This is a genomic window from Nocardioides sp. Bht2 (assembly GCF_047308515.1).
Classification (GTDB): domain Bacteria; phylum Actinomycetota; class Actinomycetes; order Propionibacteriales; family Nocardioidaceae; genus Nocardioides.
The window spans coordinates 1-57,654 of sequence record NZ_JBLBWI010000022.1 but is presented as its reverse complement, the minus strand read 5'-3'; the positions used below and the strand labels follow the sequence as shown (position 1 = coordinate 57,654).

The window sequence follows — 57,654 nt, the reverse complement described above, 5'->3', positions numbered from 1 at the left end:
CCGCGAGATCGTCGACAACGTCGTCGACATGGCCCACTTCTTCTACATCCACTACGCCTTCCCGCACCACTTCAGGAACGTCTTCGAAGGCCAGAGCGCCTACCAGTACATGAACGGAACGGGTCGAGAGGACATCCGGGCACGCAGCACCCGGCCAGGGCCGGTCAGCCTCGGTTCGACATCGGTCGCCGCCTACCACGGTCCGTCCTTCATGATCGACGAACTCACCTACCACTACGAGGACGGCGACACCGAGACCATCCTGATCAACTGCCACTACCCGATCGACGAGAACAGCTTCGTGCTGATGTACGGCGTCATCGTCGAGCAGAAGGAAGGCGTCACCGCGGAGGAGGCCGAGGTCATGGCCGCCAAGACCGCCAAGTTCATCAAGTACGGCTTCGAGCAGGACGTCGCGATCTGGAACAGCAAGGCCCCGATCGACAACCCGCTGCTCTGCGAGGAGGACGGCCCCGTCTACCAGCTGCGCCGCTGGTACCAGCAGTTCTACGTCGACGTCGAAGACGTCACCCCCGAGATGACCGAGCGCTTCGAGTTCGAGATCGACACCACCCGCCCCAACGAGGCGTGGCGCGCCGAGGTCGAGGCCAACCTGGCAGCACGCGCCGGCTCAGGCGACTGACGACCGCTGCCGGGCGAGGCGGGGCACCTCCCGCTCGCCCGGCACATCGTCGTCAGGGCCGGACCGCGAAGACGTTGTTGAACGGCGTCTGGGCGACGAGGTCGAAACGGGTGAAGCCGCCCGCCATCACCACATCCTTGATCCGCGCCGGACCGGCTTGGGTACCGAGCGCCAGGCCGACGTCCTGCGCCAACGAGGTCGGGGTGCAGAGCAGGGTGGAGAAGCCGTAGTAGGCCCGTCCGACCGGGTTGAAGTTGTCCTGCACCTGATCGCCCGCCGCCGGTTCGACGATCATCCAGGTGCCGTCGTCCTTCAGCAGGCCCCGGATGTGGCGGGCGGCACCCACCGGATCTCCCATGTCGTGCAGGCAGTCGAAGGTGGTCGCCAGGTCGAACCCCTCGCCGTCGACGGTCTGCGCGGGCTCCGCGATGAACTCGATCTGTCCCTCGACCCCCGCCTCCGCAGCACGTTCGCGCGCCGTCTCGATGGAGGCCTGGTGGTAGTCCGAGCCCACGAACCTCGCCTCGGGGAAGGCCTGCGCCATCAGGATCGTGGAGGCACCGTGCCCACATCCGACGTCGGCGACCCGGCCTCCGGCGCTCAGCTTCTCCGGCACCCCTTCGCACGCAGGCAGCCACTCGTTCACCAAGTGGGCTTGGTAACTCGGGGCGAAGAACCGCTCACATCCGACATGGACGTCGGCGTTGTGCTCGTGCCAGCCCATACCGTCGCCGGCGCGCGCAGCCGCCATGATCCGGGGCGCGTCGCGGATGGTGCCGTGCGCGATCTGGAAGAGGCCGGGAAGGTACGCAGGGCTACTGGCGTCGGTGAAGGCGACCATCTGCTCCGGCGGGAGCATGTAACGCTCGGTCTCCGCGTCGTACTCCAGGTAGGAGCCCGCCGCCTGGCAGTTCAGCCATTCACGGGTGTAGTGCTCGTCGGTGTCGGTGTGGGTGGCGAGCTCCCGTGCGGTGCTGGGCCCGTGTTCGGCGAGCGCCCGGTAGTAGCCGAGTTGGTCCCCCATCACCACGAGCGCGGCGTTGAGTGCGGAGCCCACCTCCTCGACCGCGCGGAAGACGAAACTCATCAGTTTGTCGTGGTCGACCTCACGCCCGGTACCGGACTGAGTCTGGGTCATGGTCGTTCCTTTCCGAGGTGGCACGCCACGGTGGCGCACGTCGACACCGACGTTGCCGGACCTCGACGCCGGATCGCATCAGGTGGTCCACCTGGTTCTGCGGTCCTAGACTCCGAAGATGCTCATCGGCAGGCTCGCCGAACGGCAGGCACTTGCGCGGTTGGTCGCTGGCGCACGGGTCAGCGAGAGCGGAGCCCTGCTCCTGCTCGGTGAGCCAGGCCAGGGAAAGACGGCGTTGCTCACCGAGCTGGCACAGCAGTCCACTGGCGTGACCGCCCTGTGGGTGCGCGGCAGCGACGCCGAGCGCACGCTCCCTTTCAGCGGGCTTGACCAGTTGCTCCGTCCGCTGCTGGAGCTCCGCAACGAGATCCCCGCGCCCCAGGCTCGCGCCGTCGAGGTCGCTCTGGCGTTGGGTCCTGGGGTTGCTCCGGACCGGTTCGCGATCAGTGCCGCGACACTCAGCCTGCTGAGCCTCGCCGCTGAGGAACGCCCCACCCTGGTCCTGGTCGACGACGCCCACACCCTGGACCGCGCCTCCGCGGAGGCGTTGGCCTTCGTCGCTCGCCGGGTGCTGGCCGACCGGCTGGCTTTGGTGGTCGCCAGCCGACCGTTGAGCGGAGTCCTCCTCGACGCCGGCCTACCTCGCCTGGAGTTGACGGGCCTGAGTGCAGCGGAGGTGACCGCGCTGTTGCGCGACCGGTCCGGAACCCAGATCTCGGCGGCGCTGGGGGCTCGGGTGCAGGGCGCCACGGCGGGCAACCCGTTGGCCGTCGTCGAGGTTGCCCGCACCGTCGAGGTCCTGGAGACCCAGACCCCGGCAGCCACCGTCGCCGTCCCACACCAACTGGTCGCGAGCTACCTCCACCGCGTGACAGCGCTGGCGCCGCACGTGCGTACCGCGTTGTTGGTCGCGGCACTTGCCGGGGACAGCACCCGGGTACCGATCGTCCTGGCACCGCTCGGTCTCGGGCTCGACGATCTTCGCGCGGCCGAGCTGGCCGGTCTGGTCACCCTCGGCGCGAGTGGGGTGGAGTTCTGTCATCCGTTGGCGCGGGCCAGCGTCCCTGCCGTCGTCACCGCTCAACAGCGCCGCGACGCCCACCTGGCGATCGCCGCCCAGACCACCGACGCCGACCGCCGCGCCTGGCATCTGGCGGAGGGTACCGTCGGGCTCGACGCCGAGGTGGCCGAGGAGGTCGCCGCCGCAGGCACCCGGGCGTTGGCGCGGGGCGCGTACTCGGTGGCGGCGTCGGCCTTCGAGGCAGCCGCCACCCTGACGCCGTCGCGAGGGCTTCGCGCGGCCCGGTTGCTGGCCGCTGGTGAGGCCGCCACCTTGGCGGGACGCGGTTCCCGCGCCTCGGCGCTCCTGGACCAGGCAGCGAACGAGGCAGGCGATCCGCGGCATCGAGCGAAGGTCGACGCGGTACGTGCCGTCGTCGAACAACGTTGGGGCTCACTGGAGCGGAGCCGTGATCTGGCGGACCGCGCCTTCACCAGCCTGGTCGCGGTCGACCCCGACGCCGCGGCCCAGGCAGCAGGCGACCTGGTCCAGGCATGCCTCTATCTCGGCGACACCGCGATGGCGATGCGGCGGGCCCCGACGATCGAATCGCTGGTCCGACGCTGCACACCGGGGACGGCGGTGCGCGCCAGACTTATCGGCGGGATCGCGCAGGTGCTGGCCGGTCAGGACGGACTCGCCGCGATCGGGGCAGCGACGACCGCCTTGGCGACGACGTCGGTCGGCGACGACGAACTCCGCCCGACCTGGTTGATGATGGGCCCTCTCTTCACGCGGGACGGGTCACCGTCCGCCCGGGCGCTGGTCGCCCGGTTCGAGCAACGGCTACGCGACGGCGCGGCGCTCGGTGCCCTGGCCGGGCTGCTGCTCCCGGTAGCCCGCTACGCAACGCTGACCAACCGTTGGGATGAAGCGCGAGCGAAGTACCTGGAGGGGATCGCGCTGGCCCGGGAGTCGGGTCAGACCACCGATCTGGCGATGCTGTTGGCGGGTCTGGCGTGGTTGGAGGCGAGGAGCGGCGGGGCGCTCTGCCGCGAACACGCCGATGAGGCAGCGTTCCTGGCGGCTCGCCATCACGTCCATCTCGCCACGGTGTGGGCAACCTGGGCACGAGGCGATCTTGCCCTGGCGACTGGCGATCCCACGGCGTCGCTGGCCCACTTCCAGCAGATCGACCAGTTCGTGACGCGGATCGGCTTCCGTCACGTTGAGGCGAGCCCTGCCCCCGAGATCGTCGATGCCTTGCTCCACTTGGGCGACGTCGATCAAGGAGCCTCGGTCGCGCGGAGGTACCGACAGCGCGCTGAGGAGGCGGGGAACCGATGGGCGCTAGCTCGCGCGGAGCGATCCGCTGCGTTGGTAGCCGTCGATCCGGAGGCCGGGCTCCGCCGAGCGTTGCTCCTGCAGGAGGCCCTCTCCGACCAGTTCGAAACGGCCCGGACCCAGTTGGCATTGGGCGAACTCCTGCGCCGCAGCAAGCGGCGTACCGATGCTCGGGGCGCGCTTCGCGCCGCCTTGACGACGTTCGAGCACCTCGGCGCGGAGCCCTGGTCGGAGCGGGCCGCCCGCGAACTGCGGGCCACCGGCGAGCACGCCCACCGGCGCAGCGACCGGACCATCGACCTGCTCACCCCACAAGAGCTCCAGGTGGCCCGGCTGCTCGCCGACGGAAACACCACCAAACAGGCAGCAGCCGCGATGTTCCTCAGTCCGAAGACCGTCGAGTACCACCTCCGCCACGTCTATACGAAGCTGGAGATCCATAGCCGTACGGCGCTCGCCGAGGCGCTGCGAAGGTAGGGGCCGACGATTCCCAAGGAGGGCGACGGTCCGACCGGCAGCCGCGACGAGCACGATCCACAGGCCGTCCTGCAGGCGGCTGGGGTAGCTGGCTCAGCAATGGTGCGTGCTGAACCCGGTGGTGGACGGGTCTCGACAAGCTCGACCAACGGGCCACCGGCGATCGAGCTTGTCGAGATCATGATCACCGGCGATCGAGCTTGTCGAGATCAGGTCCTGGTGGTTCAGGTACTCCGGCGGTTGCTGCGTTCGCGTGGAGCCTGAGCAGCAGCCGACCCGCCCACGGAGGAGTTCGCGGTCGCCGCGAACCTCAACCCGCCAGGGTGCGATGTCCCTGCTCGCGGATGCCCTGGATCTGCACCACCGTCTCCCGCGGCTGTGGGTGAAGGTCGAACTCCTGGAGGTGCCGGGGTGGAAGGCACGCCGGGTCGCGGAGCTGACCCGGAAGCTCCGCCGCGCTGGAGATGTGGACACGCTCAGGCAGCGGAAGGCCAAGGCACTCGGCTCCATCGCAGAAGCGCAGGACACACTCGACATTGGAGGTCTCGACAAGCTCGACCACCGCATCACGGCTCCATCGCCACCGTCGCGACGGTCGTCGACCTGAACCAGTTCGACTACAAGCAGCCCGCTCCTCCGGAACCACACGGTCCCCCGAGGCAGCAGCGGCGCGCCCGAACGCACACCCGTCGGCTCAGCTCAGGTACGACATCGCGCGCAACAAGAGACGCTCGGTGTCCAGCGCCGACGTGCCCGCTCGGGCGATGGTGGTCTCGGCCAACAGCTTGCGCGCTGCCTCCGGCACAGGCGTCCCGGCCGCCTCAACCACGCCCGCCAGATTCCGGGCGGCAGCGATCACCACCTCACGGTCCGTGGAGATGAACGCTTCGTAGTCCCGGGCCCCGGTGGCGGGCACCTCCCAGGCAGCGAGCACCACCGCGAACTCCGGCGAGAGACAGACCACCGACCACTCCCGGCGCATCGGGGCGCCGGGCGGAAGCTGCACCAGAACGGGAGCGCCGGGGGGGCCGCCCGCACCCGGACCCGCTGAAGCCGCGTCGCTCTCAGCCTCGAACTCACCGACGACGGCCGCCCACAGGGCGGTGCGGGCCAACTCATGCCAGCGTTGCGCCGACTCCCCGAACCGGTCACCGGTCTGGAACGCCCCGAGCGCCAACGCAGCCCCACCGCGCCCCAGAGACTCGTCCTCGATAGCGTGCGAGAGGGCGACCAGGACCTTGCGCGAGAGACGTCGTGGCTGCAGGTAGGGGAACGAGGCGGTCAACTGCGCGAAGAGCGAAGGCGAGTCGAGCTGGCCGCGCTGGGAACGCACCGTGTCGATCGCCAGCCGCAGCGGAACGCCCGCGGCCCGGGCCTCCAACACCTGGCGAACGTCCTCGACATCACGCTCGGTGAACCGCCGATGCCCCGACCCCTTGCGGCGCCCCTCCGGGAATCCGTGGCGGTTCTCCCAGGTCCGCAGCACACCAGGGGTCAGCCCGGTGCGCTCCGCCAGCTCTCCGACACTGAACTCATCCATCGGACCCCTCGAATCAGGTAAACCGCAAGAACCCTCGCCAGACCCCTTGCTAATTTCGCTACACAAAACTATACAGGTTTGTAACGGAATTTCGAGGGCAAGGAGGCCCGTCATGATCGAAGTCGTTATTTTCCTCAGCGTCTCGCTCACCGCTGCCGTCATCGGCTCCATCGTCATCTGGAGCATGGACGCGCTGCGTGCCGAGGAGATCGAGACGCACCCCGCTACTGGTCCGGCGCCGCGGCACCTGGCGCCGCTGACCGCGCCGAGGCCGCGGGCTTTGAACCGGTCTGCAAAGCCCCGTCACCTCTGATAGCGCTCGGCGTGGAGGGCGGCCTCCAACGGACTCCGCCCACGCCAGCCGAACCGTTCCAGGTCGGGCACCTCCGGTAATTCGGCGACCGGCCCGACGCAGAGCCAGGCGACCGGGCGGATATGCGCGGGGAAGCCGACCAACTCCGCGAGGAACTCCTCGCGATAGAAGCTGACCCACCCGACGCCGACGCCCTCGGCGGTCGCCGCGAGCCACAGATTCTGGATCGCCAAGCAGACCGAGTAGAGCCCAGCGTCGGCGATCGCATGACGGCCGAGCACCTGCTCGCCCGCAGTCGTCGGGTCATAGCCGACGACGATCCCCAGCCCGGACTCGCGAATGCCTTCGATCTTCACCTTCGCGAAGGTCTCGACTCGCTCGCCGACCAGATCTGCGGCGAAGATGTCACGCTCCGCCAGCACGTGGTCCCGGAACGCATCCAATGTTGGCTGCTCCCGCACCGTCACGAAGACCCAGGGCTGCGACATACCGACGCTCGGCGCCAGGTTCGCCGCACCCAGGATGCGCTGCAACACCTCCGGGTCGAGGGCCTCGCCGGTGAACTCCGCCCGGGTGTCGCGACGCCGTCCGATCGCCTCGTAGAGCTCCATCACCACGCGCCGCCCTGCTTCTCGGCGACGCGCTTCGCCTCCCGGTCACGGTCGGCGCTGTAGAGGTACGACTCCCCCACGCCGCCGGCCAACGCCCGCCCGACCAGGATCACCGCGGCCTGCCGCAGATCGGCGCGGGAGACCAGCTCCGCGATGGTGGCCACCGTGCCCCGCAGCACCTGCTCGGCCGGCTGACTGGCCCGGTAGACCACGACCACCGGACAGTCCTCGCCCACCTCCGGCGCGATCTCCGCCATCAGCGAGGCGATCCGGGTGATCGCCAGATGCAGCACCAGGGTCGCCCCGGTCGCCGCGAACGTCGTCAGCGACTCACCGCTCCCCATCGCCGTCGACCGGGCCTGGGTACGGGTCAGCACCACGGACTGCGCCACCAGCGGGACGGTCAACTCGCTGCCGACGGTCGCCGCGGCGGCCGCATAGGCAGGCACACCCGGCGTCACCGACCAAGCGACGCCGGCCACAGCCAACCGTTGGGTCTGCTCATGTAGCGCCGAATAGAGCGACGGGTCCCCGGAGGTCAGCCGGACGACGGCATGTCCGGCTCGGTCCGCCGTCACCAACTCCGCGGTGATCTGATCGAGATCGAGCCCCTGGGTGTCGACCAGTCGCGCATCGGGACCACAGTGCGCCAACACCTCGGGGTCCAGGTACGTGCCGGGGTAGAGCACCAGCTCCGCCTCGGCCAGCAACCGCGTGGCCCGCACCGTCAGCAGGTCCGCTGCACCCGGCCCGGCGCCCACGAAATGAACCGTCACTGCACGAACCTCGGGGTCCAGACCCCGGCCGTCGAGACCCGGGTCGAGGCAGCGCCGACCAGCACCAGGCACGACATGTCGATGCTGCTCGGGTCCAACTCGGCCAGCGTCGTCACCTCGATCGACTCCCCAGCGCGGCCCACCGAACGACCGACCACGACGACGGTCTCGGGCGCACGGTGCTCGAGCAGCACCGTGCGCGCCACCGCGATCTGCTCGGTGCGGCTCCGCGACGCCGGGTTGTAGATCGCCAGCACCAGGTCCGCCTCGGCGATCGCCCGCAGTCGCTTCTCCACGACCGGCCACGGCTTCAACCGATCCGAGAGCGAGACCACGGCAAAGTCGGCACCGATCGGCGCACCCGCGCGTGCAGCCACCGCCTGCACCGCGCTCACCCCCGGGAGCACCCGGATCGGTACCTCCGCGAAGCGCGGGTCCTCAGCAGCCTCGAAGACGGCGGCCGCCATCCCGAAGACCCCGGCGTCCCCGCCCGAGACCACAGCGACCCGTTCACCGGCAAGTGCCAGCTCCAGCGCGTCCCGCGCCCGATCCACCTCGACGGTGTTGCCGCTCGCGTGCCGGGTCAACCCTTCGCGTTGCGGCACCCGATTGACGTAGGGGGCGTAGCCCACCACGTGCTCCACCTCGCCGAGCGCGGCAGCGACCTCCGGCGTCAGCCAGTGGTCGGGCCCTGGACCGAGCCCGACGACCAGCAGCTCCGTCACCGGCGTGCCGCCGCCCTCACCGGACTGCTCGACACCGCTCTGTTCGACACCGCCGTCACGGACCGCCGCCGCGACCCGGCTACGGGAACCGTTGAGACTGTCCCCGGTGACCACGATCAGCGAGAAGTACGGCACGGTCTCCGCATCCACCTCGGCCACGGGGCGCCACTGCTCCTCGGGCATCGAGGCGCGCTCGACATAGAAGGCATGGTCCAAGCGCCCAGCCTCGGCAAGGGCCGCACGCACGGCCGGGAAGGTCCTTCCCAGCTTCATGATCACGGCCGCATCGGTGTCCGCCAGTCGACGTGCGAGCTCTGCGCGCGGCAGGGTCCCGGGCAGCACCGTCAGCACGTCGGTCTGCCGGACCAGGGGTTGCGCGACGGCGGCGGTCGCGGCCAGGAACGCGGGAACCCCGGGCACGATCTCGGTGGGGTAGCTGGCCGACAACCGGTCGTGCATGTACATGTAGGAGCCGTAGAAGAGCGGATCTCCCTCGGACAGCAGCACGACGTTGCGCCCGGCGTCGAGGTGGGCGGCAAGCCGGGCCGCCGACTCGGTGTAGAAATCGGCGAGTGCGCCCTCGTAACCACCCGGGTGATCGGTGGTCCCGGTGGTCACCGGGTAGGTCAACTCCTCCTCGACCACGCCCGCAGCGAAGAGCTCGCCGGCGATCCTGCGCGCGTTCGAGGGTTTGCCGGCAGCAGCGTGGTACGCGACCACATCGGCGTTCTCGATGAGACGTGCGCCCTTACGGGTCAGGAGTTCCGGGTCACCCGGCCCCACTCCGACGCCCGCGAACCGTCCGGTCGTCACTCTTCCTCCTGCGCGATCGCGTTGAGTGCCGACGAGGTCATCGCCGATCCGCCGCGACGTCCGCGGACAGTGACGAACGGGATGTCGATCCCCTGCTCCACAGCGAAGTCCACCAGCGCCTGCTTGGACTCGGCGGCACCGATGAAGCCGACCGGGCAACCTACGATCGCCGCGGGCCTCGGGGCACCGTCGATCAGCATCTCCAAGAGGTGGAAGAGGGCCGTCGGTGCGTTCCCGATCGCGACCACCGCACCCTCCAGATGCGGCTCCCACAGCGAAACGGCGGCTGCCGTACGGGTAGTCCCCCACTCGGTGGCGAGGCCAAGAACCCTTGCCTCGTTGAGGAAACAGAGCACCTCGTTGTCGGCCGGCAACCGGCTGGGCGTGACCCCCCGGGCCACCATCGTCGCGTCGCAGAGGATCGGCGCGCCGGCCTGCAACGCCGCCCGCGCCGCCGGCACCAGACGGTCGTCGACCACCAGGTCGTCGACCAGATCGGTCTGCCCGCTGCCGTGGATCATCCGCACCGCAAGCTTCTCCGCGCTCGCGGGCACACCCGAAAGGTCGCTCTCCCGCCGGATGGTGGCGAACGAGTCCAGGTAGATCGCCGGGCCACGGTCGATGTACGGATAGTGCCGATCAGGTCGGCGAGGGCTGGTCATCGGCTCTCCCAGGGGACGAGGACGCCACGCCACGGCGTGACGACCAGTTCGGATGCGTTGAGGAAGCGGAGGTGGTCGCGGCGCAGGCCCATCGGCGGCACGGGAACATGCACTCCGCCAGGGACCGGGCCGTACTGGAGCGGTGCCAACGCCTGCGGCAGCTCAGGGTCGGCGGGCTGCGGCGGCGCCAACAGCGCCGGCAGTTCACGGATGTGCCAGGGCGCTTGGGGGCCACCGCCGCGGACGGCGAGGAACTCCCGGGCCAACTGGACCAACCGGGCCGGAGCTTCGGGCAGCCGGACCACCTCGCCCCAGTGCTCGCCGATGCGCAACTGGCCACGCTCTGCGTCCAGCGCCACCAGGCCCAGGTCGCAGCTGCGGTCGAGAACGTCGCCGCGCCCGTCATCGAGCACGTGGAGGAAACGCCCACTGAGAGTGCCGAGTTCGGCGTCTGCCAGCAGCAGGCGGTCCAACTCGGCGACGACCGGACGCAGGTCGGCCCGACCGCCCGCGAGTCCGGTCTGCGGCGACGCCAGGATGTTGCGACCGACGTCATGGGCCCGGCTCGGCAGCAGCCCCGTGTCCGCGAGCGCCGCTTCGACCTCATCCGGTAGCAGGCGCCCGCACGCTGCGGCGGGCAGCGCCCGCAGTTGCAGGTTGGTCCGGGTGGTGACATGGACTGCCCCGTCCCCGAACTCCTCGGCTATCTCCATGAGGCGGAGCAACGCGGCGTAGGCCACCCGCCCGCCGGGGAGGCGCAGCCGGACCAGCAGGCCGTCGTCGGCCGGCCAGGGCCGGAGGACACCGGGACACTGGTCGGGCCGGGAACGCTTCGCCGAAGTCACTGCACACCATCTGAGTCGGGGACCCTTACGCGGAGTCCGCTGTGACCCGACGACGGCTGTCGCCAGGGCCAGCAGGTCTTCGGACTCGGTTCAACCGGAACGGAACGCCTTCCCAGACCGATGGCCCAGTGGCTGTCATTGCTGACGTGTCCCGCCCGTCCCCTTACCGCTGCGCGTCAGTTCCGGATTCTCACCGGATTCCCTGACTCCTGACGGAGTACGACTGGCCTCAGCAGGCTACCCCCTCGCCCTGCCGGCTCGTCGCGGGCCTCCCCCGGTGCCCACGACGAGGCCGACTCACAGCTGTCCGGTCTTCGCCAACAGGTCGCGCGGGAACTCCGGAGACTCGGCATAGACCAGGTACTCCGGCAGCAGCGAACGCTCATCGATCTCGTCCGGCTGCCACCCGGTCACGAGCTCACGCCCGTCCAGGGTGCGGACCGGGCGGTTGAACTCCTTGATCAGCGGGAGGCTGTAGGCCACCCGGCCGGTGAGCACCTGCGGGTCGCCGGTGCAGAGCAACAGGTTCGCCTCCGCCATCGTCTCCTCCGGCTCGGCCGGCCAGCCGGGCACGAAGTTGTTGGCGTTCTCCGTGGCGACGCCTCGGTTGGGCGCCAAGGTGTTGACCGCGATGTTGTCGGGGTGCAGTTCCAGCGCAGCCCCCGTGCTGAGCCGATCGATAGCTGCCTTGGTCGCGCCGTAGAGCACCCCACCGCGCAAGGGGTGCGGCGCGAACGGTGGGCCGACCCGCGGTGAGGCCATCCGGCTGGAGAGATTGACGATCCAGCCGTGACCGACCCTGCGCATCCCCGGCACGACGGCCTTCATCAGGTCCCAGGTGTTCCAGATGTTCGTCTCCACCGTCTCGGTGAAGATCCTTCGCGTCGCTTCCTCGAATCCCTTGCCGTGTTGGCGTGCGGCCGCCGCATTGTTGACCAGGATGTCCACGGTGAGCCCCATCTCGGCCTCGATCCGGGCGATCAACGCGACCCGGTCGAGGTCCGGGTCGCCCAGGTCGACGGCGAACGCACCCGCCGTACCACCGTCCGCGCGGATCAGTTCGACCGTCTCCTCCAAGGAGCCCGAGAGCGCGCCGTCACCGGGGCGCAGCGTTCGCGAGACAGCCGCGACAGCGATCCCCTCCGAGGCCAGACGACGAGCCATCGCCCGGCCGATTCCGCGGCTGGCGCCGGTGACGAGTGCAAGGTGCACCACTAGTAACTCCTCTTCGTTGGGTGAGCACAGCGGCCAGTCGCCCTGTGCCGTCTGCGTGACGCGGCGAGTCGCTCAGTCCGGGGCGCCGGGGATCTCCAGCAGCAGTGCCTCCGCACGGACCGCGACGATCACCTGACCGTCGTCACCGGCCGGGAGCCGGATCTCGCCGACAGCGGTGGTTTTACGCCCCTGGCTCGCAGTGATCTCGCCGACCAGGTGAACGGTGGAGCCCAAGGGAATCGGGGCCAGGTAGGACATCTCCAGCCGCACCGTCACCACGCGACGTCGCTGGACCTGCGCCAGCACCGCGAGCAACGAGTCCAGGACCGCTGCGCTCATCCCGCCATGCATCAGACCGGGCGGCCCTTCGTAGAGCGGCGCGACCAACAGGTCGCTGGTGGCGACGCCGTCACTGACCTTGATGTCGAGCGGGATCGCCAGCGGGTTGTGGGTCCACAACGGCCAGGCTTCGCCGGCCCGGACCCGATCGATCGCAGCGAGATCCAGGTGCGAGCGGAACGGCGTCGGACGGGTCTCCTTGGCCAGGCGTCCGGTCAGGTCGCCGATGCTGGCGGTGATCTGCTGCAGCTCATCGGGCGGCACCTCGCTGGTCGCCGCCGCCGTCATCAACTGGCGTACCGCCTCGATCAGACGTGCGTTGGTGGCAAGATCGGCCATCGTTCAGTCCTCCTCCGTCCAGCGGAGGCTAGGAGGTGGGCCAGTCGCCGACCGGCCGCCCTCCCGTCAGATGGAACCGAACTGCAGCGTTACGCGGTTCGCCTCCGCCCGGTCAGAGCCATGCCAAGGAACAGGATGCCGACGCTGGCCAGCGGAACGCCGATAGCGACGCCGATCAATGCCGCTCGCTCGTTCGGGACCTGGGCGACGTAGACCGGGTCGGTAGCGGTGCAGACCACGGTGACGTGGCCCGCGGCGCTCTTGAACTCGTACATCAAGGACTCGTCCTCGGGGAGGCTGAAAGCGAGGTGCCCTTCCTCGAGCTCCAGCGGCGTCCCCGCCGCTTCGAAGACCGAGCAGGAGATGGAGAAACCGTTGTTGGCGCCGTCCACCACATAGATGCCGTAGGTGGTGTCCGCCTCCAGAGCCAGATCACGAGGAGCTGTTCCGATCCAGTAGGCCGGCGAGACGCTTGCGGTGGCCGCCGCGATGATCGGCCACAGCAGCACCACCACGGCGAGGAGGATCATCAAGATCCCGCCGCTGAGCCGCCTCCAGAACCCGCCCCGCGTCAACCCCATGGCGGCATGGTGGCATGTGTGACAGCGACACCGGACCGTTTCTGGGCCGATCAACCCCGCCACCCGGACCAGTGACGTGGCTCACAGCACGCGCTACATTCGAGCGGTGAGCGACGAACAAACGGTCGTGGCCACGACCGCCAACGGTTTCGATCCCACCGAGCTGGCCCGTAGCTTCGGTGGTGAAGCGGCACGCATCGACGACGAGAACTGGCGTCTGACCCTGCCTTCGGCGCTGCATGGCTTGGCGCTGACCCGGCTGACCTCGCCCGAGGATCTCGTCCAGGTGACGGACCATCGGCACACCGTCGACGCCGACGGCTGGCAGGACTGGACCGAGTCCGGCGCAGGCGAGTACGAGGTCCCGCAGCGTTCCCTGCCTTCGGTGCCTACTCCTGGCCAGGGTCCGGTCTTCCGTTACGACGACGCCTGGGTGTGGGATCCGAACGCCCCTGCGGCCGCCGCCACCGAACTCGCCCGGCTGGGGCTGACCTCGCTCACCGAGGAGGCGCGCGACCTCTCCACCGACGTCATCGCAGCAGGCAAGGGCGCGCACGTCTGGAAAGCGGTCAAGATCGGCTGGAAGCTCGCCGGTCATGTCGGCACCGCGATCACGATCTACCAGCTCTCCTCAGCGGGCTGGAAAGCGCTGCGCAAGGAGTTGGTGGAGCAGCGCGCCCGGATGGAGGAGCGCGAACTCCACCTCCGGATCACGCTGGAGTTGACGCAGACCCGGCGTGAGCGACTGGAGACAGGCAGCGAAGCCTCACGCCGCAAGGCCCGCCAGTACTACAACACGCTCGATGCGCTCATCGCCGCGAACAGCAGATGAGCCTCACCGTCAACACCGCAGCCTCGGCCGCCGACTGCGTGCGGGCGATCCACCACGTGGCCGCGCTCTTCGAGTCGAAGGCGACCGGTGGCCCCGGCGAGTTCCAGATCCCGATCTCGCCGCCCCTGGCCAACCCCAACCTGGTGATCGAACTCGGCAACCAACTACCTCAGGTCGACGATCTCCTCCGGCTCCGGGTCTCGGTCACGCCGATGGCCGACGGCACTTTGGCGATCGTGCTGCAGGTGGATACGCCGATGTACTGGTTCACCTCCAGTCTCGGCTTCGACAAGGACGCCGAACGATCCTTCGCCACCACTCTGTCGGCCACGCTGAACGCCTACGGAACCCGCGGCCGGGTACCGACGTTCCCAGCCCCGCCGCGTCCGCCGAAGCTCTGACTACGTCTCGGTCGACGCTTCGAACCGGGCAAGTTCGGAGCGTGCGAAGCTCACCCGCTCCGTCTCCGCGCCCCGGGCGGCCCCCAGCGCGTCGGCAAGGTCGTGAGCCGCTTCCAGCCGGTGGCTCCGACGTCGGCGGTCGCGCACCCCACCCTTGCGCCGGTAGCTTCGGCGTTGGCGCCAGGAGCCGGCAAGCGCCTCGAGCTCCTCCTCGGTCAGCCGCCCGGCATCGACCTCAGGAGCCATCAACTCCCGCATCGCCTGACGTTCAGCCGCCACGCTGAGCCGGAAGGCGACCAACACGACGCCGAACGCGACGAACACCGAGCCTGCCAGCAGAGCAAGCACGACCGGACCGTTGCCCTGCGCGATCGCCGCAGTGCTGTCCCAGACCAGGTGGAGCGCCATCGCAGCCGCACACAGGGCGAGCCCACGGCCGACCCGTCGTCGCTCGGCGACGGTCCCCACGAGGTAGACGACCCCGGCACAGAAGACAGCCGAATAGAGGATGTGCGAGGTGAACCCAGTGCCGAGGCGCAACAAGGACGTGTCCAGGCTGGACCCAACCGGGTCCACTCCGAAATCATCCTGTGCGCTGTTGAACGCGTACAGGATGTCCTCGACGATCTCGAAGCCCAACCCTGCAAAGGCTCCGAGCACGAATCCGTCGAACGCGGTCCGGACCACATTGCGGGCGATGAACATCAGCAGCAGAACCCCGGCGCCCTTCGCCGTCTCCTCGACGAAGGGTGCCGCCAACCCGGCTCCCCAGGCGACAGCGAAGTTGTTGCTGATGACCTTGCTGTAGATACCGATCAATGCCGTGTTGGCATGGATCGCGATGGTCCAGGTGGCTCCGAAGCCACCCCAGATGAAGGCAGCGATCCGCAGGTCCAGTGGTTGCCGTGAGTAGCGGTCGATCCGGGTGGTGAACCACCAGAAGATCACCGCGTAAGCAGCGAAGATCGCCGTATTTATGGCAAGCGGCTCTCCGTAGGACCGGGACCCGGTCCGCACCATGGTCACGGTGTACCAAAGCCCGTAGCCGATCACTGCGAGGAAGATCCACAGGCAGGCGTTCCGAGGTTGGCGCCAGTCGACCCGTTCGCCCCAGCCGACATCAGCCAGGACCCGCTGCCGGGCGGCCGATACGGCGCTGTCGTCGTGCGCCGTGTTCATCGGTTTCCTCCGTCCGTGCCCTGCACCGACTGCACGGAGCGGATCATCGCGACGACATCGGCGGCCAGCGCGGAGTCGTCGATCTCAGCTGGCCCATAGGTGACGATCTCGGCGCCTACGCCGTCGAAGACGAAGGCACCGATCAGACCTTCCGATCCGGCGCTGGAGAAGCGAGCCAACGCGCCTCTATCACCGTGTGCATTCACGATCGTGGTGGGCATGCTGGAGTCGATGGCCACCGCGTTGGGCCCGAGCCGGTCGTTGTTCTTACGCAACTGAGCTACCAGTTCGCGCGGCGTGCCATCGAACGCACCGGTGGTCAGGGTGAAGGTCAATCCGCCGCGGGTCACCACCGCCTTCTCCGGGTAGGTTCCCGAAGTCGAACTGCCGGCTCGTAGCCCTGCCTCGATGTTCCAGCCGACTGCGGGTGCGAACTCCGCCTCGCCCACCCGAATCACATCCCCGGCCCGAGCCGGGTCGTCGACCGAGAGAGCGCCGTCGATCGCTGGTAGGAGCCAGATCGCGATCGCCACCAGCGCGGCGACCAGCCCGGCAGGCAGCAGCGTGCTCCGGTCCATCCCCAGGAACCGGCGTTCGACCGGGACCCAGTTCGGTGGCGCTCCCAGGTGGACAGGTGAGCTCATCGGAGCCTCCTCAGCGTGCCGGGTGGTGGGCAACCGTCTGCGACGACAGTAGTGGCGGGGAGCGCAGATTTCGACGACGAAGACGTCACCTCTAGGAGAATTCTTCGTCCGGATCTCAGACGAGCAGGTGATGCAGGTCACCCACGCAAGTAGCCTTAGGGCGCCGCCGACCCTGGCCACGATCAGGACTCGGACGCGGTTCCCATCCGTTGTTGGCCGAGGAGAATCCCCATGGACGCCGTGCTGGCGGCAGCACTTCCCGCACTCCGCGACGGTGGCGCCGTCGGGCTGGCGACCGTGGTCGCCGTCCGAGGTTCCGCGCCACGGGCCATCGGCGCCTCGATGCTGGTGATGCCCGACGAGAGCACCCGCGGTTCGGTCTCCGGAGGCTGCGTGGAGAGCGCCGTCTACGAGAGCCTGCGAGGCGTGATCGCCGACGGCGTCCCCCAGCTCGACAGCTACGGCTACTCCGACGACGACGCTTTCGCGGCCGGCTTGACCTGCGGCGGAGAACTGGACATTTTCAGCCAGCGCATCGACGGTGCGGCGTTCGCCGAACTGTCGGCGGTTCAGATGGACATCGACGAAGGACGTCCGGTCGCCATCGCCACCGTGATCGATCACCCGGACCCGGGCCTGCTCGGGCGACGTCTGATCGTCCGTCCGGAGCAGGACGAGCACAGTGGCCCGTGGGTGATCAGCCCGCGGAGCGATGCCGCGATCCAGGCGGATGCCTCGGGCCTGTTGGCCTCCGGCGAGAACGGCATCCTCAGCTACGGCCCCGATGGCGAGCGGCTCGGCGAAGGGATGCGGGTCTTCGTCCGGAGCTGGGCCCCTCGGGCCCGGATGATCGTCTTCGGCGCGATCGACTTCGCCACCGCCGTCGCCCATGTCGGCGCCTTCCTCGGCTACGACGTCACCGTCTGCGATGCGCGCCCGCTCTTCGCCACCCGGGTCCGTTTCCCCGACGCCGACCGGATCGTGGTCGACTGGCCGCATCGCTACCTGGCGGCCGAGGCTGCCGCACAGCGGATCGACGAACGGACCGTGCTGGTGGTGCTGACCCATGATGCGAAGTTCGACGTCCCGGTGCTGGAGTTGGCGTTGGCACTCGACGTCGCTTACGTGGGAGCGATGGGATCGCGTCGCACCCATGAGGACCGCCTTGCCCGGTTGAAAGAGGCCGACGTTCCTGCAACACACCTCGCCCGGCTCCGTAGCCCCATCGGGCTCGACCTCGGCGCCCGAACGCCTGAAGAGACCGCGATCAGCATCGCCGCCGAGATCATCGCCGCCCGTTGGGGCGGCTCCGGTGAGCCATTGGTCGAGACCCGGGGCCCGATCCACCACCAACGTCCCGCACGGAACACGGCACCCCTCCGCTGAAGCGATTCCGCCCGTAGGCTGAAACACATGGAACTCATCGAGGCCGACGTACTGGTGATCGGATGGGGCAAGGCGGGCAAGTCGATCGCTCGCGCCCTGGGTTCAGCAGGGCGCAGCGTGGTGATGGTGGAACGCTCCTCGCAGATGTACGGCGGGACCTGCATCAACATCGCCTGCGTGCCGACCAAGGCGTTGATCCATCAGGCCGAACTGCGCCGCCGGCCCGCCGACGACGCGGCGGCCTGGTTCGCGGGCGCAGTGGCGCAACGAGACGGGCTCACCGCGAAGCTGCGAGCCCGCAACCACGCCATGTTGGCCGAGGTCGAGGCGGTCACCGTGATCGATGGTCAGGCCCGGTTCGTCGGCGAGCGGGAGGTCGAGGTGCGTGCGGGTGCCGAACGGCTCAGGGTCCGCGCAGAGACCGTGGTGGTCAACACCGGAACGCGCCCCGCGCGCCCCGAGCTGCCCGGAGTGGACGGTCCGCGCATCTACGACTCCACCACCTTGCAGGCCGTACAACCGTTGCCACCGCGCCTCGCCGTCGTCGGCGCCGGTTTCATCGGTCTCGAGTTCGCCCAGATGTTCGCCCACTTCGGGTCGACCGTCACCTTGCTCAACAGCGGTGCGCGGCTCCTCCCCCACGACGACGCTGACGTCGCCGCCGCCGTCGCCTCCACCTTGGCCGACAGCGGGGTCGAGCTCCGCCACGGGGTCCGTGCCCAAGGCTTCGTCGACGACGGAACCCAGGTCACCGTGGAGTTCGAGGGCGGAACCGTCGTGGCTGACGCTGTCCTGCTCGCCACCGGCCGCACTCCGGCGACCGAGGATCTGGAGCTGGCAACTGCCGGCATCGACACCGACGAACGCGGCTTCGTCGTCGTCGACGATCAGCTGCGTACCTCCGCAGCCGGAGTCTTCGCGGTCGGCGACGTCAACGGTGGACCGCAGTTCACCTATATCTCCTACGACGACCACCGCATCGTCCTCGACCAGCTCACCGGATCAGGGCAGCGTCGCACCACGGACCGGATCGCCGTCCCCACCACGACCTTCCTGACGCCACCGCTCTCCCAGGTCGGCCTCAGCCAGACCCAGGCCGAAGCCGAAGGGCTCAACGTCCAGGTCCTCAGCAGACCCGTCGCCGAGATCGCCGCCATGCCGCGACCGAAGATCGTCGGCGAGACCCACGGCCTGATCAAGTTCGTCGTCGACGCCGACACCGGACTGATCCTCGGCGCCACCCTCTTCTGTATCGACTCCCCCGAGCTGATCAACCTGGTGGCGTTGGCGATCCGAGGCGGTGTCCCAGCCACCGCCCTGCGCGACGGCATCTGGACCCATCCGTCCAGCACCGAAGCGTTCAACGAAGTCCTCGCCGGCCTCCGTTGAGCAGGCCCGGCCAGCCCGCCGTGGGCCGCGATCCGTCGCAAGAATGAGACACGTCGCCCTCTAGAACCCTCCCTACTGTGATCGAGATCGCATCGACCTGAGCGGTCGACGACGTGGATCCGGTAGCGAGGAAGAGGTGGGCGCCATGATCTTCGGCATCGACCGCGCACCCGGCCAATCCCATGGTCACCGGCATGACGCCGTCGCGGCAGCGGCGGAGGTCGCCACTGCGGCTCGCGCGTTGGTCCCCCTGGCGGAGCTGCTGGAACTGACCGTTGCCAAGGTCGCCCAGGTCACCGGGCACCACATGGGCCTTGTGCTGCGGCCGGATCAGGAACGTGGCGAGTTCCAGATCATCGCCGCCAGCGGCATGTCGCACGACTACGTCACCACTCTCACCGTGCTTCCGATGCTGACGTTCAGCGGCAGCCGGGGCGAGACGCCGACCAGTCGCGCCTACCGCTCGCGACGACCTGTCGTCGCGTCGGCTCCGTCGGTGACCATGCCGCCGTCCTGGGAGCACGGCACGGAGCAGGAAGGCATCCGTTCCCTGCTCTGCCTTCCGTTGGAGACAGCAGACGGCGTGCGCTACGTCGTGAACATCTACTGCGACCACGAGATCTGCTTCGACGAGCAACTCATCCTTGACGCCGAGAACCTGCTCAACCTGGCCGGCCTGTTGATCGACACCCACGCCGACACGCTCGGCCACCGCGCGGATGCCGAGCAGCAACGGAGATCGGTGGCCGCCCTCGAGACCCGCTGCCGGTCGCACCGGCAGATCATGAGCGAGTTGGACGCGTGGCACCGACGGATGTTGGAGGGCACCAGCCTTGCCGAACTGATCTCCGCGATCAGCGCGAGCACCGGGGCCTCGATCAGTGTCCACGACCTCCACGGTCACGAACTTGCAGCGGCCGCGGCTGCGGACTCCGTCGATGCCCAGCCCTTGGTCCGGGAGATCGTGCTCGGTGAGGGCACCGTCGGCACGGTCACCATCGCCTGCCCCCACGACCTGCTCTCCCAACCCGAGGTCGCCGGGATGCTCCACCTGGCACCGACCCTGGTCGGCCTCCGGCTGCAACAGGAGTGGGCCGCGTTGAACGCCGAGAGCAGGCTCCGTGGCGACCTCATCCACGAGCTCCTCACCTCCGCGCCGGACTCCGACGGTTTGATCGCTCACGCGCGCGTACGCTGGCACGTCGATCTGACCCAGCCGCTCTGGCTGCTCGCAGCTCGGGTCGGGAGTGGCGCCACGGCGGCCCAGCCCCCAACCGGCGTGAGTCGCGCCCTGCTGAGCGCTGCCGAACGCCTCGTCCGACGCAGCCGGGGCGCGCTCTTCGTCGCCGAGCACGATGGTCACCTGGTGGTCCTGCACCTGGGTGACACTGCCGCTGAGATCCAGCGGTTCTCCGAGAACTTCCGACGCGAGCTCCAGGCCTATGCAGGTGCAGCCGTCGTCTCGGTCGCGGTCGGCGATCGCAACGACGATCTCCAACGCCACAAGGACTCCTACCGCCGAGCGGTGGCCCTCCTCGACCTGGTCGAGCGGTCGCAGACTCCCGGCAACGCCGTCACCATCGAGGATCTCGGATTGACCCGGCTGCTCCTCGGCTCCACGGCGCCCGACGAACTGCATGCGTTCGCGGCACAGATCCTCGACCCGCTCCACGAATACGACCGGCAACGCAACTCGGGGCTGGTCGAGACGCTGGCGCTCTACCTCGGCGCCGGTTGCAACGTGAGCGAGACCGCGAAGCGCCTGCATCTCCATCCCAACACCGTCAGCTACCGACTCAAGCGGATCGCCGAGATCCTCGGTCTCAGCAACCTGGCCGACCCCAGGTCGCTTGTCCGGCTTGAGCTGGCGCTCTCGGTCGACCGCCTCAACCACCTGGCGGCCGCACCCGTCTGACCCACGCCGGTCTCCTCCCCTCGGACCCGACATCGACCGTCTCCGCGGGCCTACTGGCGACCCCGTTTTTCCCACCCATCAGAAGGAGCAGTTCCTATGAAGAAGCCCTCCCTGGGCCAGCTCACCCGCCGCCTGATCCGCCGTCCTCTGGTCGGCCTCAGCGCGGCGGCCCTGGTCGTCTCGATGACGGCCTGCGGCGGCGACTCGGGCAACGAGACGTCGTCCAGCAAGCTCAACGTCGGTACCTTCCCGATCTTCGTCAGCATGCCGATCTGGGTCGCCCAGTCCGAAGGCTTCTTCAAGGAGAACGACCTCGACGTCAAGCTCACCTCGCTGATGTCGGGTCCGACGATGCTCTCGGCGCTCAACTCCAAGAGCATCGATGTGATGATCAACGGCGGCACCAGCGCCATGTCGGCCCGCGCTGCAGGGCAGAAGCTGCAACTGCTCACCCCGACGATCCCCGAGACCATCTACACCCTGATCGCCGCCAACGACCTGCTCGACTCCTGCGCCCAGGCCGACCAGCCCTACCCGAAGCCGATCGAGTGCTTGAAGGGCAAGAAGCTCGGTGTCGCGGCGCTGGGCGCGGAGAGCCACACGGGCGCGCTGTCGCTGCTCAAGGACGCCGGCCTGTCGGAGAAGGACGTCACCTTCGTCCCCGCTGGTGGCGGTGAGGCGATCGCCAACGCCCTCAAGGAGGACCAGGTCGACGCGTTCATCGCCGAGGACACGGCGGCCGCCTACGCGGTCGAGGTGATCAAGGTCGGCCAGCCGTTGGTCGATCTGAAGACCGAGTCCATCGTCTCGACCTGGCTGGGCCACGGTGCGTGGGCGCTGGAGGAGTCACTGACGGGATCCAGCGACAAGATGGAGCGCTTCGCCGACTCCATCGCAGACGCCATCGCGTGGCTCGACGATCCCAAGAACAGCGAGAAGGCCGCTGCGATCTTCAAGAAGAACGCACCGACGACCAATGACGGAACCATCGCCGCGATGACCACCGACCGGGCCGGTTACTTCGGGACCACGGTGGACTGCGCGACCGTCGATGCGTCAGCGCAGTGGCTCACCGAGAGTGGGCTGATCCCGAAGGGCCAGACTCCCGGCAAATGTGCCGACATCGTCTGGGAGAACGCTCGGAACTGAGCCGTTCTAACGGCCGTGGTGCGTCTCGGGTGGCGCACCACGGCCGTCGCCATTTCCGCGCTTCCCAGCACTGTGCACAGCCACACCGATCCCGGGATTTGTTTGGGTGCTGAGCCGAAGAACCGACCCCCGCCTGCTTCGTAACGTCAGTCACACCGGAGCCGAGCATCGGCTCTCCGAAGTGAAGGACGCAAACAATGGTCAAGGTCATTCTTCAGCTCTACCCGCAGCTCCCGGCGACCCGCGAGGAGCGGATCGCCAAGGCACCGATCGGCCGCGACTCCGACCTGTACCAGCAGGCGATCCGCGACATGACCGGCCTGATCCAGGGTTGCGAGGAGCTCGGCCTGTGGGGCGTCTCCGGCATCGAGCACCACTTCCACTCCGAGGGCTACGAGGTCGGCCCGAACCCGGGCATGCTCAACGCCTACTGGGCCGGCTTCACGAGCAAGATCCGGCTCGGCCAACTGGGTTACACGATCACCACCCACAACCCGTTCCGCGTCGCTGAAGACATCGCGATGGTGGACCACATCACCCAGGGCCGCACCTTCGCCGGCTTCTCCCGCGGCTACCAGCAGCGCTGGACCGACGTCATCGGTCAGAACTACGGCTCCAAGGCCACCAAGTCGCCGACCGGTCTGACCGCCGAGCAGCGCGCCGAACTGAGCGAAGCGGAGCTCAAGGCGCAGTACGAGAACGACTCGATCAACCGGAGCATGTTCGAGGAGAACATCGGGCTGGTCGTCGACTGCTGGACCCAGGACAGCATCGAGCGCAAGGACGGCCGCTGGCAGGTGCCGTTCCCCTACGCCGACGGGATCGAGTGGGGCATGTCCGCCACCCGCGAGCTCGGCGCCCCCGGTGAGATGGACGACGACAACCGGATCCGTCGGGTCAGCGTGGTGCCCAGCCCGTACACCAAGCCGCACCCGCAGGTCTTCGTGGCCAGCAACGCCAGCCTGGAGACGGTGGAGTTCTGTGGTCCGCGCGGCTACATCCCCTCCTACTTCTCCAAGATCGAGACGGCCGAGAAGTTCGGCCAGGCCTACGTCGACCGTGCCGCCGAGGCAGGCCTGAACTACAAGCTGGGGCAGAACCAGGCCCTGGTCCGGTGGATGCAGATCGCCGAGACTGAGGCCGAGGCACGGGAGAACATCCTCAAGTACGACCTCGACATCTTCCAGGACCTCTACACCGGCACCACGCCGATGAAGATCGAGGGCGACCCGGCTGACGCGATCGCCAACTGCGGCCTGTGGATGGCCGGCTCGATCGAGCAGGTCCGCGACAAGTTCATCTCGGAATGGAAGCGCCTGCCCTCCGAGTACGTCGTGATGCCCTCCCACTTCGCCCAGCAGCCGGCCGAAGAGGTGCTGCGTCAGCTGGAGATGTTCATGACCCACGTCAAGCCCGCGCTCGACGACCTGACCCGCTACTGAGTTCTGATCCCTTATCCAGAAGGAGAAACACCCTATGACTGAGGTTTCCGCAGGCTACGACCCACAGCGCTGGGCCTCGATCCGCACCGGCGAGACGCGGTACCGGATCGGCGTCATCGACGGCCCCAACATGTCGAACATGCACCGCCGCGACCGCAGTGTCTACGGCGGCGCCGCGATCGGTGACCTGCAGGAGTTCGTGCGCAGCTTCGGTGAGTCGATCAACGTCGAGACCGTGCACCTGGTCTCGAACCACGAGGGCGAGATCGTGGAGTGGATCCATGAGAACGCTCCCGACTTCGACGGCTTCCTGATCAACCCGGCCGGCCTCTCCTTCACCGGCGAGCCGACCAAGTGGGCCTTGGCCGACAGCAACAAGCCGTACATCGAGGTGCACTTCCGCAATGTGATCGCCGGCAAGGCGATGGCCCCGCTGGGCGACGAGCGTCGCTTCGTCTTCACCACGGCAGCCAAGGGCGAGGTCTTCGGCTTCCAGCAGTACAGCTACACCTCGGCCCTGCTCGGCCTGGTCTGGGTCCTGGACGACCCCGACATGTCGAACCACCTGTCGATCGGCCAGATCTGCTGATCAGCTGACCACACCCCCAGGACGGGCCGGAGCTAGCCATGCTCCGGCCCGTCTTGGCATCTGCCAACCGCCACGAACCAGGAGACCCATGAACACCCAGACTCCCCCGCCCCAGCAGTTCCCGGACGAGCAACGCCTGGCCGGAAAGGTCGCCTTCATCACCGGCGCCGCCCGCGGCGTCGGACGAAGCCTGGCCACCACGCTGGCCGCCAACGGCGCCGACATCATCGCGATGGATCTGTGCGCCGACGCCGCACCGAACGGACTGACCCCCGCCCCGGAGGACACCGATCTGGCCACCACGGTGCGGCTCGTCGAGGAACACGGCGGCCGGGCCATCGCCATTCGCGGCGACGTCAGGGATCGGCAGGAGATGACGGCGGCACTCGACAACGCCGTCGCCGCCTTGGGCCGCCTCGACATCGTCTGCGTCAACGCTGGGCTCTTCAAGGTCGGCCCCAGCCTGGAGATCAGCGACGCCGACTGGCAAGCGATCATCGACGTCAACCTGACCGGCGCCTGGAACACCTGCCGGGCGGCCCTACCGCACCTGATCGCCGCCGGCGGTGGCTCGATCGTCATCACCAGATCGACCGCGGGCCTGCGCGCTGCCCCCGGCGCCGTGCACTACTCCGCGAGCAAGCACGCCGTCGTCGGCCTGACCAAGACGCTGGCCAAGGAGTTCGGGCCGCGAGGTGTTCGGTGCAACAGCGTGCACCCCACCGCGATCAACACCCCGATGATCCAGAACGAGGAGGCCTGGCGGGCCTTTGCGGGTTCCGCCACCGCCACCAAGGAAGAAGCTGCTCGGGCGCGCGCAACGCGCAACCCGTTGGGCGTCGACGCGGTGGAGCCCGAGGACGTCGCCAATGCGGTGCTCTGGCTGTCCAGCGACGAGGCCCGCTTCGTGACCGGTGCGACCATCCCCGTCGACGCCGGCATGTTGGTCATGTGAGCATCCCCGAAATGCCAGAACGCCCGCCCACAGCCGAAGCTGCGGGCGGGCGTCGTCGGTCAACGCATCACTTGGTGACGCGGGCCGACTTCGTGAGCAGGTCGTCACACGACTTGTCGGCCTTGTCGCCGTCGATGGTGCCATTCTCCACGAGCCAGTTGACGGCGTTCATCACCTGGTCACAGGAGGCCTCCGAGCCCCAGGACTTACGGGTGTTCTGCAGTACCGCCACGATCGTCTCCTCGCTGATCGTGGGCGAGTACTTCTTGAAGATCTTGGCCGCCGCGGCCTCGTTGGCGGGGTCGACGATCCACTCGACGGCGTCAGCCAGGGCGTCGGACATCCGCTGGAACTTCTCCGGGTTCTTCTGGATCTCCGGGTCCATCGCCCAGGCAGCGCCGCCGACCCAGGACTCGAAGACGCCCTGCGTCTGGATGTCGGTTAGCGGCTCGCCGGCACCCAGACCGGTGGTGAACGCCGCCGCGGTGTCCTCGGCGAGCTGGATGTCGATCTGGCCCTCCTTCAGAGCCTGTCCGCCGCCCTCGCCGCCACCGATCGGCACGAAGGTGACGTCCTTCTCCTTGAGGCCGACCTGGTTCAGCAGGCTGAGACCGACCGTGTGCGACTCGGTGCCGAGGCCGCCGATGATGCCGATCTTCTTGCCCTTCGCGCACTTGAGCGGTGCCGGGTAGGGCTGCCCGACGTAGTCGCAGTCCTTCATCAGCTCGGTGGAACCGAAGACGTGGTAGATCGAGGTCGGCAAGGTCACCGCGACCATCTTCAACGGCATTCCGGAGACGCGCGCGGTCTCCACGCTGGTCACACCGACGACCATCGCGTCCAGGCTGCCCGACGCCAGGGCCGAGATCATCGCGGGGCCGGTGGTGATCGTCTTCAGCGAGACGGACAGGTCGTGGTCGTCGAAGAAGCCCTGTTCCTGGGCGACCCAGACCGGCAGCGAGACGAAGACCGGGAAGACACCGAAGTCGACCTTGTCCTGGCCGGAGGCGGTCTTCTCGTCGCCGCTGCCGCCACCACAGGCGGCGAGGGTCGAAGCGAGGAGCAGGGCACCGGCAGCCCCTGCGATCGCGCGGCGCACCGGGCCGCGCCGAGACGTGGAGAGAATCTTCATGAACTCATCTACTTTCATGGACACCGCACAGCGATGGAACCCGTTCTGGACGTCAGAGGCCGGACTCGGCGAATGACCGACGGACCCTGGTGGGACGGACGCTAGTTCGCTGCCCACGGCCCGCTGTGTCCCATTCCCGGGAAATAGTGGCGGCGATCACGCACGTTCGCCAAACCGAGAGGGCGCGGAGACCAGGATGCGGCGCGAAAGCGGCCGATTCGCGCCACCGCCCGTTGACCGGGACCCCGCCAGCTGTCCCAAAACTGAGACACGGATCATAGGCACGCGGCTCCTACTGTGAGTCAGACCACGTCACGCGACGCCCGCCCCTCGGCGGTCAGTCCACCAGAGGTGGTCGAGCAGCCACCCAGACAGGAGCCCCCGTGAGCACTCAAGAATTGGAACGAGCCGTGAATCTCGACACCGAGCGGATCGACCCCGCTCAGTTGCGTCAGGTGATGTCCGCCTACCCGACCGGCATCACGGTGATCACCGCCGAGGGCCCGAGCGGCCCGGTCGGGATGACGGCCAACTCCTTCACCTCGGTCTCCCTCGACCCGCCGCTGGTGCTCTTCTGCGCAGCGCTGACCTCCAGCACCTGGCCCAGCATCCGCGACGCGGAGCACTTCACCGTCAACCTGATGTCGGCGCGCGGCATGGAGACCGCCCAGCGGTTCGCCACCTCCGGCATCGACCGGTACGCCGGCGTCGCGCACTTCGCCGGAGTGACGGGTTCCCCCATCCTCAGCGACGCCGACTCCCACCTGGAGTGCGTCCTGGAGTCGACCCACATCCTCGGTGACCACGCCGTCGCCATCGGCCGCGTCGTCGGCGTCGGCGAGCGCGGCACCGACACCCCGCTGATCTTCCACCGCAGCAAGATGCACACGACGGAGCAGTGATGACGACCTACGACGTCACCGAGGGGGTGCCTCGATGACTGCCCACGCCTGCTCGAGCGCCACCTCCGGCGACGCCGTCGAGCGCATCACCTCCGACCACCTCGGTGCTGTCGCCGAGGTGACCGCAGCGGTCCGCAACGAGGCCAGCACCGACGAGGTCCTGGAACTCATCGCCGCCAAGGTCGCCCACGCCACCGGCCACACGATGGCACTGGTGATGGCGATGGAGAGCGGCAGCATCCGTGTCGCCGCCTCCTACGGCGTCTCCGACCAGTACGTCGACGGCTTCGCGCAACGCCTGATGACCACCACCGGCGACTTCGTCGAGGCGCCGACCACCCAGGCCTACCGGTCGCGTCGCCCGATCGTCGCCTCGACCTCCTGGCTGGCCCTCGGCGACGAGTCCGAGCGCCGCGCCGACCAGGAAGGGATCAGGTCCCTGCTCTCGATGCCGTTGGCCGGGTTGGAGAGCGCGCGGTACGTGATCAACGTGTACTGCCCCTCCCCGCGGTGCTTCACCGAGCCGAAGATCCTGGAGGCCGAGAGCCTCGCCAACGTCGTCGCGCTCCTGCTCGACATGCAGCTGGCGCAGAGCAGTCGCAGGCTTGCGCAGGTGAACCAGGACAGCCTGATCACCGCGCTCCAGACCCGATGCACCGCGCTGCGGATCGCGCAGGGCAATCTGGACTCCGCGCAACGCCTGGTGGCGGCCGGCGCAGGGCTCCCGGAGCTGCTCACCGAGCTTTCGGACCTCTCCGGAGCGAACTTCGAAGTGACCAACTCCTTCGGGCAACTGCTGGCGCGGGCCGTCGGCGAGACCGAGGAGCAGACCCCCACCCCCTTGCGGCGAGAGGTCCTGCTGGAGGACCGGCTGGTGGCCACCCTGCATATCGACTGCGCCCCTGAGCGGGCCAGTCGTACCGAGGTTGCCGCCTTGCTGCAGACGGCGCCGTCACTGGTCGCACTCGTGCTGCAACGCGAGTGGGCCGGACTCGACGCCGAGAGCCGGCTCCAGGGCAACCTCGTCGAAGAGCTGCTGACCTGCCCGGTGGCCAACCAGGATCGTCTGCTCACCCACGCTCGCGACCGCTGGGGCATCGATCTGACGCGCCCCATGCGTCTGATCCTGGCCCGCGTCGAGCACGACGGTTCCCCCGGCACCGCGGTCCCATCACGTCGACCCCTGCTGCGTGCCGCGGAGCAATTGGCACGACGCACCGACAGCGCACTGTTGGCCGCCGAGCACGACGATCACCTGGTGGTGCTCTGTACCGATGGGCCGGAGGAGGCGGCGCGCCAGTTCGCTGACAACCTCCGCCGCGAGCTCGGGGCGCATGCCCGCGGAGCCACGGTGTCGGCCGCCGTCGCCGATGCCAGCAGCACCATCGCCGGCCACCGCGACGCCTACCAGCAGAGCCTCTCGCTGCTCCAGGTGCTGGCCGCCTCCGGTCAACCGGAGCGGACGATCGGGGCCAAGGACCTCGGGCTGGCTCGGCTCCTGCTCGGCGTCAAGGACCCCAGCGAGCTGATCGCCTTCGCCACGGAGACGTTGGGCCCGATCCAGGAGTACGACCAGCGCCGCAACGGCGGGCTGGTCGAGACGCTGCGGACCTATTTCCAGCACGCCTGCAACGCCCAGGAGACCGGACGTCGGCTGCACCTGCATGCCAACTCCGTCGGCTACCGGCTCAAGCGGATCAGCGAACTGCTCGGCATCGAGAACCTGGGCGATCCGCAGGTGCTCCTCCGCCTCGAACTGGCGTTGGCGATCGAGCGGCTGAGCACCCCGACCGCGCCCGTGCCCTCGCTCGCCAGTGCTTCGGCACTCGGCTGACACTTCTTCGATTTTGTCTCGTCTACCCCACCACCCTTCCTCTGGAGGAGATATGAACCCGCCACTGGAGCAGCCCACCGACGTCGCGCACCCCACCACGGTGCCGCCGGCGATCTCGGTTCGGAACCTGACTCACCACTTCGAGCGTCGCGGCGAGGAGCCCACCCTCGCCATCGACAACGTCTCGCTCGACATCGCCGAAGGTGAGTTCATCGCCCTGGTCGGCCCGAGCGGCTGCGGCAAGACCACGCTGCTCAACCTGGTCGCGGGACTGGTCCCCTCGCAGACGGGCGAGATCACCGTTCGCGGCCTCCCGGTGAACAAGCCGAGCCGCGACGTCGGCTATATCTCGGCGCGTGACTCGCTGCTGCCGTGGCGCTCTGCGGAGTCCAACGTCTGCTACGGGCTCGAGGTCCGCGGTGTGCCGAAGAAGGAGCGCCGTGAGCGGGCCCGTGCCGCTCTCGACCAGGTCGGCCTGGCCGGCTTCGAGAAGGCCTACCGCTCCCAGCTCTCCCAGGGCATGCGGCAGCGCGTCGCGATCGCGCGCACCCTGGCCACCGAACCCGAGCTCCTGCTCCTCGACGAGCCCTTCTCCGCACTCGACCAGCAGACCAAGCTGCTGTTGGAGAACGCCTTCATCGACATCTGGGAGAAGAACCACCGGACCGTCCTGATGGTCACCCACGACATCGAGGAGGCCGTCGCGATGGCCGACCGCGTGGTCATGCTCTCGCACCGCCCGGGCCATGTGATCGCCGATATCAAGGTCGACCTCCCGCGTCCCCGAGACGCCGCCGAGATCCGCTACGACCCGGTGTTCCGCGAAATCACCCACGGCGTCTGGGAGCTCTTGCGACAAGAGATCGCCCAGCTCCACATCTCCCAGATCTGATCGAAGGTTGCCAGCGCTATGACGACGACATCACTCCCCGAAAAGCAGACCACCACGATGACCGCCACCGCACCGGAGCTTCCGACGAGCCGCCGTAAGCCACGCAAACTCTCCCGATTGATCTCGGGCCGACGGATCGCCATCCTCGCGATCCAGGCGGCGCTGCTCGCCGCGCTGCTCGGCCTGTGGGAGCTGGCGGTCAACAAGGGCTGGGCCAACGTGGTCTTCTACTCCAAGCCCTCGCTGATCTGGGAGCAGCTGCACACCTATCTGACCGGCTCCGAGATCATGCTCGACAGCCGCACCACGATCACCGAGACGTTGCTCGGCTTCGGGCTCGGCGTGGTGATCGGTGTTCCGCTCGGCCTGCTGCTCGGTCGGTACAGCTTCTTCCGTTCGGTGGTCGCGCCGTTCTTCACCGCGTTCAACGCGATGCCTCGCGTCGCCCTGGCCCCGATGTTCATCCTGTGGTTCGGGATCGGGATGAGCTCGAAGGTCTACCTGATCGCCAGCATCGTCTTCTTCCTGGTCATGGTCGCCACCGAGTCCGGTATCCGCACCATCGACCCCGACTTCGTGATGATGGGCCGCGCGATCGGCTCCTCGGAGCGCGACATGTTCCTCAAGATCATCCTTCCGGGCTCGATCCCGGCGATCTTCTCGGGCCTTCGCCTGGGTGCGGTCTTCGCACTGCTCGGTGCGGTCTTCGCTGAGATGTTGGCAGCGGAGTCCGGTTGGGGCCGCAAGATCGCGATGGATTCGCAGAGCTTCCAGCCCGGCGCGGTCTTCGCCGTCCTGGTCGTGGTGATGGTCTTCGGACTGCTCCTCGACGGCTTCATGTCCGCGATCGAACGTCGTCTGATGCGCTGGCAGCAATGAGCCACGACGAGACCCCGACCAGCGAGTCGAACCGGATGACCATGCCCACCGCATCCGAGGAGCTGAACGACGACCAGGCCCGCCGGCTCCGTTCAGCACGCGAAGCGTTCCTCCACGGCGACGAGGCCCCTGGTTGGGTCCGCCCCGAGATCCGGCGTTCGTGGTACCGATCGATGATGGCCGGGGTCTCGCCGAACGGCCCGCTCAACCTGCAGGCCGGGACCGGGGTCAACCCGGACAGCGCCTTGCTGCGTGCCGCCTCACCCGTCGTCGATGCGCTGGTCCGCGATCTCGCCGACGCCCACGTCTGGATCCAGGTCGTGGACCGGAACGGACAGATCGTGGGCCAGTGGGCCACCGACATTCCGTCACAGAGCCGGATGGAGCAGCTCTGCGCCATCGGCTCGGTGATCGATGAGGGCCATGTCGGGACCACGGTCCTGGCCACCGTGTTGGAGGAGCGGCGCCCGATGTCGGTCTGGGGCCCCGAGCACTTCCACGAGCACCTCTCGAACGTGGCCGGCGCCGGTGCGCCGATCGTCCACCCCGGCTCGGGGGTGTTGCAGGGCGCCGTAGCGGTGGGCTGCGACCTCTCCATCCCGATCGGCCTGTTGAGCACGCTGGTCAACCAGGCCGCCAAGGAGATCGGCGCTGCGCTGGTCTCCGGCTACGCACGTGCCGACCGTGAGTTGTTGGACGTCTTCCTCCGGCTCGAGCGGCGCGGCCCGCGGCGTCCGGTCTTCGCGGTCAACGCGCGGCTCTGCGTCACCAACGCCGAGGCCGCGGCAACCGCGAGCGCCCTGCCCAGCCACGGCGAGCTCTGGTCAGCGGTGCTGCGGGCGGCAGAGACCCAGCGCGACACCCGCCTGCTGACGCCGACCATCGCCGGAGTGCGCCTCTCGCTCCGTCTCGTCCACTCCGGCGACGAGCTGATCGGCGGCCTGGTTCAGGCCAGCAGGATCAGCAACCTCGACGAGCTCGGCGCCGCCTCCAGCGACGGCAGCGGCTCAACGCAGCCAGTACCGCACGCAGGCCCCTTCACCCAGCTGCGCAATGAGATCACCACGCAGCTGCGCACCTCGCCGTCCCTGCTGATCCACGGCCCGATCGGGAGTGGCAAGTCAACGCTGGCCGCCGCCTCCGCGAACTCGCTGGGGATCGACCTGCTGACCGGGCGCGCGCTCGACCTGCTGGACGCTCGTGGGGGCGTCGACCTCGGCTCGGCGGACTGTTTCTTGATCACCCACCTCGAAGAGGTCGCCCCCGAGCGCGAGGTCGAGTTGGCACGGCTCTTCGCCTGCCTGCAACAGACTGCTCGGACCCTCACCGCGACCTTCCGCACCGAGGCCGGCGCCGACGAGGTGCCCGCCTGGCTCACCCGCTATTTCGAGACCACGCAGCGGGTTCCCGGACTCGCCGAGCTCTCGGCCGAGATGGACGCGGTGATCGCCGAGATCCTGGCGGTGCCCACCACCGACCTCGACCTGGCGATCGCGCCGGAGGCGATCCGTTCGCTCAAGGAGCGGCCCTTCCCCGGAAACATGGGGCAGCTGGAACGCCTTCTGCACAAGGCACGAGCCGTTGCCGGCGCCGTGCCGATCATGCCGCACCACCTCCCCCGGCCCGCCCATGCGCGGGCCACCTCTCGGCAACTGACGCCCCTGGAACGCATCGAGCGTGACGCGATCGCCGCGGTGCTGGCCACCCACGCCGGCAACAAGGCAGCCGCCGCCGCACAACTGGAGATGTCGCGTTCCACGTTCTACCGCAGGCTCGCCCAACTGGGCATCGTCTGACCCTCCCATCGGTTCTCGTCTGAAGGACTCACATTGCGACTGCACGGAAAAACGATCCTGATCACCGGTGCCGGTGGCGGGATCGGCGCCGCTACTGCCCGCCTCGCCGCGCGCGAGGGCGCAAGCCATGTCTTCCTGGCTGACATCGACGAACAACTCGTCGCCCAGGCCACCGACGAGGTCAGCGCACTAGGCGCTCGGGCCACGGCGCTCCATCTCGACGTCGTCGAGGAGGCGGACTGGATCGCCGCCGTCGCCGAGGTGGAGTCGACCGGAGACGGCCTCGACATCCTGGTCAATAACGCCGGGCTCAGTGGTGGCACGGCGATCGACCCGTACGACTCGGCTCATTGGCACACGCTGATGGACACCAACGCGGCCGGCACCTTCCTCGGGATGCACCACGGGATGGCCGCGATGCGGCGGACCGGTCGCGGTGGATCGGTCGTGAACGTCTCCTCGGTCTCCGGCCTGATCGGCCAGGACTACGTGCACCTGGGCTACAGCGCCTCCAAGGGCGCCGTGCGGATGCTCTCCAAGGCGGGCGCGGTCCGGCACGGTCCCGAGGGGATCCGGGTCAACTCGGTCTATCCGGGCGTGATGCCGCCGATGCGCAGCGCCGTCACCACGCGCGGCGGCGAGGCGCGCGAGGCCGCCGTCCGCGGGATTCCGTTGCAGCGTCAGGGCGAGGTCGACGAGGTCGCGACCGCCATCGTCTTCTTGGCCTCCGACGAAGCCTCCTACATCACCGGCGCGGAGTTGGTGGTCGACGGAGGTTGGACCTCGATGTGATCGAGGTCGACGCCGGATCCCCTGTGTGGGCAACAGAATCCCCGTCGCATCCCTGGGTTCGCACCCAAAGAATCAGCGCTCTCGAATTCCTAGATTCCTCACTACCAGGCGCCGAACGTCGGCCGCCGACTGTGAAAGGGACATGACAATGGTCAAGGTCATCCTCCAGCTCTACCCGGTGATCCCGGCGACCCGCGAGGAGCGCATCACCAAGGCGCCGATCGGCCGCGACGCCGACCTGTACCAGCAGGCGATCCGCGACATGCCGGGCTTGATCAAGGCCGCCGACGAACTCGGCCTGTGGGGTGTCTCCGGGATCGAGCACCACTTCCACTCCGAGGGCTACGAGATCGGCCCCAACCCGGGTCTGATGAACGTCTACTGGTCCAGCTTCACCAAGAACATGCGGGTCGGCCAGCTCGGCTACACGATCACCACCCACAACCCGTTCCGGGTCGCCGAGGACGTCGCGATCATCGACCACATCACCCAGGGTCGCACCTTCGCCGGCTTCTCCCGCGGCTTCCAGCAGCGCTGGACCGACGTGATCGGCCAGAACTACGGCTCCAAGGCGACCAAGTCGCCGACCGGCCACACCGCCGAGCAGCTGGCCGCGATGACCGACGAGGAGCGCAAGGCCCAGTTCGCCGACGACGCCATCAACCGCAGTCTGTTCGAGGAGAACGTCAACCTGGTGGTGGACTGCTGGACCCAGGACAGCGTGGAGCGCAAGGAGGGCCGCTGGCAGGTGCCGGTGCCCTACGAGGAGGGCATCGAGTGGGGCATGCTCGCCACCCGTGAGCTGGGCGCGCCCGGCGAGATGGACGAGAACAACCGGATCCGCCGGGTCAGCGTGACGCCGCGCCCCTACAGCGACCCGCACCCGCCGGTCTTCGTGGCCAGCAACGCCAGCCTGGAGACCGTGGAGTTCTGCGGCCCCCGCGGCTTCATCCCCTCGTACTTCTCCAAGATCGACACCGCCGCCAAGTTCGGCCAGGCCTACGTGGACGCCGCTGCGACCGCCGGCTTGGACTTCAAGTTGGGCCAGAACCAGGCGCTCTGCCGTTGGCTGCAGATGGCCGAGACCGAGGCCGAGGCCCGCGAGAACGTGGTCAAGTACGACCTGGACATCTACAAGGACCTCTACGTCGGGACCACCCCGATGAAGATGACCGAGGACCCGGTCGACTCCGTGCTGAACAGCGGCATGTGGATCGGTGGCTCCATCGACCAGGTCCGCGACCAGTTCGTCGAGCAGTGGAAGCGTCTGCCCGCCGAGTACGTGGTGATGCCGTCGCACTTCGCCCAGCAGCCGGCCGAAGACGTGATCCGTCAGCTCGAACTCTTCATGACCCACGTCAAGCCCGTGCTTGACGAGATGACGCAGTACTGACCCACCCCCACTCGAGGAGATCCAGATGAAGTGGTGCACCTTCCACCAGCAGGGCCGGACCGAGCAGCGCGTCGGCGTCCTGATCGACGACGACTCGATCAGCGCCCTGCCGCTGGGCACCACGTTGCTAGGTCTCCTGGAGTCCGATGAACTCACCTCGGCCGGCGCCCAGGCGATCGAGCAGCCGGCCGAGGTGGTTCCACTGACGGAGGTGACCCTGTTGCCTCCGATCCCCCGCCCGCCCTCCTTCCGCGACTTCATGTCCTTCGAGGAACACCTGCTGAACTCCGCGAAGGCAATGGGGGTTCCGGTGCCCCAGCGGTGGTACGACTCACCGGTCTTCTACTTCTCCAACCCCGCCTCGTTCCAAGGCCCGACCCAGCCGGTCACCCGGCCACCCGGCGTCGCTGCGCTCGACTTCGAGTTGGAGGTCGCGGTGGTGGTCGGTCGCGGCGGTCGGGACCTGACTCCCGAGCAGGCCGTCGACCACATCGCGGGGTACCTGGTGCTCTGCGACTGGAGCGCGCGGGACCTGCAGCGCGGCGAGATCCCGTTGACGATGGGGCCTTTCAAGAGCAAGGACTTCGCCAGTTCGGTCAGCGGCTTCCTGGTCACCCCGGACGAGGTCGACCCGGAACGTACCGCCCGTCCCGACCTGGCCATGACGGCTTCGGTGAACGGCGAGAAGGTCAGCCAGGGCCAGCTCGGCACGGTGCACTGGTCGTTCGCCGAGATGCTGGCCGAGGCGTCCCGGAACACGGTGATCCACCCCGGCGATGTGATCGGCAGCGGCACGGTCAGCACCGGCTGCCTGTTGGAGCTGTCCATCCTGCACGGCGCGGATCGCTATGACTACCTTGTGCCTGGGGACACCGTGCACCTCGCGGTCGACGGCATCGGTGAGATCGCCGTCCCGATCCGCTGAACCCCCAGGAGCGCTGGCCCCGCTACGCATCCGCTGAACATCCCGTTCGGCACCAACAATGAGGAGAATCCCGTGAGCGACTGCTCTGCCGGCTACGACCCGACCCGCTGGTCCTCCATCCGGACCGGAGAGAAGCGGTACCGAATCGGCGTCATCGACGGCCCGAACATGTCCAACATGCACCGTCGTGACCGCAGCATCTATGGCGGCGCCTCGATCCAGGACCTGCAGGGATTCGTCCACTCCTTCGGCGAGTCGATCGGCGTGGAGACGGTGCACCTGGTCTCCAACCACGAGGGCGACATCATCGAGTGGATCCACGAGAACGCCCCTGATCTCGATGGCTTCCTGATCAACCCGGCCGGACTCACCTTCACCGGCGAACCCACCAAGTGGGCACTCTCCGACAGCAACAAGCCCTACATCGAGGTGCACTTCCGCAACGTCGTTGCGGGCAAGGCGATGGCGCCCCTCGGCGAGGAGCGTCGCTTCGTCTTCACCACCGCCGCCAAGGGCGAGGTGATGGGTTTCGCCCAGTACAGCTACACCAGCGCACTGCTGGCGCTGATCTGGGTCCTCGACGACCCGGACCTGTCCGGCGAACTGAGCCTCGGCCAGATCTGCTGATCCCGCTCCGGGGCGGGCAGGCGCCTGCCCCGGAGGTCCACCCTGCCCAGGAGAGTCCGAGAACCATGTCCCCTTTGCCTGCTTCCGACGGCGCGATGAATCGCTATCGCGAGTGGCTCGCCTCCTCGGGGCGTGTCACGTGTGATGACTACGCGTCGTTGCACCGTTGGTCGGTCACTGAGACCGACGCGTTCTGGCGCTCGATCGTCAACTACTTCGACGTTGCGTTGACCCCGACGCCGGTCGCTGGTCCGGTGCTGGTCGACGACACGATGCCCGGCGCGGACTGGTTCCCCGGCACCAACCTCAACTACGTCGACCAGGTCGCGCGCCACCGCGACAACCCTGGTCCCGCGGTGATCGCCGTCGACGAGACCGGCAACCGCACCGAGCTCTCCTGGCACGGGCTGCTCGACCAGGTCGCGGCCTTCGCCGCCTGGCTCCGTGACAACGGCATCGGTACCGGCGACGTCGTCGCCGGCTACCTGCCCAACATCGCCGAAACCCTGGTCTGCTTCCTCGGCACCGCCGCCGTCGGCGCCACCTGGACCACCTGCGCACCCGACCTGGCCCCCGCAGCAGCCGCGAACCGGTTCGCGGTCACCTCCCCCAAGGTCCTGATCAGCACCGACACCCACCGCCACGGCGGCAAGGTGATCGACCTCCTTCACCAGGCCACCGAACTCACCGAACTCCTCCCTTCGGTGGCCCACCACCTCACCCTGGCCCGCGGCAGCAACCAGCTGCCCGAGGGACGCGTCGACCTCGCATCGATCCTCGCCGAACCCCACCCACTGGTCATCGCCCCGACCCCGTTCGCCACCCCACTGTGGGCGGTCTACTCCTCGGGCACCACGGGTGCCCCGAAGGCGATGCTCCACTCGCACGGCGGGATCGTGTTGGAACACCTCAAGTGGCTCGGCCTGCACCTACAGATCACCAACGGGGACCGGTTCCACTGGTACACCACCACCAGTTGGATGATGTGGAACGCCCAGGTCGGTGCCCTGCTGCTCGGCGCCACCGCCGTCCTCCTCGAAGGCAGCCCCACCTACCCGAACCCCGACGCGCTCTGGCGCCTCGCCGCCACCGAAACCATCACCCACCTCGGCACCAGCGCCGGGTACCTCGCCCTGTGCGACCGCGACCAGCTCGACCTCACCGGCCTCGACCTGACGGCGCTGGTCGAGGTCGGCAGCACCGGCGCGCCCCTCTCACCACCCGCCGCACAGTGGGCCACCACCCAGTTGCCTCACGTCCGGCTCAGTTCGGCGTCCGGGGGCACCGACGTCTGCAGTGCCTTCGCCGGCGGCGTCCCACTGCTCCCCGCCCCCGAACCCGGCGACCTCCAAGGCCCCCTGCTCGGTGTCGCCCTCGAAGCCTGGGACGACAACGGCCACCCCACCACCGACGTCGGTGAACTCGTCATCACCCGACCGATGCCCTCGATGCCGATCCGGTTCCTCAACGACCCCGACGGCGCCAAGTACCACCACGCCTACTTCGATCGCTTCGACGGCGTCTGGTGCCACGGCGACTGGATCACCCGGCACCCCGCCGGCAGCGTCACCGTGCACGGACGCTCCGATGCCACCATCAACCGCAACGGCATCCGACTCGGCAGCGCCGACACCTACAGCGTCCTCGACCAGATCACCTGGATCACCGACTCCCTCCTCGTCGGCATCGAACAGGACAACGGCGGCTATTGGCTGCCCCTCTTCATCGCCCCCACCGAACACCACACCATCACCACCACCGACCTCGACGACATCCGGCACCGGATCCGGCACCACCTCTCACCACGCCACCTGCCCGACCAGATCATCGTCGTCGACCGGCTGCCACGCACCCCCAACGGCAAACGCCTCGAGGTCCCCGTCAAACGCCTCCTGATGGGCCACGACCCCACCCCCTTGATCGCCGGCCTACTCCCCGAGGACGCCGCAGCGATGACCGCCCTCACCCAACACCGCCCCTGACCCGGCACCGTCCCTGACCCGGCACCGAGCAGCGCCCCCGGCGCGCCGCCCCGCCCCGAAAGGCAGAACCATGTTGAACCTCGCCAGCCTGCTCGAATCCAGCGCCCGCGCCTACCCGGCCCGCGACGCCCTGGTCCACAACGACCGGCGCTACAGCTACCGCGACCTCGACCGCTACGCCAGCCGCATCGCGCACGTACTCGCCGACGCCGGCGTGCAGCCCGGTGACCGCGTCGCACTCAGCTGCGCCAACCTTCCCGAGTTCGTCGCCGCCTACTACGGCATCCTCAAGAACGGCTCCGTGGTCGTTCCCCTCAACATCATGCTCAAGGCCCGCGAAGTCGCCTACCACCTCGAAGACTCCGGCGCAGTGGCCTACCTCTGCTACGACGGCCCCACCATGCCGACCATCGCCGCCGAGGGCTACGCCGCCTTCGACCAGGTCGAAAGCTGCCACACCGTCTTCGCACTCACCGAAACCGGTGACGCACCCACCCGCGACGACGTCACCTCCATCCAGGACGCCTGCGCCCGGTTCCCCGGCGTCTTCCCCGCTGCCCCCACCGAAGCCACCGACACCGCCGTCATCCTCTACACCAGCGGCACCACCGGCTCCCCCAAGGGCGCCGAACTCACCCACACCAACATGACCATGAACGCGATCACCGGCACCCGGATGTTCGACATGACCCCCGAACGCGCCGACCGCCACCTGATCGCGCTCCCGCTCTTCCACTCCTTCGGCCAGAGCGTCCAGATGAACGCCGGCATCGCCTCGGCCGCCGCCCTCGTCTTCATGCCGCGCTTCGACCCCAAGGCCGCCATGGCCACCATGGCCGACGAGCAGATCACCGTCTTCGCCGGCGTCCCCACCATGTACTGGGCACTCACCGGACTCGTCGCCGACGGCGAACAGGCCCCCGTCGACCTGCGCCTCGCCATCTCCGGGGGCGCCTCCCTGCCCGTGGCCATCATCGACGACGTCCGCAACAAGTTCGGCGTCGAGATCCGCGAAGGCTACGGACTCTCCGAAACCTCACCACTCGCCGCCTTCAACGACCCCTCCGCACCCTCGCGCCCCGGCTCCATCGGCCGCCCCGTGTGGGGTGTCGACCTCAAACTCGTCGACCGCAACGGTGCCGACATCGAGGGCGTCGACGAGGTCGGCGAACTCGCCATCCGCGGCCACAACGTGATGAAGGGCTACCTCGGCCGCCCCGAAGCCACCGCCGAAGTACTCGGCAACGACGGCTGGTTCCGCTCCGGCGACCTCGCCCGACGCGACGCAGACGGCTACTACTACATCGTCGACCGGGCCAAAGACCTCATCATCCGCGGCGGCTACAACGTCTACCCCCGCGAAATCGAAGAAGTACTGATGACCCACCCCGCCATCTCCCTGGTCGCGGTCACCGGCGTCCCCCACGAATCACACGGCGAAGAGATCAAAGCCTGGGTCGTACTCAACCCCGACAAGAACCTCACCGCCGACGAACTCATCAACTGGACACGCGACCAAATGGCCGCCTACAAATACCCCCGCATCATCGAATTCCTCACCGAACTCCCCATGACCGCAACCGGCAAAATCCTCAAGCGGGCACTCGACTGAGCCAACGGTCACCTCGAGCGCACACGCGTGGTGCGCTCCCACGGCCGGTCCGGAACCCTCCGGGCCGGCCGTTCGGCGTTCTAGGCGTACCCGGCCATCAGGGTGGTAGCAATCGGCTGGTTCGGGGGTTTACCTCCGAGCGCGCTGTGGATGCGAGGGCGCACCGATACCTCCGGTGACCGTGTGGTTCCGGAGCGCTCGGGTGCGGTGGGGCGAACGCGCTCAGTCGAGTTGGATCGTGCCTAGGCTGGTGACCAGCCAGGCTTGGCCGCGCTGGTCGGTCCGGAGATAGTTGCCATCGCGGGTGCGTTGGTAGCGCCACCGGCCATGGGTCTTGGCGAGATGGTGGCGTCGACAGAGTGGCGCCAAGTTCTCTGGCGTGGTTTGGCCCGGTGGATCGTGGCCCGGTGGGCAGCGTCGCTCGGAGGTGCCGTTGTCGTAGGGCTCGATGTGGTCGAGGTCCGCGTCTGTGGATGACCGGGTGCAGTGCGGGAAGACGCAATGCGGGTCACGCTGACGGACCTGCTCGGCCATCCAAGTAGGAGGATCGTGCCGGTTGACGGAGCCGGTGCGGTTCATATCGATCACGGGCGTGATCGAGGCGATGGAGCCGTGTCGCTTTAGCCAATCTTCAAGCTGGGTAACGAGAATCGGGCCGAGCTTGTCGGCGTCCGCGATCGCCAGGTCGTCGGTGCCGAAGAGGTCGGCGAATGTGGTGTGCACGAAGACCCGCAGGCCGCGCCCACTACGGCGGGTGCGCCCTGCCGCAGCCTTCCGGCCTGGCTTATCGCTGGCGGCGCCTGCCTCGGCCACGCCGCTGACATCGCCAGCCGCCTCAAAATCGAGCGCGTCCTGGGCTTCCGCGATCGAACCAAGGGCTTTGGCTTTTCGCTGACCCAACGTGTCCACGTCGCCTGCACGGCGGAGCTTCTCGGCCTCTTCACAGACCAAATCGTGGAACCGGGCCAGGTCCAGCGAATCGCCGACCACGTCCAACGTGGAGGTGCTCGACGCAGTGCCTACGGGGCCGTACTTGTGGGTGAGGGTCACGGCCCAGTCGGCTTTCGACAACGGCCCGGTCTTGTCGCGAACCAGGTCGGGGTGGAACTTCGCCACCGCCATCGCGAGCATTCGCTCGATGGTCGGCCAGCCATACCGTTCACCAGCAGCCAACTGTTGGTCGAACCAGACAGCGGCCTCCGCTGAGAGCTTCCGGGTCAGCTCCGCGACCCGGCGGGCCTTCCAGCCCGGGACTTCCAACAGCTCGACCTTCGCCCAAGCTGCGGCAGCCGGTGGTGCAGGTCCAGCGTGTCGGCGAGCAGGCTCATCGCGCCCTGACGAGTCAGGTTCGCGGCGACGGCGAACTCCTCGGCCGCGAACGCAGCAACAGGCGGAGTGCCTGAACCACCGAGAATGTCGTCGATCTCCAGGGAGGCAAGCGCCGGATCGTCAGACCACGAAGCCGCGGCGCCGCCGTCCACCACCAGGTTCAGCACGCACCATTGATGGGCAAGCCGCAGTTGGCGCCGCACTGCTTTCAACGCGCGCACGCTGTCTTGGGAGACGATGCCCAGCAAGCAGCCCGCATCGAGGTCAGTGACCTCATACGGAGTGTGCGTGGCGTCGATCTCGATCATGAGAAGAGTCCAACATGGACCCCCGACAGAACGACGGTCCGCAGAAAGACGTGAAGCGATCGGACGGTTCGGCACGTACAGCTGACGGTTCGGCACGTGTGCCTGACGGTTCGGCACCTGTGCCTGACCGGGTGCCGCTACGCCCCGTCGCGCCCGTAGAGACTGGCCATCTTGCCCTCCGGGTCGATCCCGGCGAGAAGCACGCGGGAGATCTCCCGCAGCTGCGCCAACTGATCGCGGCTGAGTCCGTCGAGGACGTGGGCGCGCACCGCGGCGACGTGCCCCGGTGCAGCCTGGACGACCTGATCCATGCCGACGTCGGTGAGCCGGGCATTGGTGGCGCGGGCATCCTCCGGGCAGGGGAACCGCTCCACAAGGCCGCGCTCCTCCAACCTGCGCACGACGTGGGAGAGCCGCGGCAGGGTCGCGTTCGTGGTCTGCGCGAGCGCCGTCATCCGGAGCGTGCGTTCAGGCGCTTCGGAAAGCATCGCCAGCACGAGATACTCGTAGTGGGTAAGGCCGGAGTCCTTACGCAGTTGCGTATCGAGGACCCCGGGAAGCAACTCCACGACAGCGATCAGACCGAGCCAGGCTGCTCGTTCCTCGCTGTCCAACCATCTCGTGCTCACGGAGACAGCATACCCGCATTAGTTGACGGAACAACCAAAGTGGCCTCAGAGTTAGTTGAAGATAGAACGACTCAGGAGGAAGTGTCATGACCAGCCAGCCTCTCGCCGCGCGGCCGATCGCGCGCCACCGTGCCGAGCCCACGTTCGCCAGAGGGGACGCCCGATGAACACTTTCGCTGAACCGGCGGTCGCCTTCCACGGCGCCAACGCCCCCGACGCTCCCCTGGTCGTTCTGCTGCACGGGCGCGGCTCTCACGAGCAGGAGATCATCTCGCTCGCCCCGCACCTTCCCGCAGGCGCGACCTACGCCGCCGTCCGAGCACCGATCGCCGAAGGTGCGGGCTTCGCCTGGTTCGCCAATCGCGGGATCGGTCGTCCGGTGGCCGACTCACTGAGCGCGACGATGGCCTGGTTCCGCGACTGGCTGGACGACGTCGCCCCCGCCGGACGCCCCGTCGTCCTGATCGGCTTCAGCGGCGGCGCGGCCTTCGCGGGCGGACTCGTTCTGGCCGACCCGGCCCGATTCGCGGGCGCTGCCATCCTCTATGGCACCCTGCCTTTCGATGCCGGCGTCCCGACCACCCCGGACCGGCTGAACGGCGCGCAGATCTTCGTCGCCCAGGGCGACGCCGACCACGTCATCCCCCGCGAACTCCTGGACCGCACCTGGTCGTACCTGACCACCGAATCCGGCGCGACCACCCAGACCCAGCGCGACCCGGGCGGCCACGGCATCACGATGGCAACCCTGGAACGCCTTGGCGCCTGGCTGAGCGCACGGTTGACCGACGAGCCGGGCAGCACTGCTGAAGCGGAGACCTCAGGAGATGCCCGATGACACCGCACGACGCCGAGGCCGCGCTCCGCGAAGCCCGCGGGCGCCGGCAGACGCTGGCACGGTTCTCCGACACCTACCCGGAGCTCGACGAGGCGTGGGGCTATGCCGTCCAAGAACTGGATCGCGCCGCCCGGCTCCGGGACGGTGAGCTGATCACCGGGGCGAAGCTAGGGCTGACCAGCCGCGCCAAGCAGGAACGGATGAGCGTGGACCGTCCGATCGCCGGCTTCCTGACCGACGCCATGACGGTCGCTGCAGACGAGGTGGCGACACGGCTCTCCTCCTGGGCCCAGCCGCGGATCGAGCCCGAGATCGCCTTCATCACCGGGCGCGATCTCAACCACGCGGTCGGACTCGCCGAGGTCGGCGACTACGTCCGGTCCGTGCTGCTCGCCGCAGAGATCCTGGACTCCCGCTATACCGGGTACAGGTTCCGGCTGCCCGACGTCATCGCCGACAACACCAGCTCCGCCGGCGTGGTCCTCGCCCCCGAGCGGTACCGCCTCGACGCGCTGCCCGAGCTGGCCAGCCTGGCGTGCAAGGTCCGCGTCGACGGTGCCGTCGTCCACCAGGCCACCGGTGCCGCGATCCTGGGCAACCCGCTCCAGTCGCTGGTCCTGCTCTCCGAGCACCTCGAGCGCCACCACGAGACGCTGCCAGCAGGATCCCTCGTCCTCGCTGGCGCCCTGACCGACGCCACCCCGATCGCCCCTGGCCACCGCTACGAGCTCGTCATCGAGCATCTGGGCGAACTCACCATTCACGTCTGAGCGGCACTACTCGGTCCCTGCTGCGGCCCCAGGGCATCGCCCGGACTTGCGGTGTTTCCGAGCCCGGACATCGATCGCAACGACAATGGAGGCATGTCGACTCCCTCGCTCCCACTTACCGGATTGCTCCCCGATGCCGCGGCATGGACGCCGGTCGCTGACGGTGAGTCCGACGCATTGGTGCTACGTCATGTCTCCGGGGAGCGGTTCGCCAAGGTGATCCCTGCCGCCGCGGCAAGCATGTTGGAAGACGAGCGCGATCGGATCGGGTGGCTCGCGAGCACCGGAGTCCCCGGTCCCCGAGTTCTCGACTGGCGCACCACACAACACGGGGCCTGCCTCATCACCAGCGCAGTCTCGGGAATCCCGGCCGACCGGCTCGCCGCGGCCCAGCTCGCGCGGGCGTGGCTGTCGATCACCGACACCCTGCACCAGCTGCACAGCACCCCAACCAGCACGTGCCCGTACGACAGGACGCTGGACCCGATGATGGGGCTGGCCCGCGCGACCGTCGTCGAGAACCGTGTCCACGCTGAGTTCCTGCCCCAGCAGCTCGTCGACACCCCTCCCGCTGCGATCCTCGAGAGCCTGGAACGCGAGCTCCCGTCACGCAGGGAGCAAGAGAAAGCGGACCTGGCGGTGTGCCACGGAGACTTCTGCCTTCCCAACATCGTCATCGACCCCGAGACCTCACGGGTCGCCGGCGTCATCGACCTCGGACGACTCGGACAGGCAGACCCCTACGCTGACATCGCACTCCTCCTGGCGAACGCCCGCGAGACCTGGCCCGACGAAGAGACCGCCCGACAAGCGGATCACGACTTCGCCTCTCGGTACGGCGTCCCCCTGGACGCCGAGCGCCTGGACTTCTACCTCCGGCTCGACCCGCTGACCTGGTAGACCGCTCGGCGCCTGCCGTTTCGACAACTAGGGCCCTCACCGAAGGACACGGCGCCTGCGCGTGAATCTCGGCTCCGGCAAACACCAGAAGAATGAGCTCGCGCACCCTCCGACGTTCTCTCGGGCGCCCTCGTCGGGACGCAGAGCCGACCCACCCCTGACCCGACGCCGTAGACGCTGTCCTAAGCTTCGCCGTTTAGTCCCTCGGCGTCTCGCCCCGAACCGAACAGCGTGAGCAAATACATGCAACCTGAGTCCCCCACCGCTCCCATCCGCATCGCGATCATCGGGCACGGCAACCTCGGCCGCGGCGTGGAGCGGGCCCTCACTCTCGCCCCCGACATGGAACTGGCGGGGATCTTCACCCGTCGCGACCCCCGCAGCGTCACCCCAGCCGTAGCCGGCAACCGGGTCCTGCACCTGGACGCGCTGCCAGAGTTCGAGGACGAAGTCGACGTGGCCATTCTCTGCGGCGGCTCGAAGTCGGACCTGCGTGTGCAGGGTCCGGCCCTGGCGGCCCGGTTCAACACCGTGGACTCCTTCGACACCCATGCCGACATCCCCTCCTACTTCGCCGAGCTCGACGCACCGGCCCGCGCGCATGGAAGGACCTCGCTGATCTCCACCGGCTGGGATCCCGGCCTGTTCTCGATCAACCGCCTACTGGGCGAGGCGATCCTGCCCGACGGCGAGACCTACACGTTCTGGGGCCGCGGGCTCAGCCAGGGCCACTCCGACGCGCTGCGCCGGGTGCCGGGTGTGTCCGCCGCCGTCCAGTACACGCACCCCTCGGCCTCCGCGATCGCCCGAGTCCGCTCCGGTGAGCGCCCCGAACTGAGCACCCAGGAGAAGCACACGCGGGAGTGCTTCGTGGTGCTCGCCGAGGGAGCGGACGCCGACGTGGTGCGCAAGGACATCGTGACCATGCCGCACTACTTCGAACCGTTCGCGACCACGGTGCATTTCATCACCGCCGAGGAACTCAGCCGCGACCACGCCGCGATGCCCCACGGTGGCTTCGTCCTGCGCAGCGGCACCACCGGTGGGACCAATACCCAGGTGATGGAGTTCGGCCTCACTCTGGAGTCCAACCCGGAGTTCACCGCCAGCGTTCTGGTCGCGTATGCCCGTGCCACCTACCGCCTCAACCAGCAGGGAGTCCACGGCGCGGTGACCCCGCTCGATGTGGCGCCCGCCCTGCTCTCCCCCAGGTCGGCTGCCCAGTTGCGGGCCGAACTGCTCTGAGAACGCCGACGCCGTGCCATCGTGAAGTCGCGATGACACGGCGTCGAGGGCATCTCGGTCACCTCACGCAGCGGGAGGCGCAGGGTTTAGACCTCCACGCCGTTGCTGCTCAGGAAGTGCTCAAGCGAGTCGTCGAGGACGTCGAGCCAGTCGGCGTGCAGCGGGGGCGCCACTGTCCCGGTCACCGTTGAGGTGTAGCCGAAGTTCCGGTAGCCCATGATGTCGCGCTTCTTGTCGCGCTTCCACTGCTTGAAGAGCTCGCCCTGCTGTTCAACCGCGAACTCCGGATAGTCGGTGTGCTGCATCAGATCGCGGATGTAGGCGGCCTGGAAGTCGATCTCCTCATCGGCCGAGACGAGGGCCTCCTCGCGGGCCAGCCAGTCCTTGACGTCCAGCGCCCGGTCCTCGAAGTCGGGCACCGCCACAGCGCCCAGGATCACGTCGCGGACGAACCAGGCCTGCGCGTCGAACATGTTGAACGTGAAGTACTGGTCCTGCATGCCCAGATAGAAGAATCCCGGGTTGTTCTGCCACATCACGCCCTTCCACAGTCCGTCGGGATACAGACGGTTGTGGGTCTGCAAGCGCAGGTCGTCGGGCAGATAGTCGAAGTGGTGTAGGTATCCCGTACACAGAATGACCGCGTCAACCTCCGCGCTGCTGCCATCCGCGAAGTACGCGGTGTCCCCCTCCAGACGGATCAGCAACGGCACCTCGTCGAAGCCTTCGGGCCAGTCATAGCCAGTGGGGCGGGAGCGATAGCTCAACAGCACCCGAGCCGCGCCGTACTTGTAGCACTGGCTGCCGATGTCCTCTGCGGAGTAACTGCTACCTACCAACAGGACGGTGCGCCCGGTGAACTCCCGTGCCTCTCGGAACTCGTGCGCATGCAACACCCTTCCCTGAAAGCCCTCCACACCCTCGATCTCGGGCGAGGAGGGCGTCGAGAAGTGCCCGGTCGCGGAGATGACTCGGTCGAACTCCTCGGTCTCGAGGCGGTCCTCGACCAGGTTCTTGACCGTCACCGTGAACCGGCCGGTCACCTCGGAGTACTCCACCTGCTTCACGGCCGTGTTGAACCGGATCTGCCGGCGGGCATCACTCGCCTCGACCCTGCCCATGATGTAGTCGCGCAGCACCGCGCGCGGCGGGTACGAGGGGATGGCCTTTCCAAAGTGCTCGTCGAAGGAGTAGTCGGCGAACTCCAAGCACTCCTTGGGTCCGTTCGACCACAGGTAGCGATACATGCTCGCGTGCACCGGTTCGCCGTACTCGTCCAGTCCGGTCCGCCAGGTGTAGTTCCACATCCCGCCGAGGTCCGACTGCTTCTCGAAGCAGACGACCTCCGGCAGTTCTTTCACTCCGGTTCGGCGCGCGGACTCGAACGCTCGCAACGCCGCCAGACCACTGGGACCCGCGCCAAGAACAGCGACTCTCACGTAGATCTTTCTCCTTTGTGTAGGTGTCCGGGGTGGGCTCAGCACACCCCCGAACTGTCCTCCCTAGCATGAATCGGGTGCTTTTACCACACGAGACATGTGGTACGCGAGGGACATTCTGAAATCTAGCTCAAAGTCTCACGATTCGGACATGATGGGACCGAGGCCGCGACGCGCCCCGCGGGCGACATCACCGCTCCGCCACCCAGACCAGCGACACGGCCAGACGTCGATGTTGGTGTCGGCGCCCGAGTCGCAGTAGTCGCACTCGACGAGCCAGCCGTTCCAGCCGCTCAGGATCAGTCCCTCCTCGGTAACGAGAGCCGACGTTGCTATGCGTTGTGCGCCTCGACCGGGCACGCAGCGATGCTTCTGACAAGGACACCGTCGAAGAGCCTGGACGAGCGCGACCAGGTGCTGAACCCCGTCATGACGATCAAACGCCAGAAGGCGGCCCTCCCGGAGGAGAACCGCCTTCTGTACTGGTGGAGGCGAGGGGCTCCGAACCCCTGACACTACTCCTGGATCTCGGGTGTTCTCGAAGCATAAGGCGCGGATTCTGAGGACATTGCGCTGGGTTTCTGCTGGCTTCTAGTTCACACGATGCCCAGCAGCCCTGAGCCGGCCCGGGTGAGATCCAGGGGACCACGACGGATCGATCCGCGGGGGTTGAAGCCACGACGTCGATTGGCGCTATCACTCGGAACCCTCCGCCACATGAATGGCGAGCGACCGGGGCACCCGCGATCATCACCGAAGCCATGAAGGCGACCAGTCAGACCTCGACACGCGACGGGCCCTTCGTTGGCCTTGGCCGCCTCGTGCAGGTCAGTTCAGTCTCAACCCGCGCGCCGGCGCCCGCCTCGCTCCGGGAGCTCCGGCTGGGACTTGGAGCGATCCCGGAAATGCGGCGGGATGAGGAAAGTCGGCCACTGGACGATCCACATCCAGGCCCCGATCACCAGGAACAGAAGGCCCACACCCCAGCACACCCCAATGAACCATTCCAACAACGTGGGCGGTGCTTTCATCCCAACACGGGTCAACTCTGCCAGAGCGCCCACCCAGAGCAGGGTGCCACCAACTGCCATCGGACCGAGAAAGGCGTGGTAGCCCCGTATCCCGCGACCCGTTCCGGCGAACCAGCTGACCGCGCCCGAAACGTCCAAGCCGTTACGCCAGACCTTCACCACAACCACCCATAGGCCGGCGAAGAAGAGGGGGCCAATCACCACGCCCATGATCCAGTCTTCGACTGACACTTCGGTCTTGCCCTCACTTTCGGTTGAAGGGATTGCTACAGCAAGAGACATCGGGCATATCGATATCGGGGACGTCGATATCCGGTAGATCGATGTCAGAAACCGTGTCGGCGATTGCGGCCCCGTAACTAACGATCGTGTCAGCTGCCCAGGTTATCGCGGCGTCCCCGATCTCGGAGTCGATGAGCCTGTCTCCAACGCAGTCCGCGGTCATGCAGGCATCGTCGTGGCACCTGCCGACGCTGCACGCTACTTCGGCGATGCCCACGGATCTAGCTAGAAGGGAGGAACTCGGACCGAACCCTTGATGCCACAGGCTAGCCGGAACGCATCTTGTGAAAGATCCACCGCGGGCGCTCCACCGCGGTGCTCGTCAGGCGGAACGCCGACACCATGCAACGGTCACAAGTCGCATCTTCGAACCGTCGATTAGTCCTCGCGGACCCACGCAAAAGCAAGAGGGCGGCCCTCCCTCAGGAGAGCCGCCCTCTTGATCTGGTGGAGGTGAGGGGACTCGAACCCCTGACCCCCTGAAGCAGACGCCGGCGACCCGCCATCTCGACGAATCTCGGACCTACAGCCTCACACAAGCTCTGACCTGGGACGATGCCCGAACCTGGGACAACGACTCCCGAGAGACTACCGCGAGTTCTCGGGCATTCTCGACCCAACTGGCGCCGTTTCTGAGGGGATAGTGCTGGGTTTCTGCTAGCCCGCCCGTCCATGACACCTCCGCATCGTTCTGCCAGGGCTCACTCTTTCAGTCCGACAGGGACTCGTGGTTTAGCACGCCGCGCACCCCCTTGAGGGCGACAGCAGCGAGGAGCATCCCCCACGGCTCGCGACAGCCCGCGGGACTCCTTGGGAAATGCCATCGGCACCGTGCACGTCCATCCAGCGTCGCCACCCGTCAACGCAGAGCAGGGGTCACCTGTCCGTGCAGCAGTCCCCACCACCCGGCCGCCTTCGCGCACCTTGAGCACGAGTGCGTCGGCTGCGACGAACGTGAACGGCCCGGCCTCTTCGAGCCGTCGGGTGCGGAACTGCTCGACGTGCTCGTCGAGTTCCTTGGCCATCACCGACACCTGGGACTTCGACAGGCCGGTGATCCCAAGGGTCTGCACCAGCTTGTCCATCCGCCACGTCGAGACGCCGAGCAGGTAGCAGGTCGCCACCACCGAGGTTAGAGCCCGCTCGGCCCGCTTCCTGCGCTCCAGCAGCCAGTCCGGATACAGCGACCCGGTACGGAGCTTCGGCACAGCGACATCGAGCGTGCCGACGCGGGTGTCGAGGTCGCGGTGGCGGTAGCCGTTGCGGGAGTTCACCCGCTCCGGCGTGCGCTCGCCGTAGCCGGCGCCACACACCGCATCGGCCTGCCGCGGAGAGCAGCGCGTTGACAAACGTGCTCAGCAGATCACGCATCAGATCAGGGCTTGCCTGAGCCAGTTGTTCGTTGAGGAACTGGGCAGGGTCGATAATGGGCACAGCGGTCATCAGAGTGTCCTTCTTCGAGGTTGGTTGTGAGAGATCACTCGAAGGATCCACCTGGTGGCCGCGCCTACGATGGAGGCACGCGCTCACTCAGGTCCGTCGTACACCACTCTGCTGGACTCCACTCCTGGTCCGCAGCCCAGCGGATGCGGCGGACACCTGCCTGTCTAGACAAGTGGGCTTGGGTCCAGCACCTGGGTTCGATCCGATCCAGTGGACGACATCCAGAACAATGTGTCGGCGTGTTCACTAGGCTGCTGCCATGGGCGGGCACATTGAGAATGGATCTGGTCTGTGACAGTAGAGCAGGCTGACACGCTGGCAGAAGCGAAGAATCTCTTCGCGTTCCTTGCCGAGGTGCAACGGATCCGCGAGGCTCCGGTTCGCAGCTACCGACAGTACGACGAGACCTGGTGGCTGGACGAGGTCCCAGCTCACCCGGCCATTGCCAGTGCCCTCGATGAGCAGCCTCCGGCCGAGGACGCACCGATCCTCACTATCGACCGGATTGCGTCGCGGCCTGCACCGAAGCCACCTGATGAGCTGGCGCAGTGGATGGGTTGGAATGTCGACGACGCCAACGCCGAGCCGCGCCTGCGCGAGTGGGTGGATGCTTCGCGGGTCCCTCATCTTGTTCCTCGGGTTAGCGTTGAAGGGCCAGCGAAGTCGGTCTTCCTCGAGGATGAACCCGAACTGCGCAGCGAGGGTGCAAGGTACCTGACTCAATGGCGTGAGTGGGCGGATCAGGAGAAGGCCGATCGGCCGGTTCGCGACCTGTACGCCGACCTATTCTCCGCTCACCAGACGGTCATCTCCCACGGTGAGGCCAGCGAACTGGTCCTCGGGGTGGGCGTCATCGACTGGGTACCGGCTCACCACGATCGGGTGGAGCGTCATCTGCTGACGTTCCCGGTCACATTGGAGTTCGACGAGACGACCGGACGGCTCAGCGCGCTCCACGACACGGGTTCGCGAGCGCTGTCGGTCGAGCTGGACATGCTCGACCCGGCGCTGGTGACCGCTCAGGTAAGCGGGCTTCGCGCGGCCACCCTTGCGTACGAGGGACACCCACTTGATCGCACCGGCATCAAGGCTGAGATGGTGAGGTTTGCTCACGCCCTCGACAGCAACGGTGCATACCTGGATGAGAGGCGCTCCGCCAAACCAACGTCGGAGTTGCGCGCCACCTTCTCCCCTGCCCTCGTGCTGCGCCGCCGTTCTCAGCGCGGGCTGCTGGAGATCTTCCAAACGATCGGTGAACAACTCGAGTCGATGGGTGAAGTTCCTCCCGGCCTTCTCCCGCTGGTGGATCCGGACCACCGGCCGACCAGCACCCCGGATGAGACCCCTGGTGGCATCGTGGAGATCGACAACGAGATCTTCTTGCCGTTGCCGGTCAACGAGCGGCAACTGCAAGTGATCACCGCTATCGACCACAAAGCCCAAGTCGTCGTGCAGGGTCCGCCAGGAACCGGCAAGACTCACACAGCGGCAGCGTTGCTCTCTCACCTGCTGGCTCAAGGCAAGCGAGTCCTGGTCACCGCACACACTGACCGGGCGTTGCATGAGGTCCGAGACAAGCTTCCCGAGGAGATCCGGCCCCTCAGCGTCGCGGTCGTGGGCAGTTCACAAACTGAGATGGCGGATCTCCGCGTCGCCGTAGACACGATCACACGCATGAGCAACGAGCACGACTCGAAGGCCTCGAGCGAAGAAATCGCCCGCCACCTGGCAGTGATCGACCGGCTGCGACGTGAACGCGCCGAGACCTATACTCAGTTACGCCAATCACGCGAGGCCGTCACGACACCGACGTCCTTCGGCGCCTACCAGGGTTCCGTGGCTGCGATCGCACGGCAGATCGCAGAGACCCGCGACGTACACGGCTGGGTCGGTGAGTACCTCGACGTCGCGCCTCAGGACGCGGTGCCTCTTACCGACACCGAGGCCATCCAGTGGCTTGCGCTGTTGCGCGATGCAGACGTGGCCGCAGACGGCGCTGAGGCTCAGCGACGTTTCCCCGCACTTGAACAGGTCCCGAGTGTCGAGCACTTCGCTAGCCTCGCAGCCAGGGAAGGGGACGCCTCGTTACACTCACAGGCGCATGATGCGGTGCGCGAGCACCCGCTGTACGCCGTGGTGGCGGAGCTCGATCCCGCAATTCGGGAAGCCCTGCACAGCCGCACCAGTGACTTGGCCAAGCTACTGGGTGAGGTCGAGGACCGTAGCGAAGGGTGGGTCGCGGACGCCTTCCGTGACGTTCGGACCGGTCGCGGCAGTTCGTGGCAGGCGCGCGCTGAGCAGGTTCACCAGCTTGTAACGCAAGCCCACCCCCATGTCAGCGAGCTGGGTCCCCTCACCCGCGTCGAGCTCGCTGGCGGTGACTTCGGAACGCTCGTGCTGATCGCTGAGGCGTTGCTGGCCTACCTCGACGGCGGTGGAGAGATCAAGACGCAGCCCGACGGAACGCCGAAGGTCGGCTTCAGGACCGCGAAGGTCGTCAAGCAGTCCCAAGCGTTCTTCGACAGTGTTCGCGTCAACCAGATCGTGGCCACGACACCGCAGAATGTGCGCGCGTTCTTGAACCACGTTCACGCCACCCGCGTCCTGGATGCGTTGGATCAGGCATGGCCGGCGAACGTCGAGATTCCTGCTGAGGACACGCTCAGTGAACGTTTGCAATGGCACAAAACCGAGCTCGAGCAGCTCGGCGCGGTTCTAGCCACCGCAGCCAAGCTCGCCGAAACCGAGGACTGGGTCAAGCAGCACGGCCTGAGCGCACCCAACTGGGCCGACCTGGAGGCGGTGAGTGCGTACGCCGACCTGGTCGACGCAGCCACAACCGCAGATGAGCTCGACCAGTTCCGCCGTCCCTTGGAGGGGTTGTCGCGCACCCTGGAGGCTGAAGTTCAGTGGGAGGACGCGGCCCCTGTCACCGCCGCGATGCGTGACGCGGTCGCGGCTCGCGACCGCAACGCCTACGCGAGCGCTCACGCCCGCTTGACGCATCTGCACGACGTCCGCTCCCGCATTCAGCGTCGCGACGAGATCGGGACCCGCCTTGAGGCCGCGGCGCCGGCCCTGGTTGCCGCCGTGACTGCGGACCCCCACGCCCCACAGTGGCCCCAACATCTCGCGCATCTGGATGCGTCGTGGCGTTGGGCGGCAGCCTCAGCCTGGGCTCAGCAACAGGAGCGGCTGGACGCGAACGCGTTGCACCGGCATCTGGACCTGCTCGAGAATCAGCTGCGCCAGGAGATCTCTGCGCTCGCCGCGGCTCGTGCATGGTCGCACGCGGTCGAAGAGTCGCGGATGACAGGTACTGCCAAGGCCTTCTTGAGCCAGTACTCGTCACTCGTCAAGCGACTCGGCAAGGGCACCGGCAAGTACGCTACAAAGCGACGACAAGAAATCAAGCAGGCGCTCGATGAGTGCAGGTCATCGGTACCAGTGTGGATCATGCCGATCTACCGGATTGCTGAGCAGTTCCGCATCGAAAGCAACATGTTCGACGTCATCGTCGTCGACGAGGCATCGCAGGCCGGCTTGGAGGCCTCATTCCTGCAGTATCTGGCCCCCAAGATCGTGGTCATCGGTGACGACAAGCAGGTCTCCCCTACCGCAGTCGGCGTCGACCAGCAGCAGTTGCGGAATCTGGCAGATCAGTACTTGCGCAACAACAAATTCAAGGCCTCCTGGCAAGATCCCCAGCGCAGCTACTTCGACGAGGCCGACATGCGCTTCGGCGGCAAGATCACCCTCATCGAGCACCGCCGCTGTGTCCCGGAGATCATCGGTTTCTCCAACAAGGTCGCCTACGAGCCCGAGAACATTCGCTTGCTGCCGGTGCGTCAACGCACCGCCGGCGCATTGGCCCCGATCCGCAGCGTCCACGTTTCCGAGGGCTACGAGAAGGGCAAGACCAACCCGGCTGAGGCCGACGCTCTCGTGGCTCAGTTGATCGCGTGCCTGCGTGACCCTGCCTACGAGGGCAAGACGTTCGGAGTCATCTCCTTGATGGGCAAGGAGCAGGCCAAGGCGATCGAGACTCGCTTGATGCTGGCCGTTAGCCCTGAGGACTGGGCTGCGCGACAACTGCGGTGCGGTGACGCGGCCGACTTCCAAGGCTCGGAGCGTGACGTCATGTTCTTGTCGATGGTCAAGACAGCCGAACCGGGCAAGAGGGTCGGCTCCCTGACCATGGAGATGTACGTCCAGCGCTACAACGTTGCGGTCTCTCGCGCCAAGGACCAGATGTGGTTGTTCCACAGCCTGCTTCTCAGCGATCTGGGGAACCCCGAGGACATGCGCCACGCGCTCCTGGACTACGTCACCAACGTCGAGGCCAGGGCCAGCAGCCCGGATGAGCGGATCCTGCAGTCCGCGGTGCCTGACGATGTCCGCGTCGAACCGTTCGACTCACTCTTCGAGCAACGGGTCTTCAACCGGGTTCACGGACGCGGTTACTCCGTCATCGCCCAATACCCGGACCAGGGGTACCGCATCGACCTCGTGGTCGTCGGCGTCAACGGCAACCTCGCTATTGAGTGCGACGGCGACCAATGGCACGGCCCCGACGCCTACTACCGAGATCTGGCACGCCAGCGCGACCTCGAACGGTGCGGATGGACATTCTTCCGCATCCGCGAGTCGGACTACTACCTCGACCCTGACGCAGCGTTGGCTGGCCTTTGGCCGCTGCTTGAGGAACTGACCACGGAGCCGATGGGTCCTGGCACTGTGCCTGCGTCGAACATCTTGGCCCAGAGGGTCACGTCGTACGCCGCCGAAACGGAGGCTGACCTGGACGACCTCTACGACGCAGACGAATGGTCGGAGGACGTGAGCGAAAAGAGCGCATGGGCGGAACACCTCGCCGTCAGCCGAAACCATGTAGCGAGTGCCCGCAGCGACACTTCGCTACTCGAGTCACGCTCCAACTCCGCAATGCAGTCACCAACCCTCGACGTCCATCCTCCTGCCGGGCAAAGCCCGGCAGCGGGAGGCCCGTACGCGGGCGGTGGCCTGCTTGAGCAGCGGGGCGTTGCGGCAAACAGTAACCCCGAGGGCACAGTGTCCGACGTGGTGGAGTTGCGTTATGACGGATACCGCGGCACAACAGTAACGACCGACGGCGCGTCGGTCGTGGAGATCATCAACTCCCTGGTCGAGGTCGTGGCAGTGGAGGGCCCGGTCCGGGGTGCGTGGCTGCATTCCACCTATGTAAGGGCGCACGGCGGTCAGAAGGTCGGCAGCAAGATCGCACGCGTACTCAACAGCGCGATCGCGACGGCCGTCCGACGCGGACAGCTTGTTGAGGAGAACCCTCTCGGTGAGACCGGGGTCAAGCCACGCACCTACCGCCTACCGGATCAACCTGCCGTTCGTGTCCGGCCGCTGGGAGGCCGCAGCGTCCACGACGTACCCCCAGCCGAGTTGGCGCAACGCATTGCAAGCTACCGGCAAAAGCTGGGCAACTCGCATGAGCCCCGTGCCATCTATCGCGCAGTGCTCAATGAACTCGGACTGACCAAGCTCACGCCCAATGTTGAGGAAACCTTGGAGAAGGCGGACACCCTGAACAGCTGAGTGCGCAGCCAACCGTGCGCCTGTCTTCTTCGAAAGCCGCTGTGCTTCCTGGGTCCAGAGGCGCGGCGGTTCTCTTCTGCGCGGGGCAGATCTGATTGTCCGGGTTCTACGGCGTCTGAGTTTCTGGAAAGCCAGACGCCGGTCTAGGTACGAGCCTGTACTAGGTTCGAAAGGTCGCCGACCTGTCTTGAGATCGTGACGGGCCGTGCCGGAGAGTCCCGGGTCGAGAGATTCCTCACTCCGCACCGGATCAGGCCGGGACGCCCCAGCGCGAACTCGCGACGACGGTGCAATCACGTGGCGAGCCAGTCTCCAAGTGAACGCTCCCTCTGCGCGGCGGCTTCACTACTGGGCCCTCCCAGCGGGCTGATCGAGTTGCCGAAAGTCCTCACCATGATGACTTCGAAGCTTGAACTGCCGCGACCGAGCTCGCCCCAGTTCGGGCGTGTCGGCGAGGCGGCGCGCAGGCCCACGCGGCCGATCCAAACAATTGGTGCGATGCGCCGACCTCCCGCCTGGGCGACGCAGACACTAGGGGAAAGTTTGCTCCTGGATGTGTCCCGCATGGAGATCATCGGCGCCGGATCGAGGGCGAGATGAGACTTCTAGGAGTCTCGTGCAGCATCGAGAAGCGTTAGATGAACAGAAATGGACTCAAGGCGCAGATCGACGGACTCGCCACCCGCTCAGTCAGCACAACTACAAGGGGAACGTCGCCGGATCAAGGAACGCTAGAACTCGACTCGTGCGTTAATCCAGCGAAGTGCATAGGGGAGGACCGACCCCGCCCAAAAGGCTCTACCCGGTAATCGATCACCTCGCATCCACCGGCGTCGAGCCGATCCTCGCTGCCGCGTGCTGGGCGTCACGACGCAGAACTACCACAAACACAAGCAGACCCCGACCAGCCCAACACGGCTTCGACGCGAATGGCTGCCCGGGCTGATTCGCGAAGTCCATGTCGCATCCCGCGACGCCTACGGCTATCGCCGGATCCACGCCGAACTGACCATGGATAACGCGTATCACGGTGTGCGCGCACGAGGCACCCACGCCCACGTGGCACTGTCTGGCAGTTCATGAATCCGGCAGGCATCTACGCGCTCCCGGCCCGGCACGGGTGAAACGGCTACGTGGCGTGGCTACGGCCGATAATGTGGTGAACCGGAAATCCACCGCATCCGCCCCAACGAGCTGTGCGCCACCGACAGCACCCAACACCGGACCTGGGAGGGGGTGTACTGCTCAGCGGTACTCGATGGGTACAGCCGTCGGATCGTGGGCTGGGCGATCAATTCCAAGAAGAACTCGACGCTGACGGTCAACGCGCTCGTCATGGCCATCCGGAACCGCCTGCCAATGCCGGGCGGGATCGCGCACGCCGTTCACGGGAATCAATCCACGCGTGGGTGTTCGGGGAGGAGATCAAGTCCGCTGGCCTACTGCCCTCGTTCGGCACAGTGGGCGACGGCCTGGACAGCGCCATGATGGAGACGTTCTGGCCTCGATGCAGATCGAGCTGTTGATCCGTAAGAAGTGGAAGACCAGGGTCGAGCTCGCTAACGCGATCTTCGAGTACACCGAGATCTTCCACAACCGCCAGCGCCACCATTCCGCACTGGGCTACCCCACCCCGATCGACCTCGAGTCATCGTCCGAAACCGAGACGACAACCGCTGCCAGTTAGCCCCCGAAGTGCAACCCAGTCGGTGGGCAAGTCAGATCACTGGTTTGTGTCGTAGCCTCATGCGAAGATCCGGTCCATGGCTACCGCACATGAGCAGGACTGGAGGGTCTGCCCCCGGTCTGGTTGACACTCGGGGTGTGCGGTAGTCAGGCCGCGTCT

The 57,654-nt window shown here is 67.4% G+C and carries 46 protein-coding genes, 3 pseudogenes and 1 riboswitch; of the genes and pseudogenes, 30 read left to right on the top strand and 19 right to left on the bottom strand.

Going from position 1 to position 57,654, the window contains the following annotated elements:
* Positions 1-643: pseudogene (locus ACLM5J_RS19410) on the top strand (3-ketosteroid-9-alpha-hydroxylase); the annotation flags it as partial.
* A 52-nt stretch (positions 644-695) separates the two neighbouring features.
* On the opposite strand, the gene ACLM5J_RS19405 reads toward ACLM5J_RS19410, so the two are convergent.
* Positions 696-1,781, bottom strand: a complete 1,086-nt coding sequence (locus ACLM5J_RS19405; RefSeq protein WP_413658319.1) for a class I SAM-dependent methyltransferase — start codon at positions 1,779-1,781, stop codon at positions 696-698.
* Positions 1,782-1,899: 118 nt separating this feature from the next.
* On the opposite strand from ACLM5J_RS19405, the gene ACLM5J_RS19400 reads away from it, so the two are divergent.
* Positions 1,900-4,602, top strand: coding sequence for a LuxR C-terminal-related transcriptional regulator (locus ACLM5J_RS19400; RefSeq protein WP_413658318.1), 2,703 nt, complete (start codon positions 1,900-1,902; stop codon positions 4,600-4,602).
* A 328-nt stretch (positions 4,603-4,930) separates the two neighbouring features.
* Positions 4,931-5,209, top strand: a complete 279-nt coding sequence (locus ACLM5J_RS19395) for a hypothetical protein (protein WP_413658317.1) — start codon at positions 4,931-4,933, stop codon at positions 5,207-5,209.
* An 87-nt stretch (positions 5,210-5,296) separates the two neighbouring features.
* Here ACLM5J_RS19395 and ACLM5J_RS19390 read toward each other — a convergent pair whose 3' ends face one another.
* The gene (locus ACLM5J_RS19390; protein WP_413658316.1) at positions 5,297-6,142 is read right to left on the bottom strand and encodes a DICT sensory domain-containing protein; all 846 of its coding nucleotides are present in this window, start codon (positions 6,140-6,142) and stop codon (positions 5,297-5,299) included.
* A 112-nt stretch (positions 6,143-6,254) separates the two neighbouring features.
* Here ACLM5J_RS19390 and ACLM5J_RS19385 point away from each other — a divergent pair, with 112 nt between their 5' ends.
* Positions 6,255-6,455 (top strand): hypothetical protein, encoded by a 201-nt coding sequence (locus ACLM5J_RS19385; RefSeq protein WP_413658315.1) that lies wholly within the window; start codon positions 6,255-6,257, stop codon positions 6,453-6,455.
* Here ACLM5J_RS19385 and bluB read toward each other — a convergent pair.
* The 8 genes from bluB to ACLM5J_RS19345 all read right to left on the bottom strand — a co-directional run bounded on the left by bluB (position 6,446) and on the right by ACLM5J_RS19345 (position 13,361).
* A complete protein-coding gene (gene bluB, locus ACLM5J_RS19380) occupies positions 6,446-7,066 on the bottom strand; it encodes a 5,6-dimethylbenzimidazole synthase (RefSeq protein ID WP_413658314.1) in 621 nt (206 codons plus the stop codon). The genes ACLM5J_RS19385 and bluB overlap by 10 nt on opposite strands.
* The gene (locus ACLM5J_RS19375; protein ID WP_413658313.1) at positions 7,066-7,842 is read right to left on the bottom strand and encodes a cobalt-precorrin-4/precorrin-4 C(11)-methyltransferase; all 777 of its coding nucleotides are present in this window, start codon (positions 7,840-7,842) and stop codon (positions 7,066-7,068) included. Before ACLM5J_RS19375 ends, bluB begins: the two co-directional genes overlap by 1 nt.
* Positions 7,839-9,380, bottom strand: a complete 1,542-nt coding sequence (locus tag ACLM5J_RS19370) for a precorrin-2 C(20)-methyltransferase (RefSeq protein WP_413658312.1) — start codon at positions 9,378-9,380, stop codon at positions 7,839-7,841. The genes ACLM5J_RS19375 and ACLM5J_RS19370 overlap by 4 nt, the downstream gene beginning before the upstream one ends.
* A complete protein-coding gene (locus ACLM5J_RS19365; RefSeq protein WP_413658311.1) occupies positions 9,377-10,042 on the bottom strand; it encodes a precorrin-8X methylmutase in 666 nt (221 codons plus the stop codon). Before ACLM5J_RS19365 ends, ACLM5J_RS19370 begins: the two co-directional genes overlap by 4 nt.
* Complete coding sequence (locus ACLM5J_RS19360; RefSeq protein WP_413658310.1) at positions 10,039-10,887, bottom strand: nitrite reductase; 849 nt, start codon at positions 10,885-10,887, stop codon at positions 10,039-10,041. Before ACLM5J_RS19360 ends, ACLM5J_RS19365 begins: the two co-directional genes overlap by 4 nt.
* Before the next feature lie 52 nt (positions 10,888-10,939).
* Positions 10,940-11,130, bottom strand: a riboswitch (cobalamin riboswitch).
* 54 nt (positions 11,131-11,184) lie between these two features.
* Complete coding sequence (locus ACLM5J_RS19355) at positions 11,185-12,102, bottom strand: SDR family NAD(P)-dependent oxidoreductase (RefSeq protein ID WP_413658309.1); 918 nt, start codon at positions 12,100-12,102, stop codon at positions 11,185-11,187.
* 72 nt (positions 12,103-12,174) lie between these two features.
* Complete coding sequence (locus ACLM5J_RS19350; RefSeq protein WP_413658308.1) at positions 12,175-12,780, bottom strand: PaaI family thioesterase; 606 nt, start codon at positions 12,778-12,780, stop codon at positions 12,175-12,177.
* A gap of 89 nt (positions 12,781-12,869) precedes the next feature.
* Positions 12,870-13,361: a hypothetical protein gene (locus ACLM5J_RS19345; RefSeq protein ID WP_413658306.1), complete on the bottom strand. Its 492-nt coding sequence runs from the start codon at positions 13,359-13,361 to the stop codon at positions 12,870-12,872.
* 106 nt (positions 13,362-13,467) lie between these two features.
* On the opposite strand from ACLM5J_RS19345, the gene ACLM5J_RS19340 reads away from it, so the two are divergent.
* Together ACLM5J_RS19340 and ACLM5J_RS19335 are read left to right on the top strand one after the other, a co-directional pair.
* The gene (locus ACLM5J_RS19340) at positions 13,468-14,193 is read left to right on the top strand and encodes a hypothetical protein (RefSeq protein ID WP_413658305.1); all 726 of its coding nucleotides are present in this window, start codon (positions 13,468-13,470) and stop codon (positions 14,191-14,193) included.
* Positions 14,190-14,594, top strand: coding sequence for a hypothetical protein (locus tag ACLM5J_RS19335; protein ID WP_413658303.1), 405 nt, complete (start codon positions 14,190-14,192; stop codon positions 14,592-14,594). Before ACLM5J_RS19340 ends, ACLM5J_RS19335 begins: the two co-directional genes overlap by 4 nt.
* Here the strand turns inward: ACLM5J_RS19335 and ACLM5J_RS19330 are convergent, their stop codons facing one another.
* Both ACLM5J_RS19330 and ACLM5J_RS19325 read right to left on the bottom strand, forming a co-directional pair.
* On the bottom strand, positions 14,595-15,773 hold the full coding sequence (locus tag ACLM5J_RS19330) for a PrsW family intramembrane metalloprotease (protein WP_413658302.1): 1,179 nt from the start codon (positions 15,771-15,773) through the stop codon (positions 14,595-14,597).
* Positions 15,770-16,417 carry a hypothetical protein gene (locus ACLM5J_RS19325; protein ID WP_413658301.1) on the bottom strand — a complete coding sequence of 216 codons (648 nt, stop codon included), beginning with the start codon at positions 16,415-16,417 and terminating at the stop codon, positions 15,770-15,772. Before ACLM5J_RS19325 ends, ACLM5J_RS19330 begins: the two co-directional genes overlap by 4 nt.
* Positions 16,418-16,648: 231 nt before the next feature.
* Between ACLM5J_RS19325 and ACLM5J_RS19320 the strand changes: the two genes are divergently transcribed.
* From ACLM5J_RS19320 to ACLM5J_RS19290, 7 genes are all read left to right on the top strand, one after another.
* Positions 16,649-17,803, top strand: a complete 1,155-nt coding sequence (locus ACLM5J_RS19320) for an XdhC family protein (RefSeq protein WP_413658300.1) — start codon at positions 16,649-16,651, stop codon at positions 17,801-17,803.
* 27 nt (positions 17,804-17,830) lie between these two features.
* Complete coding sequence (locus ACLM5J_RS19315) at positions 17,831-19,192, top strand: FAD-dependent oxidoreductase (protein WP_413658299.1); 1,362 nt, start codon at positions 17,831-17,833, stop codon at positions 19,190-19,192.
* A gap of 145 nt (positions 19,193-19,337) precedes the next feature.
* Positions 19,338-21,107, top strand: coding sequence for a helix-turn-helix domain-containing protein (locus tag ACLM5J_RS19310; protein ID WP_413658298.1), 1,770 nt, complete (start codon positions 19,338-19,340; stop codon positions 21,105-21,107).
* 96 nt (positions 21,108-21,203) lie between these two features.
* A complete protein-coding gene (locus ACLM5J_RS19305; RefSeq protein ID WP_413658297.1) occupies positions 21,204-22,256 on the top strand; it encodes an ABC transporter substrate-binding protein in 1,053 nt (350 codons plus the stop codon).
* 197 nt (positions 22,257-22,453) lie between these two features.
* Positions 22,454-23,698, top strand: coding sequence for an LLM class flavin-dependent oxidoreductase (locus ACLM5J_RS19300; RefSeq protein ID WP_413658296.1), 1,245 nt, complete (start codon positions 22,454-22,456; stop codon positions 23,696-23,698).
* Positions 23,699-23,732: 34 nt separating this feature from the next.
* Entirely contained in the window at positions 23,733-24,287 is a 555-nt protein-coding gene (locus ACLM5J_RS19295; protein WP_413658295.1) for a type II 3-dehydroquinate dehydratase, read from the top strand.
* 88 nt (positions 24,288-24,375) lie between these two features.
* A complete protein-coding gene (locus tag ACLM5J_RS19290; protein ID WP_413658294.1) occupies positions 24,376-25,242 on the top strand; it encodes a mycofactocin-coupled SDR family oxidoreductase in 867 nt (288 codons plus the stop codon).
* Between the two features lie 67 nt (positions 25,243-25,309).
* Here the strand turns inward: ACLM5J_RS19290 and ACLM5J_RS19285 are convergent, their stop codons facing one another.
* Positions 25,310-26,374, bottom strand: coding sequence for an ABC transporter substrate-binding protein (locus tag ACLM5J_RS19285; RefSeq protein WP_413658293.1), 1,065 nt, complete (start codon positions 26,372-26,374; stop codon positions 25,310-25,312).
* A gap of 383 nt (positions 26,375-26,757) precedes the next feature.
* Here ACLM5J_RS19285 and ACLM5J_RS19280 point away from each other — a divergent pair, with 383 nt between their 5' ends.
* The 11 genes from ACLM5J_RS19280 (at position 26,758) to ACLM5J_RS19230 (ending at position 40,008) form a co-directional block, all read left to right on the top strand.
* Positions 26,758-27,276 (top strand): flavin reductase family protein, encoded by a 519-nt coding sequence (locus ACLM5J_RS19280; protein WP_413658292.1) that lies wholly within the window; start codon positions 26,758-26,760, stop codon positions 27,274-27,276.
* A gap of 34 nt (positions 27,277-27,310) precedes the next feature.
* The gene (locus ACLM5J_RS19275; protein ID WP_413658290.1) at positions 27,311-29,110 is read left to right on the top strand and encodes a helix-turn-helix domain-containing protein; all 1,800 of its coding nucleotides are present in this window, start codon (positions 27,311-27,313) and stop codon (positions 29,108-29,110) included.
* A 52-nt stretch (positions 29,111-29,162) separates the two neighbouring features.
* The gene (locus ACLM5J_RS19270; RefSeq protein ID WP_413658289.1) at positions 29,163-30,002 is read left to right on the top strand and encodes an ABC transporter ATP-binding protein; all 840 of its coding nucleotides are present in this window, start codon (positions 29,163-29,165) and stop codon (positions 30,000-30,002) included.
* Between the two features lie 18 nt (positions 30,003-30,020).
* Positions 30,021-30,881, top strand: coding sequence for an ABC transporter permease (locus tag ACLM5J_RS19265; protein ID WP_413658288.1), 861 nt, complete (start codon positions 30,021-30,023; stop codon positions 30,879-30,881).
* On the top strand, positions 30,878-32,677 hold the full coding sequence (locus ACLM5J_RS19260) for a helix-turn-helix domain-containing protein (protein ID WP_413658287.1): 1,800 nt from the start codon (positions 30,878-30,880) through the stop codon (positions 32,675-32,677). Before ACLM5J_RS19265 ends, ACLM5J_RS19260 begins: the two co-directional genes overlap by 4 nt.
* 33 nt (positions 32,678-32,710) lie before the next feature.
* Positions 32,711-33,469 (top strand): SDR family oxidoreductase, encoded by a 759-nt coding sequence (locus tag ACLM5J_RS19255; RefSeq protein ID WP_413658286.1) that lies wholly within the window; start codon positions 32,711-32,713, stop codon positions 33,467-33,469.
* Positions 33,470-33,617: 148 nt separating this feature from the next.
* Positions 33,618-34,862, top strand: coding sequence for an LLM class flavin-dependent oxidoreductase (locus tag ACLM5J_RS19250; RefSeq protein WP_413658285.1), 1,245 nt, complete (start codon positions 33,618-33,620; stop codon positions 34,860-34,862).
* 25 nt (positions 34,863-34,887) lie between these two features.
* A complete protein-coding gene (locus tag ACLM5J_RS19245) occupies positions 34,888-35,787 on the top strand; it encodes a fumarylacetoacetate hydrolase family protein (protein ID WP_413658284.1) in 900 nt (299 codons plus the stop codon).
* A 72-nt stretch (positions 35,788-35,859) separates the two neighbouring features.
* Positions 35,860-36,414, top strand: a complete 555-nt coding sequence (locus ACLM5J_RS19240) for a type II 3-dehydroquinate dehydratase (protein WP_413658283.1) — start codon at positions 35,860-35,862, stop codon at positions 36,412-36,414.
* 65 nt (positions 36,415-36,479) lie between these two features.
* Positions 36,480-38,396, top strand: coding sequence for an acetoacetate--CoA ligase (locus tag ACLM5J_RS19235; RefSeq protein ID WP_413658282.1), 1,917 nt, complete (start codon positions 36,480-36,482; stop codon positions 38,394-38,396).
* Positions 38,397-38,466: 70 nt separating this feature from the next.
* Entirely contained in the window at positions 38,467-40,008 is a 1,542-nt protein-coding gene (locus ACLM5J_RS19230) for a long-chain-fatty-acid--CoA ligase (RefSeq protein WP_413658281.1), read from the top strand.
* Positions 40,009-40,230: 222 nt separating this feature from the next.
* Here the strand turns inward: ACLM5J_RS19230 and ACLM5J_RS19225 are convergent, their stop codons facing one another.
* The 3 genes from ACLM5J_RS19225 to ACLM5J_RS19215 form a co-directional block, all read right to left on the bottom strand.
* Complete coding sequence (locus tag ACLM5J_RS19225; RefSeq protein ID WP_413658280.1) at positions 40,231-41,268, bottom strand: HNH endonuclease signature motif containing protein; 1,038 nt, start codon at positions 41,266-41,268, stop codon at positions 40,231-40,233.
* Positions 41,226-41,645, bottom strand: a complete 420-nt coding sequence (locus tag ACLM5J_RS19220; protein ID WP_413658279.1) for a hypothetical protein — start codon at positions 41,643-41,645, stop codon at positions 41,226-41,228. The genes ACLM5J_RS19225 and ACLM5J_RS19220 overlap by 43 nt, the downstream gene beginning before the upstream one ends.
* 137 nt (positions 41,646-41,782) lie before the next feature.
* Positions 41,783-42,274: a MarR family winged helix-turn-helix transcriptional regulator gene (locus tag ACLM5J_RS19215; RefSeq protein WP_413658278.1), complete on the bottom strand. Its 492-nt coding sequence runs from the start codon at positions 42,272-42,274 to the stop codon at positions 41,783-41,785.
* 163 nt (positions 42,275-42,437) lie between these two features.
* Here ACLM5J_RS19215 and ACLM5J_RS19210 point away from each other — a divergent pair, with 163 nt between their 5' ends.
* The 4 genes from ACLM5J_RS19210 (at position 42,438) to ACLM5J_RS19195 (ending at position 46,027) form a co-directional block, all read left to right on the top strand.
* Entirely contained in the window at positions 42,438-43,112 is a 675-nt protein-coding gene (locus ACLM5J_RS19210) for an alpha/beta hydrolase (RefSeq protein ID WP_413658277.1), read from the top strand.
* A complete protein-coding gene (locus ACLM5J_RS19205; RefSeq protein WP_413658276.1) occupies positions 43,109-43,882 on the top strand; it encodes a 2-keto-4-pentenoate hydratase in 774 nt (257 codons plus the stop codon). Before ACLM5J_RS19210 ends, ACLM5J_RS19205 begins: the two co-directional genes overlap by 4 nt.
* Positions 43,883-43,975: 93 nt before the next feature.
* Positions 43,976-44,782: an APH(3'') family aminoglycoside O-phosphotransferase gene (locus tag ACLM5J_RS19200; protein WP_413658275.1), complete on the top strand. Its 807-nt coding sequence runs from the start codon at positions 43,976-43,978 to the stop codon at positions 44,780-44,782.
* A 243-nt stretch (positions 44,783-45,025) separates the two neighbouring features.
* Complete coding sequence (locus ACLM5J_RS19195; protein ID WP_413658274.1) at positions 45,026-46,027, top strand: diaminopimelate dehydrogenase; 1,002 nt, start codon at positions 45,026-45,028, stop codon at positions 46,025-46,027.
* An 86-nt stretch (positions 46,028-46,113) separates the two neighbouring features.
* Here ACLM5J_RS19195 and ACLM5J_RS19190 read toward each other — a convergent pair whose 3' ends face one another.
* From ACLM5J_RS19190 to ACLM5J_RS19180, 3 genes and pseudogenes are all read right to left on the bottom strand, one after another.
* Positions 46,114-47,466 (bottom strand): NAD(P)-binding domain-containing protein, encoded by a 1,353-nt coding sequence (locus ACLM5J_RS19190; protein ID WP_413658273.1) that lies wholly within the window; start codon positions 47,464-47,466, stop codon positions 46,114-46,116.
* Between the two features lie 839 nt (positions 47,467-48,305).
* A complete protein-coding gene (locus tag ACLM5J_RS19185) occupies positions 48,306-48,779 on the bottom strand; it encodes a hypothetical protein (protein ID WP_413658272.1) in 474 nt (157 codons plus the stop codon).
* Positions 48,780-49,678: 899 nt separating this feature from the next.
* A pseudogene (locus tag ACLM5J_RS19180) lies at positions 49,679-50,222 on the bottom strand (transposase); the annotation flags it as partial.
* A gap of 291 nt (positions 50,223-50,513) precedes the next feature.
* Here ACLM5J_RS19180 and ACLM5J_RS19175 point away from each other — a divergent pair.
* Both ACLM5J_RS19175 and ACLM5J_RS19170 read left to right on the top strand, forming a co-directional pair.
* Complete coding sequence (locus ACLM5J_RS19175; protein WP_413658271.1) at positions 50,514-55,808, top strand: AAA domain-containing protein; 5,295 nt, start codon at positions 50,514-50,516, stop codon at positions 55,806-55,808.
* A 775-nt stretch (positions 55,809-56,583) separates the two neighbouring features.
* Positions 56,584-57,495 (top strand): annotated as a pseudogene (locus ACLM5J_RS19170) (IS3 family transposase); the annotation flags it as partial.
* Positions 57,496-57,654 lie beyond the last annotated feature (159 nt).

Coding starts and splice junctions, on each gene's coding strand:
- ACLM5J_RS19220 (WP_413658279.1), bottom strand. CDS start 41,645: ATGATCGAGATCGACGCCACGCACACTCCGTATGAGGTCACTGACCTC.
- ACLM5J_RS19405 (WP_413658319.1), bottom strand. CDS start 1,781: ATGACCCAGACTCAGTCCGGTACCGGGCGTGAGGTCGACCACGACAAA.
- ACLM5J_RS19285 (WP_413658293.1), bottom strand. CDS start 26,374: ATGAAGATTCTCTCCACGTCTCGGCGCGGCCCGGTGCGCCGCGCGATC.
- ACLM5J_RS19315 (WP_413658299.1), top strand. CDS start 17,831: ATGGAACTCATCGAGGCCGACGTACTGGTGATCGGATGGGGCAAGGCG.
- ACLM5J_RS19310 (WP_413658298.1), top strand. CDS start 19,338: ATGATCTTCGGCATCGACCGCGCACCCGGCCAATCCCATGGTCACCGG.
- ACLM5J_RS19260 (WP_413658287.1), top strand. CDS start 30,878: ATGAGCCACGACGAGACCCCGACCAGCGAGTCGAACCGGATGACCATG.
- ACLM5J_RS19325 (WP_413658301.1), bottom strand. CDS start 16,417: ATGAGCTCACCTGTCCACCTGGGAGCGCCACCGAACTGGGTCCCGGTC.
- ACLM5J_RS19390 (WP_413658316.1), bottom strand. CDS start 6,142: ATGGATGAGTTCAGTGTCGGAGAGCTGGCGGAGCGCACCGGGCTGACC.
- ACLM5J_RS19245 (WP_413658284.1), top strand. CDS start 34,888: ATGAAGTGGTGCACCTTCCACCAGCAGGGCCGGACCGAGCAGCGCGTC.
- ACLM5J_RS19200 (WP_413658275.1), top strand. CDS start 43,976: ATGTCGACTCCCTCGCTCCCACTTACCGGATTGCTCCCCGATGCCGCG.
- ACLM5J_RS19350 (WP_413658308.1), bottom strand. CDS start 12,780: ATGGCCGATCTTGCCACCAACGCACGTCTGATCGAGGCGGTACGCCAG.
- ACLM5J_RS19385 (WP_413658315.1), top strand. CDS start 6,255: ATGATCGAAGTCGTTATTTTCCTCAGCGTCTCGCTCACCGCTGCCGTC.
- ACLM5J_RS19270 (WP_413658289.1), top strand. CDS start 29,163: ATGAACCCGCCACTGGAGCAGCCCACCGACGTCGCGCACCCCACCACG.
- ACLM5J_RS19205 (WP_413658276.1), top strand. CDS start 43,109: ATGACACCGCACGACGCCGAGGCCGCGCTCCGCGAAGCCCGCGGGCGC.
- ACLM5J_RS19335 (WP_413658303.1), top strand. CDS start 14,190: ATGAGCCTCACCGTCAACACCGCAGCCTCGGCCGCCGACTGCGTGCGG.
- ACLM5J_RS19250 (WP_413658285.1), top strand. CDS start 33,618: ATGGTCAAGGTCATCCTCCAGCTCTACCCGGTGATCCCGGCGACCCGC.
- ACLM5J_RS19345 (WP_413658306.1), bottom strand. CDS start 13,361: ATGGGGTTGACGCGGGGCGGGTTCTGGAGGCGGCTCAGCGGCGGGATC.
- ACLM5J_RS19235 (WP_413658282.1), top strand. CDS start 36,480: ATGTCCCCTTTGCCTGCTTCCGACGGCGCGATGAATCGCTATCGCGAG.
- ACLM5J_RS19290 (WP_413658294.1), top strand. CDS start 24,376: ATGAACACCCAGACTCCCCCGCCCCAGCAGTTCCCGGACGAGCAACGC.
- ACLM5J_RS19305 (WP_413658297.1), top strand. CDS start 21,204: ATGAAGAAGCCCTCCCTGGGCCAGCTCACCCGCCGCCTGATCCGCCGT.
- ACLM5J_RS19400 (WP_413658318.1), top strand. CDS start 1,900: ATGCTCATCGGCAGGCTCGCCGAACGGCAGGCACTTGCGCGGTTGGTC.
- ACLM5J_RS19275 (WP_413658290.1), top strand. CDS start 27,311: ATGACTGCCCACGCCTGCTCGAGCGCCACCTCCGGCGACGCCGTCGAG.
- ACLM5J_RS19395 (WP_413658317.1), top strand. CDS start 4,931: ATGTCCCTGCTCGCGGATGCCCTGGATCTGCACCACCGTCTCCCGCGG.
- ACLM5J_RS19185 (WP_413658272.1), bottom strand. CDS start 48,779: ATGTCTCTTGCTGTAGCAATCCCTTCAACCGAAAGTGAGGGCAAGACC.
- ACLM5J_RS19300 (WP_413658296.1), top strand. CDS start 22,454: ATGGTCAAGGTCATTCTTCAGCTCTACCCGCAGCTCCCGGCGACCCGC.
- ACLM5J_RS19295 (WP_413658295.1), top strand. CDS start 23,733: ATGACTGAGGTTTCCGCAGGCTACGACCCACAGCGCTGGGCCTCGATC.
- ACLM5J_RS19330 (WP_413658302.1), bottom strand. CDS start 15,773: ATGAACACGGCGCACGACGACAGCGCCGTATCGGCCGCCCGGCAGCGG.
- ACLM5J_RS19195 (WP_413658274.1), top strand. CDS start 45,026: ATGCAACCTGAGTCCCCCACCGCTCCCATCCGCATCGCGATCATCGGG.
- bluB (WP_413658314.1), bottom strand. CDS start 7,066: ATGGAGCTCTACGAGGCGATCGGACGGCGTCGCGACACCCGGGCGGAG.
- ACLM5J_RS19265 (WP_413658288.1), top strand. CDS start 30,021: ATGACGACGACATCACTCCCCGAAAAGCAGACCACCACGATGACCGCC.
- ACLM5J_RS19365 (WP_413658311.1), bottom strand. CDS start 10,042: ATGACCAGCCCTCGCCGACCTGATCGGCACTATCCGTACATCGACCGT.
- ACLM5J_RS19230 (WP_413658281.1), top strand. CDS start 38,467: ATGTTGAACCTCGCCAGCCTGCTCGAATCCAGCGCCCGCGCCTACCCG.
- ACLM5J_RS19320 (WP_413658300.1), top strand. CDS start 16,649: ATGGACGCCGTGCTGGCGGCAGCACTTCCCGCACTCCGCGACGGTGGC.
- ACLM5J_RS19210 (WP_413658277.1), top strand. CDS start 42,438: ATGAACACTTTCGCTGAACCGGCGGTCGCCTTCCACGGCGCCAACGCC.